This window comes from Janibacter melonis (assembly GCF_003721155.3).
GTDB classification, from domain to species: domain Bacteria; phylum Actinomycetota; class Actinomycetes; order Actinomycetales; family Dermatophilaceae; genus Marihabitans; species Marihabitans melonis.
On record NZ_CP044548.2, the window covers coordinates 736,388 to 791,408 of the forward strand.

At 73.3% G+C, this 55,021-nt stretch carries 59 protein-coding genes and 1 tRNA gene (2 of these 60 cut by a window edge); 36 read left to right on the forward strand and 24 right to left on the reverse strand.

Annotated elements, in window-relative coordinates; translation table 11 throughout:
* The 3 genes in view from EEW87_RS03460 to tkt are tightly spaced (at most 5 nt apart) and all read right to left on the reverse strand, a layout consistent with a single transcriptional unit that may run on beyond the window.
* Positions 1-1,543, reverse strand: partial view of a glucose-6-phosphate isomerase gene (locus tag EEW87_RS03460; RefSeq protein WP_123091705.1) — the 5' portion only. Its footprint begins 74 nt before the window's first position; only the first 1,543 of its 1,617 coding nucleotides appear in the window; it begins with the start codon at positions 1,541-1,543; its stop codon lies off the left edge, out of view.
* Positions 1,540-2,667, reverse strand: coding sequence for a transaldolase (gene tal / locus EEW87_RS03465; protein ID WP_123091971.1), 1,128 nt, complete (start codon positions 2,665-2,667; stop codon positions 1,540-1,542). The genes EEW87_RS03460 and tal overlap by 4 nt, the downstream gene beginning before the upstream one ends.
* A 5-nt stretch (positions 2,668-2,672) precedes the next feature.
* The gene (gene tkt / locus EEW87_RS03470; protein ID WP_240341680.1) at positions 2,673-4,910 is read right to left on the reverse strand and encodes a transketolase; all 2,238 of its coding nucleotides are present in this window, start codon (positions 4,908-4,910) and stop codon (positions 2,673-2,675) included.
* A gap of 202 nt (positions 4,911-5,112) precedes the next feature.
* Here tkt and EEW87_RS03475 point away from each other — a divergent pair, with 202 nt between their 5' ends.
* Positions 5,113-6,099, forward strand: coding sequence for a heme o synthase (locus EEW87_RS03475; protein WP_123091707.1), 987 nt, complete (start codon positions 5,113-5,115; stop codon positions 6,097-6,099).
* On the opposite strand, the gene EEW87_RS03480 is transcribed toward EEW87_RS03475, so the two are convergent.
* The 6 genes from EEW87_RS03480 to EEW87_RS03505 all read right to left on the reverse strand — a co-directional run bounded on the left by EEW87_RS03480 (position 6,023) and on the right by EEW87_RS03505 (position 11,184).
* A complete protein-coding gene (locus EEW87_RS03480) occupies positions 6,023-7,402 on the reverse strand; it encodes an MFS transporter (protein WP_123091708.1) in 1,380 nt (459 codons plus the stop codon). The genes EEW87_RS03475 and EEW87_RS03480 overlap by 77 nt on opposite strands.
* The gene (locus EEW87_RS03485; RefSeq protein ID WP_123091709.1) at positions 7,399-7,995 is read right to left on the reverse strand and encodes an ArsR/SmtB family transcription factor; all 597 of its coding nucleotides are present in this window, start codon (positions 7,993-7,995) and stop codon (positions 7,399-7,401) included. Before EEW87_RS03485 ends, EEW87_RS03480 begins: the two co-directional genes overlap by 4 nt.
* Before the next feature lie 87 nt (positions 7,996-8,082).
* On the reverse strand, positions 8,083-9,009 hold the full coding sequence (locus EEW87_RS03490; protein ID WP_240341641.1) for a COX15/CtaA family protein: 927 nt from the start codon (positions 9,007-9,009) through the stop codon (positions 8,083-8,085).
* Between the two features lie 58 nt (positions 9,010-9,067).
* Positions 9,068-9,592 (reverse strand): DUF2231 domain-containing protein, encoded by a 525-nt coding sequence (locus EEW87_RS03495; RefSeq protein ID WP_123091710.1) that lies wholly within the window; start codon positions 9,590-9,592, stop codon positions 9,068-9,070.
* Between the two features lie 123 nt (positions 9,593-9,715).
* Complete coding sequence (locus EEW87_RS03500; RefSeq protein WP_123091711.1) at positions 9,716-10,483, reverse strand: ABC-2 transporter permease; 768 nt, start codon at positions 10,481-10,483, stop codon at positions 9,716-9,718.
* Positions 10,480-11,184: an ABC transporter ATP-binding protein gene (locus tag EEW87_RS03505; protein ID WP_123091712.1), complete on the reverse strand. Its 705-nt coding sequence runs from the start codon at positions 11,182-11,184 to the stop codon at positions 10,480-10,482. Before EEW87_RS03505 ends, EEW87_RS03500 begins: the two co-directional genes overlap by 4 nt.
* A gap of 113 nt (positions 11,185-11,297) precedes the next feature.
* Here EEW87_RS03505 and EEW87_RS03510 point away from each other — a divergent pair, with 113 nt between their 5' ends.
* The 11 genes from EEW87_RS03510 to EEW87_RS03560 all read left to right on the forward strand — a co-directional run bounded on the left by EEW87_RS03510 (position 11,298) and on the right by EEW87_RS03560 (position 21,755).
* Positions 11,298-12,044 (forward strand): helix-turn-helix transcriptional regulator, encoded by a 747-nt coding sequence (locus tag EEW87_RS03510; RefSeq protein WP_123091713.1) that lies wholly within the window; start codon positions 11,298-11,300, stop codon positions 12,042-12,044.
* Positions 12,041-13,462 carry a Fe-S cluster assembly protein SufB gene (sufB, locus tag EEW87_RS03515; protein ID WP_123091714.1) on the forward strand — a complete coding sequence of 474 codons (1,422 nt, stop codon included), beginning with the start codon at positions 12,041-12,043 and terminating at the stop codon, positions 13,460-13,462. The genes EEW87_RS03510 and sufB overlap by 4 nt, the downstream gene beginning before the upstream one ends.
* Positions 13,459-14,664 (forward strand): Fe-S cluster assembly protein SufD, encoded by a 1,206-nt coding sequence (gene sufD, locus EEW87_RS03520; RefSeq protein ID WP_123091715.1) that lies wholly within the window; start codon positions 13,459-13,461, stop codon positions 14,662-14,664. Before sufB ends, sufD begins: the two co-directional genes overlap by 4 nt.
* Entirely contained in the window at positions 14,661-15,014 is a 354-nt protein-coding gene (locus tag EEW87_RS03525; RefSeq protein WP_123091716.1) for a non-heme iron oxygenase ferredoxin subunit, read from the forward strand. The genes sufD and EEW87_RS03525 overlap by 4 nt, the downstream gene beginning before the upstream one ends.
* A 50-nt stretch (positions 15,015-15,064) precedes the next feature.
* Complete coding sequence (gene sufC / locus EEW87_RS03530) at positions 15,065-15,823, forward strand: Fe-S cluster assembly ATPase SufC (protein WP_068275960.1); 759 nt, start codon at positions 15,065-15,067, stop codon at positions 15,821-15,823.
* Positions 15,823-17,127 (forward strand): aminotransferase class V-fold PLP-dependent enzyme, encoded by a 1,305-nt coding sequence (locus EEW87_RS03535; protein ID WP_123091717.1) that lies wholly within the window; start codon positions 15,823-15,825, stop codon positions 17,125-17,127. Before sufC ends, EEW87_RS03535 begins: the two co-directional genes overlap by 1 nt.
* Positions 17,127-17,594 carry a Fe-S cluster assembly sulfur transfer protein SufU gene (gene sufU / locus EEW87_RS03540; RefSeq protein WP_123091718.1) on the forward strand — a complete coding sequence of 156 codons (468 nt, stop codon included), beginning with the start codon at positions 17,127-17,129 and terminating at the stop codon, positions 17,592-17,594. Before EEW87_RS03535 ends, sufU begins: the two co-directional genes overlap by 1 nt.
* Positions 17,591-17,917 carry a metal-sulfur cluster assembly factor gene (locus EEW87_RS03545; protein ID WP_123091719.1) on the forward strand — a complete coding sequence of 109 codons (327 nt, stop codon included), beginning with the start codon at positions 17,591-17,593 and terminating at the stop codon, positions 17,915-17,917. The genes sufU and EEW87_RS03545 overlap by 4 nt, the downstream gene beginning before the upstream one ends.
* A gap of 39 nt (positions 17,918-17,956) precedes the next feature.
* Positions 17,957-19,108 carry a serine hydrolase domain-containing protein gene (locus EEW87_RS03550; protein ID WP_123091720.1) on the forward strand — a complete coding sequence of 384 codons (1,152 nt, stop codon included), beginning with the start codon at positions 17,957-17,959 and terminating at the stop codon, positions 19,106-19,108.
* Entirely contained in the window at positions 19,101-19,652 is a 552-nt protein-coding gene (locus tag EEW87_RS03555) for an acVLRF1 family peptidyl-tRNA hydrolase (RefSeq protein ID WP_123091721.1), read from the forward strand. Before EEW87_RS03550 ends, EEW87_RS03555 begins: the two co-directional genes overlap by 8 nt.
* Positions 19,653-19,739: 87 nt before the next feature.
* Positions 19,740-21,755: a BNR-4 repeat-containing protein gene (locus EEW87_RS03560; protein WP_123091722.1), complete on the forward strand. Its 2,016-nt coding sequence runs from the start codon at positions 19,740-19,742 to the stop codon at positions 21,753-21,755.
* Between the two features lie 40 nt (positions 21,756-21,795).
* On the opposite strand, the gene ypfJ is transcribed toward EEW87_RS03560, so the two are convergent.
* Complete coding sequence (gene ypfJ / locus EEW87_RS03565; RefSeq protein WP_123091723.1) at positions 21,796-22,704, reverse strand: KPN_02809 family neutral zinc metallopeptidase; 909 nt, start codon at positions 22,702-22,704, stop codon at positions 21,796-21,798.
* A gap of 169 nt (positions 22,705-22,873) precedes the next feature.
* On the opposite strand from ypfJ, the gene EEW87_RS03570 reads away from it, so the two are divergent.
* The 7 genes from EEW87_RS03570 to EEW87_RS03600 all read left to right on the forward strand — a co-directional run bounded on the left by EEW87_RS03570 (position 22,874) and on the right by EEW87_RS03600 (position 30,841).
* Positions 22,874-24,472 (forward strand): ABC-F family ATP-binding cassette domain-containing protein, encoded by a 1,599-nt coding sequence (locus tag EEW87_RS03570; protein WP_123091724.1) that lies wholly within the window; start codon positions 22,874-22,876, stop codon positions 24,470-24,472.
* Between the two features lie 60 nt (positions 24,473-24,532).
* A complete protein-coding gene (locus EEW87_RS03575; protein ID WP_123091725.1) occupies positions 24,533-26,197 on the forward strand; it encodes a nitrite/sulfite reductase in 1,665 nt (554 codons plus the stop codon).
* Complete coding sequence (locus EEW87_RS03580; RefSeq protein ID WP_123091726.1) at positions 26,194-26,376, forward strand: hypothetical protein; 183 nt, start codon at positions 26,194-26,196, stop codon at positions 26,374-26,376. The genes EEW87_RS03575 and EEW87_RS03580 overlap by 4 nt, the downstream gene beginning before the upstream one ends.
* Entirely contained in the window at positions 26,373-27,119 is a 747-nt protein-coding gene (locus EEW87_RS03585; RefSeq protein WP_123091727.1) for a phosphoadenylyl-sulfate reductase, read from the forward strand. Before EEW87_RS03580 ends, EEW87_RS03585 begins: the two co-directional genes overlap by 4 nt.
* A complete protein-coding gene (cobA, locus tag EEW87_RS03590; protein WP_123091728.1) occupies positions 27,116-28,219 on the forward strand; it encodes a uroporphyrinogen-III C-methyltransferase in 1,104 nt (367 codons plus the stop codon). The genes EEW87_RS03585 and cobA overlap by 4 nt, the downstream gene beginning before the upstream one ends.
* The gene (locus EEW87_RS03595; RefSeq protein ID WP_123091729.1) at positions 28,216-28,899 is read left to right on the forward strand and encodes a sirohydrochlorin chelatase; all 684 of its coding nucleotides are present in this window, start codon (positions 28,216-28,218) and stop codon (positions 28,897-28,899) included. Before cobA ends, EEW87_RS03595 begins: the two co-directional genes overlap by 4 nt.
* Positions 28,900-28,969: 70 nt before the next feature.
* On the forward strand, positions 28,970-30,841 hold the full coding sequence (locus tag EEW87_RS03600; RefSeq protein ID WP_123091973.1) for an ABC transporter ATP-binding protein: 1,872 nt from the start codon (positions 28,970-28,972) through the stop codon (positions 30,839-30,841).
* A 67-nt stretch (positions 30,842-30,908) separates the two neighbouring features.
* Here EEW87_RS03600 and EEW87_RS03605 read toward each other — a convergent pair whose 3' ends face one another.
* Genes EEW87_RS03605 through EEW87_RS03615 form a run of 3 tightly spaced genes read right to left on the reverse strand, consistent with a single transcriptional unit; the run spans position 30,909 to position 32,250 of the window.
* Positions 30,909-31,748: an SURF1 family cytochrome oxidase biogenesis protein gene (locus EEW87_RS03605; RefSeq protein WP_123091974.1), complete on the reverse strand. Its 840-nt coding sequence runs from the start codon at positions 31,746-31,748 to the stop codon at positions 30,909-30,911.
* Complete coding sequence (locus EEW87_RS03610) at positions 31,745-31,975, reverse strand: hypothetical protein (RefSeq protein ID WP_123091730.1); 231 nt, start codon at positions 31,973-31,975, stop codon at positions 31,745-31,747. The genes EEW87_RS03605 and EEW87_RS03610 overlap by 4 nt, the downstream gene beginning before the upstream one ends.
* Positions 31,972-32,250, reverse strand: coding sequence for a DUF3099 domain-containing protein (locus tag EEW87_RS03615; protein ID WP_123091731.1), 279 nt, complete (start codon positions 32,248-32,250; stop codon positions 31,972-31,974). Before EEW87_RS03615 ends, EEW87_RS03610 begins: the two co-directional genes overlap by 4 nt.
* A 150-nt stretch (positions 32,251-32,400) precedes the next feature.
* On the opposite strand from EEW87_RS03615, the gene fabG reads away from it, so the two are divergent.
* Positions 32,401-33,123, forward strand: coding sequence for a 3-oxoacyl-ACP reductase FabG (fabG, locus tag EEW87_RS03620; RefSeq protein ID WP_123091732.1), 723 nt, complete (start codon positions 32,401-32,403; stop codon positions 33,121-33,123).
* A gap of 57 nt (positions 33,124-33,180) precedes the next feature.
* Entirely contained in the window at positions 33,181-33,936 is a 756-nt protein-coding gene (fabI, locus tag EEW87_RS03625; protein WP_123091733.1) for an enoyl-ACP reductase FabI, read from the forward strand.
* Positions 33,937-34,047: 111 nt separating this feature from the next.
* Here the strand turns inward: fabI and serB are convergent, their stop codons facing one another.
* Entirely contained in the window at positions 34,048-34,740 is a 693-nt protein-coding gene (gene serB / locus EEW87_RS03630) for a phosphoserine phosphatase SerB (protein ID WP_404811703.1), read from the reverse strand.
* Positions 34,741-34,799: 59 nt separating this feature from the next.
* Complete coding sequence (gene glgC, locus EEW87_RS03635) at positions 34,800-36,050, reverse strand: glucose-1-phosphate adenylyltransferase (protein ID WP_123091734.1); 1,251 nt, start codon at positions 36,048-36,050, stop codon at positions 34,800-34,802.
* 66 nt (positions 36,051-36,116) lie between these two features.
* Between glgC and glgA the strand changes: the two genes are divergently transcribed.
* Positions 36,117-37,307, forward strand: coding sequence for a glycogen synthase (glgA, locus tag EEW87_RS03640; RefSeq protein ID WP_123091735.1), 1,191 nt, complete (start codon positions 36,117-36,119; stop codon positions 37,305-37,307).
* A 13-nt stretch (positions 37,308-37,320) separates the two neighbouring features.
* Here the strand turns inward: glgA and EEW87_RS03645 are convergent, their stop codons facing one another.
* Positions 37,321-38,067 carry a hypothetical protein gene (locus EEW87_RS03645; protein ID WP_123091736.1) on the reverse strand — a complete coding sequence of 249 codons (747 nt, stop codon included), beginning with the start codon at positions 38,065-38,067 and terminating at the stop codon, positions 37,321-37,323.
* A gap of 30 nt (positions 38,068-38,097) precedes the next feature.
* On the opposite strand from EEW87_RS03645, the gene EEW87_RS03650 reads away from it, so the two are divergent.
* The 6 genes from EEW87_RS03650 (at position 38,098) to EEW87_RS03675 (ending at position 43,074) form a co-directional block, all read left to right on the forward strand.
* Complete coding sequence (locus EEW87_RS03650; protein WP_123091737.1) at positions 38,098-38,883, forward strand: ABC transporter ATP-binding protein; 786 nt, start codon at positions 38,098-38,100, stop codon at positions 38,881-38,883.
* A 39-nt stretch (positions 38,884-38,922) separates the two neighbouring features.
* Positions 38,923-39,375 (forward strand): NfeD family protein, encoded by a 453-nt coding sequence (locus tag EEW87_RS03655; protein WP_123091738.1) that lies wholly within the window; start codon positions 38,923-38,925, stop codon positions 39,373-39,375.
* A gap of 61 nt (positions 39,376-39,436) precedes the next feature.
* Positions 39,437-40,699, forward strand: a complete 1,263-nt coding sequence (locus EEW87_RS03660; RefSeq protein ID WP_123091739.1) for an SPFH domain-containing protein — start codon at positions 39,437-39,439, stop codon at positions 40,697-40,699.
* 61 nt (positions 40,700-40,760) lie between these two features.
* Positions 40,761-41,531 carry a sulfite exporter TauE/SafE family protein gene (locus EEW87_RS03665; protein ID WP_123091740.1) on the forward strand — a complete coding sequence of 257 codons (771 nt, stop codon included), beginning with the start codon at positions 40,761-40,763 and terminating at the stop codon, positions 41,529-41,531.
* Between the two features lie 13 nt (positions 41,532-41,544).
* Positions 41,545-42,258, forward strand: a complete 714-nt coding sequence (locus tag EEW87_RS03670) for a sulfite exporter TauE/SafE family protein (RefSeq protein WP_123091741.1) — start codon at positions 41,545-41,547, stop codon at positions 42,256-42,258.
* Positions 42,259-42,267: 9 nt separating this feature from the next.
* Complete coding sequence (locus EEW87_RS03675) at positions 42,268-43,074, forward strand: TrmH family RNA methyltransferase (protein ID WP_123091742.1); 807 nt, start codon at positions 42,268-42,270, stop codon at positions 43,072-43,074.
* 141 nt (positions 43,075-43,215) lie between these two features.
* Here the strand turns inward: EEW87_RS03675 and EEW87_RS03680 are convergent, their stop codons facing one another.
* The 3 genes from EEW87_RS03680 to EEW87_RS03690 are packed head-to-tail and all read right to left on the reverse strand — an operon-like array spanning position 43,216 to position 44,977.
* Positions 43,216-43,776: a YbhB/YbcL family Raf kinase inhibitor-like protein gene (locus EEW87_RS03680; protein ID WP_123091743.1), complete on the reverse strand. Its 561-nt coding sequence runs from the start codon at positions 43,774-43,776 to the stop codon at positions 43,216-43,218.
* Positions 43,777-43,826: 50 nt separating this feature from the next.
* Complete coding sequence (locus EEW87_RS03685) at positions 43,827-44,207, reverse strand: DUF3037 domain-containing protein (protein WP_123091744.1); 381 nt, start codon at positions 44,205-44,207, stop codon at positions 43,827-43,829.
* On the reverse strand, positions 44,204-44,977 hold the full coding sequence (locus EEW87_RS03690; RefSeq protein WP_240341642.1) for a HipA family kinase: 774 nt from the start codon (positions 44,975-44,977) through the stop codon (positions 44,204-44,206). The genes EEW87_RS03685 and EEW87_RS03690 overlap by 4 nt, the downstream gene beginning before the upstream one ends.
* A 141-nt stretch (positions 44,978-45,118) precedes the next feature.
* Here EEW87_RS03690 and EEW87_RS03695 point away from each other — a divergent pair.
* Positions 45,119-45,204, forward strand: a tRNA-Leu gene (locus EEW87_RS03695).
* A gap of 69 nt (positions 45,205-45,273) precedes the next feature.
* On the opposite strand, the gene EEW87_RS03700 is transcribed toward EEW87_RS03695, so the two are convergent.
* Positions 45,274-46,410, reverse strand: a complete 1,137-nt coding sequence (locus tag EEW87_RS03700) for a serine hydrolase domain-containing protein (protein WP_123091746.1) — start codon at positions 46,408-46,410, stop codon at positions 45,274-45,276.
* Positions 46,411-46,557: 147 nt separating this feature from the next.
* On the opposite strand from EEW87_RS03700, the gene EEW87_RS03705 reads away from it, so the two are divergent.
* Positions 46,558-47,880: a M20/M25/M40 family metallo-hydrolase gene (locus tag EEW87_RS03705; RefSeq protein ID WP_123091747.1), complete on the forward strand. Its 1,323-nt coding sequence runs from the start codon at positions 46,558-46,560 to the stop codon at positions 47,878-47,880.
* Here the strand turns inward: EEW87_RS03705 and EEW87_RS03710 are convergent.
* Positions 47,864-48,076: a DUF5703 family protein gene (locus tag EEW87_RS03710; RefSeq protein ID WP_123091748.1), complete on the reverse strand. Its 213-nt coding sequence runs from the start codon at positions 48,074-48,076 to the stop codon at positions 47,864-47,866. The genes EEW87_RS03705 and EEW87_RS03710 overlap by 17 nt on opposite strands.
* A gap of 37 nt (positions 48,077-48,113) precedes the next feature.
* Between EEW87_RS03710 and EEW87_RS03715 the strand changes: the two genes are divergently transcribed.
* Complete coding sequence (locus EEW87_RS03715) at positions 48,114-48,446, forward strand: primosomal protein (RefSeq protein WP_068275871.1); 333 nt, start codon at positions 48,114-48,116, stop codon at positions 48,444-48,446.
* A gap of 9 nt (positions 48,447-48,455) precedes the next feature.
* Here the strand turns inward: EEW87_RS03715 and EEW87_RS03720 are convergent, their stop codons facing one another.
* Entirely contained in the window at positions 48,456-49,499 is a 1,044-nt protein-coding gene (locus EEW87_RS03720) for a magnesium and cobalt transport protein CorA (RefSeq protein ID WP_068275869.1), read from the reverse strand.
* A gap of 31 nt (positions 49,500-49,530) precedes the next feature.
* Between EEW87_RS03720 and EEW87_RS03725 the strand changes: the two genes are divergently transcribed.
* The 4 genes from EEW87_RS03725 to mshC are packed head-to-tail and all read left to right on the forward strand — an operon-like array spanning position 49,531 to position 52,872.
* A complete protein-coding gene (locus EEW87_RS03725; protein ID WP_123091749.1) occupies positions 49,531-50,238 on the forward strand; it encodes an MSMEG_4193 family putative phosphomutase in 708 nt (235 codons plus the stop codon).
* Positions 50,239-50,247: 9 nt separating this feature from the next.
* Positions 50,248-50,793, forward strand: a complete 546-nt coding sequence (locus tag EEW87_RS03730; protein WP_123091750.1) for a DUF3090 family protein — start codon at positions 50,248-50,250, stop codon at positions 50,791-50,793.
* A 29-nt stretch (positions 50,794-50,822) separates the two neighbouring features.
* Positions 50,823-51,602, forward strand: coding sequence for an SCO1664 family protein (locus tag EEW87_RS03735; protein WP_275898491.1), 780 nt, complete (start codon positions 50,823-50,825; stop codon positions 51,600-51,602).
* A 19-nt stretch (positions 51,603-51,621) separates the two neighbouring features.
* Positions 51,622-52,872 (forward strand): cysteine--1-D-myo-inosityl 2-amino-2-deoxy-alpha-D-glucopyranoside ligase, encoded by a 1,251-nt coding sequence (gene mshC / locus EEW87_RS03740; RefSeq protein WP_123091751.1) that lies wholly within the window; start codon positions 51,622-51,624, stop codon positions 52,870-52,872.
* Between the two features lie 142 nt (positions 52,873-53,014).
* On the opposite strand, the gene EEW87_RS03745 is transcribed toward mshC, so the two are convergent.
* The gene (locus tag EEW87_RS03745; protein ID WP_123091752.1) at positions 53,015-53,539 is read right to left on the reverse strand and encodes a putative immunity protein; all 525 of its coding nucleotides are present in this window, start codon (positions 53,537-53,539) and stop codon (positions 53,015-53,017) included.
* A 17-nt stretch (positions 53,540-53,556) separates the two neighbouring features.
* On the reverse strand, positions 53,557-54,414 hold the full coding sequence (locus EEW87_RS03750; RefSeq protein ID WP_123091753.1) for a PAC2 family protein: 858 nt from the start codon (positions 54,412-54,414) through the stop codon (positions 53,557-53,559).
* Positions 54,415-54,503: 89 nt separating this feature from the next.
* Between EEW87_RS03750 and EEW87_RS03755 the strand changes: the two genes are divergently transcribed.
* Positions 54,504-55,021: the 5' portion of an HAD family hydrolase gene (locus EEW87_RS03755; protein WP_263596801.1), read on the forward strand. It continues 154 nt past the right edge of the window; only the first 518 of its 672 coding nucleotides appear in the window; it begins with the start codon at positions 54,504-54,506; its stop codon lies off the right edge, out of view.

Genomic DNA, 55,021 nt, shown 5'->3' on the forward strand with positions numbered 1-55,021 from the left:
CCGGACGCCCGTGGTCGACGAGGACCGAGGCGTCGCCCCCGGCCTGCGCGGCGACGAACTCGCCGAGGGTGAAGTCGCGGCCCGGGACCGGCAGGTCCTCGCGCGGTGTGTCGGTGACCTGGAGGAAGACCCCGGTCGCGGGCCCGCCCTTGTGGTACTGACCGGTCGAGTGCAGGAAGCGCGGGCCCCAGCCGAAGGTCGTCGGACGACCCGTGCGCTCGGCGAGGGTCGTCGCGACCTGCGCGAGCCCGGCGTGCTCCGCCCGGTCCAGGTAGGCCATGACGGCGACGTAGCCGTGCTCGGGGTCGAGCTGGGCGAGCAGCGCGTCGACCGCGTCGCTCACGGTGCTCGCGTCGCCGAGCCAGTCGCCGCCGAGTGCGCGCACCTCGACGTCTCCGTCGGTGACGTCGGGGGAGGCGGGGGCGTCCCCCTTCGCCTCGAGCAGACCGCGGGCGGCCGCCTTCGCGGACTCGACGTCGGGCTGGTCGAAGGGGTTGATGCTCAGCAGACGGCCGGCGGCCGCGGTCGCGACCTCCCACAGGAGCAGCTGGGCGCCGAGGGTCCCGCCGACGTCGACGACGGACGGGGCGGAGCTGTCCGGCTCCTCCTCGTGGTCGGTGCCGACGAGGCGCACGAGCGTCGCGTCGTCCGGCAGGGCCCGGTCACCGGGCGAGGGCAGGACGACGGGCAGGATCCCGCGCCCCTGCTTGCCGGTGGACTCCGCGATGAGCTGCTCGGCCCAGTCGCCGAAGCCGGCGGCCTGCGTGCCGTGCTCGAGGAGGTAGAGCTTGTCGCGCAGCGGGTCGGTGGCGGCCATCGCCGCGCCGAGGCGCAGGCCGGGGTTGGCCTCGTCGTCCTCGGCGAGCAGGTCGGTCACCGACTCGGCGTCGTCGAGGAGCTCCTCGACGTCGGCTCCGGCCAGACCGGAGGGCACGAGGCCGAAGGCGGTCAGCGCCGAGTAGCGCCCACCGACCTGCGGGTCGGCCGAGACGACGCGGTAGCCCGCGTCGCGGGCCTCCTGCTCGAGCGGGCTGCCCGGGTCGGTGACGACGACGATGCGACGCGCCGCGTCGATGCCGGCGTCGGCGAAGGCCTGCTCGAAGACCCGGCGCTGGCTGTCGGTCTCGACGGTGGAGCCGGACTTGCTCGAGACGACGACGACCGTCCGCTCGAGGTCGGTCACGGCGGCGCGCACGACGTCGGGGTGGCTCGAGTCGAGGACGACGAGCGGGACGCCCGCGGTGGCGCAGATGACCTCGGGCGCCAGCGAGCTGCCGCCCATGCCGCACAGGACGACCCGGTCGACGCCGTCGGCGCGCAGCTCGTCGCGCAGCGCGGCGATCTCGCCGACCAGGGGACGCGAGGAGCGGGCCAGGCCCACCCAGGACAGGCGCTTGGACGCCTCGTCCTCGGCCTCGGCACCCCACAGGGTCGCGTCCTGCGCGAAGAGCCGGCTCGCGAAGCGCTCCTCGACGAGGGCGGGCACGGCGGAGGCGATCGCCTGCGCCGCCGCGCCCGCGGCGGAGACGGACAGGCTGCTCACTTCGTGCCGGCCTTGTCGAGCTCGGTGCGCACGCCGTCGAGCAGCTCGGCCCAGGACGCCTCGAACTTCTCGACGCCCTCGCGCTCGAGCTGGTCGGTGACCTCCGTGTAGTCGACGCCGAGCTCGGCGAGCCGGTCGAGGACCTGCTGCGCCTCCTCGTAGGTGCCGCTCACCTGGTCGCCGCGGACCTCGCCGTGGTCGAGGACCGCGTCGAGCGTCTTCTCCGGCATGGTGTTGACGGTGTTCGGGGCGGCGAGGTCGACGACGTACAGCGTGTCGCTGTAGTCGGGGTTCTTCACACCCGTCGACGCCCACAGCGGACGCTGCTTGCGCCCTCCCTCGGCCTCGAGGCGCTCCCAGCGCGGGGTCGAGAAGACCTCCTCGTAGGCCTGGTAGGCGAGCCGCGCGTTCGCGACGCCGGCCTTGCCCCTCAGGCCGAGGGCCTCGTCGGTGCCGATCTTCTCCAGGCGCGCGTCGATCTCGCTGTCGACGCGGGAGACGAAGAAGGAGGCGACCGAGTGGATCGTCGAGATGTCCTCGCCGGCCGCGAGGGCCTTCTCGAGACCCTCGAGGTAGGCGTTCATCACCGCGCGGTAGCGCTCGAGGCTGAAGATCAGGGTGACGTTGACGCTGATCCCCGCGCCCAGGGTGTCGGTGATCGCCGACAGGCCCTCCTGGGTCGCCGGGATCTTGATGAAGACCTGCGGGCGGTCGACGGTGTCGGACAGCGCCTGGGCGAGCTCGACCGTGCGCGCCGTGTCGCGGGCCGCGCGGGGGTCGACCTCGATCGACACCCGGCCGTCGACGCCGTCGGTGGACTCGTAGATCGGGCGGAAGACGTCGCACGCCTCGCGCACGTCGTCGGTCGTCAGCGCGAAGACCGCGTCGTCGACGTCCGTGCCGGACGCGGCGAGCTCGCGCAGCTGCTCGTCGTAGGCGTCGCCCTGGGCGAGCGCGGCCTGGAAGATCGAGGGGTTCGTCGTCACGCCGACGATGCCCTTGGTCTCGACGAGCTCGACGAGGTTGCCCGAGCGCAGCCGCTCGCGCGAGAGGTCGTCGAGCCAGACGCTGACGCCGACCTCCTCGAGGTCCTGGATGGGTGCGGGCTTGCTGGAGGTGCTCATGTCGCTCACTTTCCGCTCTCGACGTCGGCCTTGGTGCTCGCCGGCTCCGGGGTGCCGACGTCCGTGCCGGTCTCGACGTCGCGCCGGGGCGCGGTGGCGTCGAGGTCGGGGACGACGGCCCGGTTGCGGGACGCCTTGAGGGAGTCCTTCGCAGCCTTGACGACCGCGGCCGGCGTGAAGCCGAACTTCTCGTACAGGGTCTGGTAGTCGGCGCTCGCGCCGAAGTGCTCGATGCTCACGCAGCGGCCGGAGTCGCCGACGAGGTCGTGCCAGCCCATGGCGACCGACGCCTCGACGCTGACGCGCGCGGTGACGGCCGGGGGGAGGACCTCGTCGCGGTAGCGACGGGACTGCCGCTCGAACCACTCGCGGCAGGGCATCGACACGACCCGGGTCGCGGTGCCCGAGCGCTCGAGCTTCTCCTGGGCCTCCAGGGCGATGGAGACCTCGGAGCCGGTGGCGATGATGATGACCTCGGGGGTGCCCCCCTTCGCCTCGGACAGGACGTAGGCACCCTTCGCGGCGCCGGCGGCCTTGCCGTAGCGCTCCCGGTCGAGGACCGGGAGGTTCTGGCGCGAGAGCGCGAGGGCCGCGGTCCGGTCGTTCTCGAGGACCTGGCCCCACACGACCGCGGTCTCGTTGGCGTCGGCGGGGCGCACGACGTCGAGGCCGGGCATGGCGCGCAGCGTCGCGAGGTGCTCGATCGGCTGGTGGGTCGGGCCGTCCTCGCCGAGGCCGATGGAGTCGTGCGTCCACACGAAGGTCACGGGCAGCTGCTGCAGGGCCGCGAGCCGCACGGCGGGGCGCATGTAGTCGCTGAAGACGAGGAAGGTGCCGCCGTAGGGGCGGGTGAGCCCCTCGAGCGCGATCCCGTTGAGGATCATGCCCATGCCGTTCTCACGGATGCCGAAGTGCAGCGTGCGGCCGTAGGGCCCGCCGGACCACATGTCGGTCTGCTTGCTCTTGGGGACGAAGGAGGGCTGGCCGTCCATCGTCGTGTTGTTGCTGCCGGCGAGGTCGGCGGAGCCGCCCCACAGCTCGGGCACGAGGTCGGCGAGGGCGGTGAGCACCTTGCCGGACGCGGCGCGCGTGGCCATGCCCTTCTCGCTGTCGGCGGGGAAGGTCGGCAGCGCACGGCGCAGCCCCTTGGGCAGCTCGTGGGCGACGAGGCGGTCGAGCAGCTCGGCGCGCTCGGGCTGGGCCTTGCGCCACGCGGCGTACGTCTTGTCCCACTCCTTGTGCGCCGCCTTGCCGCGCGCCCCGACCTTGCGGGCGTGGGCGATGACGGAGCGGTCGACGGCGAAGGACTTCGCCGGGTCGAAGCCGAGGACCTCCTTGGTCGCCGCGACCTCGTCGGCGCCGAGCGCCGAGCCGTGGGCCGAGCCTGTGTCCTGCTTGCCGGGGGCCGGCCACGCGATGATCGTGCGCAGCTCGACGAGCGTGGGCCGGCGCGAGCGGCGCGACTTCTCCAGCGCCTTGAGCAGGGCGTCGACGTCCTCGACGTAGGCCGCCCCGTCGCCGTCCTTGCGCCAGTCGACGGTCACCGTCTCCCAGCCGTAGGCCTCGTAGCGCTTCGGCACGTCCTCGCTGAAGGAGATGTCGGTGTCGTCCTCGATGGAGATCTGGTTGTTGTCGTAGATCACCGTGAGGTTGCCGAGCTCCTGGTGGCCGGCGAGCGAGCTCGCCTCGGACGCCACGCCCTCCATGATGTCGCCGTCGGAGGCGATGACCCAGATGTGGTGGTCGAAGGGGGACTCGCCCGCCTTCGCGTCGGGGTCGAGCAGGCCGCGCTGGCGGCGCTGCGCCATCGCCATGCCGACGGCGGTGGCCAGACCGGAGCCGAGCGGGCCGGTCGTCACCTCGACGCCCTTCGTGTGGTGGACCTCGGGGTGGCCCGGGGTCTGGCTGCCCCAGGTGCGCAGCGCCCTGAGGTCGTCGAGCTCGAGGCCGTACCCGCTGAGGTAGAGCTGGACGTACTGCGTGAGCGAGGAGTGGCCGCACGACAGGACGAAGCGGTCACGGCCGAGCCACGCCGGGTCGGCGGGGTCGTGGCGCATGACCTGCTGGTAGAGCAGGTAGGCGACGGGGGCCAGGCTCATCGCGGTGCCGGGGTGGCCGTCGCCCTTGTGCTGGACGGCGTCGGCGGCGAGCAGGCGCGCGGTGTCGACCGCGGCGATGTCGAGGTCGTCCCAGCCGGCCGTGCGCGCGACGGGCTTCTTCAGCTCCGGGCTGCGCCTGCTCACGCTCGTGACCTTCGTCGTGGTCTTCTTCGCCGCCTTCTTCGCGGTCTGCGAGGGGGTCAAGGATGCCTTCTCTCTCGGGGGGCTGCCAGACCTGATCCAGCCTAGACCGGGTGGTGACACAGGTCGCACGTGCCGTCCAGGGCCGTTCCCCGTCGTCTCGTCGTCGACCCGGCGGTCTCGAGCCCGACGCACGGGCGATACCATGGAGGTTCTGCTCCCCACGCTCATCGAGGACCCCTTGACGACGATCGACCGGACGCACGCGCCCGTGCCCGTGACGTCATCTCGTCGACGCAAGGCAGCGGCCTACGTCGCGCTCACCAAGCCCCGGATCATCGAGCTGCTGCTCGTGACGACCGTGCCCGTGATGTTCCTCGCCCAGCGGGGCCTGCCGGACCTGTGGCTCGTCGTGGCCACGCTCGTCGGCGGCTCGCTGAGCGCCGGCGCGGCGAACACCTTCAACATGGTCTACGACCGCGACATCGACGCGCAGATGGGTCGCACGGCGCACCGTCCGCTCGTCACCGGCGAGGTGACGCCGCGGGCGGCGATGGTCTTCGGGGTCCTGCTGACGATCGCCTCCACCGCGTGGCTCGGCCTGCTCGTCAACCCGCTCTCCGCGGCGCTCTCGCTCGGCGCGATCCTCCTCTACGCCGTCGGCTACACGATGATCCTCAAGCGCCGCACCGCGCAGAACATCGTGTGGGGCGGCATCGCCGGGTGCATGCCGACGCTCATCGGCTGGTCCGCCGTGACGAACAGCGTCCAGTGGCCGGCGATCATCCTCTTCCTCGTCATCTTCTTCTGGACGCCGCCGCACTACTGGCCGCTGTCCATGCGCTTCACCGAGGACTACGCCCGCGCCGGCGTGCCCATGCTCCCGGTCGTCGAGGGCAACGTCACCGTCGCGCGCCAGATCGTCGCGTACTCGTGGGTCATGGTCGCGACCTCGCTGGCCCTCGTGCCCGTCGCCGACATGGGATGGCTCTACCTCGGCGCCGCGCTGCTGTCCGGCGCGCTCTTCCTGCGCGAGGCGCACCGGCTGCTCTCCGCCGCGCGCGCCGGCCTCTCGCAGGCGAAGATGCGCCCGATGCGCCTCTTCCACTTCTCCATCACCTACGTCTCGCTGCTCTTCCTCGGCGTGGCGCTCGACCCCCTGCTGCACCTGCCGCTGCCCGGCCTGGCCTGACCCCGCCGCGGTCTCGTGCCTCGTCCCGGCGCCCCGGGTCGTCGAGCCTGCCGGACGGCAGGTCCCGCAGCCTCGCCCAGGGCGAGAGCAGGGTCGCCAGGGTCGCGACGACGTGCAGCCCCGCCATGAGCAGGATCGTCTGACGCGGCCCGACGGCACCGCCGAGGCCGCCCGCGACGAGGGCGCCGAGCGGCATGGTGCCGAAGTTCACCACGGCCGCGGCGCCCGAGGTGCGACCGAGCAGGTCGGCCGGCACCCAGCGCTGGCGGAAGGCCCCGCGCACGACGTTGGCCCCGACGAGACCCAGGCCCACGAGGGCGGAGCCGAGCGGCACCAGCCAGATCCCGTGCCCCGGGCCGGCCAGGCCGACGAGCAGCGCGGGCGGGCCACCGGCGAGCTGGAGCACGAGCATCGCCCGGGCGCTGCCCAGCAGGCGCGACACCCGGGCGGCGACCACCGCGCCGACGAGGCCCCCGGTCGCCCCGAGGGCGAGGAGCAGCCCGACCGAGCCCGGGGTGGCCTCCAGGTCGCGCAGCAGGAAGAGCACCAGCAGCGTCTGGTATCCGGTGAGCGCGAAGTTGCTCGCCCCGCCCTGGACGGTGAACCACGCGAGGTAGCGGTCGCCGAAGGTCACCCGCAGCCCCTCGCGCACCATCGGCCCGACCCGCTCGCGCTCCTGGTCCGGGGCGGCCCGCTCGGGCCGGCCGCCCCGGATCCGCCACAGGCAGAGCGCGGAGACGAGGAAGCTCACGACGTCGACGACGAGGGCGAGCGCGCCGCCGACGAGCTGGACGAGCAGACCGCCCGCACCGGGCCCGGCGACCTGCATCGCCGACTCCGTGCCGTAGACCCGCCCGTTCGCCGCCTCGAGGTCCTGCGGGCGCACGAGCCGGGTGAGCAGCCCGGGGTAGGCGGTGCGGAAGAGGACGTCCTTGACCCCGCTGCCGAGCGCGGCGAGCACGAGATGGGGCAGGCCGAGCACGCCGAGGGCCCAGGCGAGCGGGACGGAGGCCAGGACGAGCGCGCCGAGCAGGTCCGCGGCGATCATGAGGCGCCGGTTGTCGCCGCGGTCGACCCAGGCGCCGGCGGGCAGCCCGAGGACCAGCCAGGGCAGCCACACGGCGGCGGTGAGGACGCCCATCCAGCCCGCCGAGGCGCCCAGGGAGACGGCGAGGACGGGCAGGACGACGAGGGTCGTCATCGAGCCGAGGACGGAGACCGCCTCGCCGGACCAGAGCAGGGCGAAGTCCCGGTTGCGGCTCAGCGGGGGAGCGGGGGCAACCGGTGCGGGTTCGGTGGTCATGGCCGGCTGGGGAAGCCGCGCGCGGCGACGTAGATCGACTCGCGCTGCACGTCGTCGTCGGGGGTCTCGCGGGTGCTCCACCGCTCGAGGACGTCCATGACCTCCTCGGCGACCTGCCGGAGCTCGTCGGGGCTCAGGCGCAGCCAGTTCTGCGTGGCGAAGGCGGCGTCGGCCCACTCGCCGGTGCCGTCGTCGGCGGCGAGCCACTCCTGGACCCGCTCGGACGTGCGGCGCCACACGAGGGCCTCCGCGGCGTCGGCGGCGGCCAGGGCCGCGGGGTCCGAGATCTCCGACCGGGACCACCGGGTGCCGCGCCCGACGAGACGCCACCAGCGCTCGCGCCGGTCGCGCGCCAGCTCCGGCGCCTCCTCGACGAGCCCCGCCTCGGCGAGGACCTTGAGGTGGTGGCTCGCGCTGCCGACGGCCTGGTCGGTCGCCTCGGCGAGCCGGCTCGCGGTCGCTGGTCCGTCGGCCTTGAGGGCGTCGAGGATGCGGGAGCGAAGGGGGTGGGCCAGGGCGGACAGGGCGCGCGCCTCGGTGAGGGTGCGGATCCCCTCACGGGCACGCCGGGTCTGCGGGGTGGGGTCGTCCATGTCACCGACACTAAACCCACAAGAGTCGTTGCACAAGACATCTTGTAGGTCTCCCCGGGTGCGACGGGGGTGGAGGTGCGGGTGGGGTCAGTCCTCGTCGACGGCGGTGCGCGTGAGCACGACGGCGCGGGTCACGGCGACGACGAGGAGCGAGGCGCCGAGCATGTGCGCCAGCACGAGCGCCTCGGGCAGCTTCGTGAGGTACTGCACGTAGCCGATGAGTCCCTGGGCGAGCGTCACCGCCATGACGACGCCCCAGGCGCGGCTGGCCCGGCTCTTGCGCCCGGTGACCGCGGCCCCGAGCCACACGGCGGCCACGAGGCCGACGAGGAGCATGACGGAGTCGGCGTGGAGCCAGGAGATCGTCCGGGGGTCGAAGCCGGTGCGGGCCGGGGTGTCGGCATCACCGGAGTGCGGGCCCGAGCCGGTGACGACCGTGCCGAGCGCGAGGACGACGACGAGGACGGCGACGACCGCGGCCTGGGCCCGGTCGACGAGGGGGTGCACCTGCGCCCTCCCGGCGGGATGGGTCGAGCGCCACAGCATCCACGACGCGGTGGCGACGAGCACCATCGAGGCGAGGAAGTGGAAGGCGACGATCCACGGGTTGAGCCCGGTGAGGACGGTGATGCCCCCGACGACCGCCTGCGCGGCGATGCCCGCGAGGACGACGAGCGCACCCGTGCGCAGGTCGCGACGCTCGCGCGCGTACCGGAAGAGCGCCCACAGCAGGCCGAGCGCGACGAACCCGAGCAGCCCGGTGAGGGTCCGGTTGCCGAACTCGATGAGCTTGTGGACGCCCTCCTCCTGCTCCACGGTCGGCACGTAGGAGCCGGGGACGCACTGCGGCCACGTCGGGCACCCGAGGCCCGACCCGGTGAGCCGGACGAGCCCGCCGGTGACGACGATGCCGACCTGGCAGACGAGGTTGGCGACGAGCAGCACCCTCAGGAGGGGGTGGACGACCCCCTTCGCCGGGGAGGTCGGGGCGATCGGGGCGGTCTGCACGGGCACCCCCCAACGGTAGGCCGACGTGGGCTGCAGGACCGCATCGGGTCCGCCGACCGGGGGCTCACTCCCCGCCGTGCGGGAGGCCCTGGCTCTGCTGCACGACGTCGCTCCACGCGACCTGGGCCCCGGTGTGGCCGGCGCGGACGACGAACCACAGCGCGGCGAGCGAGACGAGGACGAGGGCCACCCGGACGGCCAGCGCGACCGCGGGGCTGTCGACCACGGGCAGCCGGGGCACGCGGCCGGAGCGCGAGGGCAGGAGCCACAGCACGGCGAGGACGACGACCACGGCGAAGACGGCGATGACGGTACGGGCGAGGTCGCCGGCCTGCGTGTGCGTCTCGAGCGCGGGGTCCTGCAGCCCCAGCGCCCGCAGCCGGCCCTCGAGCGCCTCGCCGCTCGAGGCGGCGACGACGGCGCTCAGCGCGGAGACGACCGCGAGGGAGAGGGTGGGCCAGGTGAGCGCCGAGCGCCACCGGGGCACGAGGGCGTAGGCCGCGGCCGCGAGGGCGGCCAGGGGGGTGAGCACGACGACCGCGTGGATGACGAGGACGTGGACGGGCAGACCGGCGACGGTGTCGAGCATGGGGGACCTCCGAGGAGCAGGGCCGTGGACGTCTCGAACCTAGGGCTGCCAGGCCGTGCCGACCCGGTGGACCCGCTGGACCTGTGAGTCCTCACGCCCGTGACCGGGTGCCGACCGCCCGGCTCAGTCGTCCCAGCGGAAGGTGCGCACGGCGACCGCGCTCAGGCCGAGCGCCCAGCCGAGGAGCACGAGCCACGGCGCCCACGGCAGCCCGCCGTCGGCGGACACGCGCATCGCGTCGCCGAGCGCGCCCGAGGGGAGCCAGCGAGTCACGGCCGCCAGGCCGGGGGAGAAGACCTCGGAGGCGAGCAGCAGCCCGCCGGCACCCGCGAGGAGGACCCACACGAGGTTGGCGAGCGCGAGGACGGCCTCGGCCCGCAGCGTCCCTGCGAGCACGAGGGCGAGGGCGACGAAGGCCCAGGCCCCGAGGGCGACGCTGACCACGCCGGTGGGCAGGCCCGACCAGGCCGGCCGCCAGCCCATGGTCAGGGCGGCCGCCCCGACGACGACGAGCTGACCGACGAGCGCGGCGAGTACCGCGAGCGCCTTGCCCAGGAGCAGGCCGTCGCGGCCGAGCGGCGTCGTGCCGAGCAGCCGCAGGACGCCGTAGCGCCGGTCGAAGCCGGTCTGGATGGCCTGCCCGGTGAAGGCGGTGCTCACGACGACGAGGGCGAGGACCCCCGGGGCGACGGCGTCGACGCGGGGCTCGGGCAGGTCGGGGTAGGGCGCGAGGACCAGCCCGACGAGCGCGAGGAGGGGCAGGACGAGCGAGACGAGGAGCTGCTCGCCGTTGCGCAGCAGCACGCCGGCCTCGTAGCCGGCCTGGGCGAGCACCCGGCGGGACGCCGGGGCGGGAGAGGGACGCGCGGACGGCGGCGTCGCGGTGCTCATGCGGCCTCCCCGCTCGTCAGGGCGAAGTAGCGCTCCTCGAGGGAGTCGCCGCCGACCTCGGCGAGCGTGCCGGCCGCGACGACGCGGCCCGCGTGCATGATGACGACGCGGTCGGCGAGGCGCTCGGCCTCGGCGAAGGAGTGCGTCGTCACGAGGAGCGCCGCGCCCTCGTCGCTCACGCGGCGCAGGAGGGCGTGCACCTCGCGCTGGGCGTGGGGGTCGAGCCCGGCGGCCGGCTCGTCGAGGAAGGCCACCTCGGGGCGGCCGACGAGCGCGGCCGCGAGGGCGAGGCGCTGGCGCTGGCCCCCGCTGAGCCGGCGCACGGCGGTGCGGGCGAAGGGGGCGATGCCCAGGGACTCGACGAGCTCGTCGCGACGGCTGACGCTGCCGTGCAGCCGCTCGAGATGGGCGAGCAGGCGCTGCGGCGAGACCGACTGGGGCAGCCCGCCGTCCTGGAGCATGACGCCGACCCGCGCGCGGTGCGCGGCATCGGCGTGCCAGGGGTCGGTGCCGAGGACGCGGACCGTGCCGGAGTCGGGGCGCTGCAGGCCCTCGAGGCACTCGACGGTCGTCGTCTTGCCGGCGCCGTTCGGCCCGAGGACGCACGTGATCTCGCCGAGCTCGGCGGTGAGGGTGGCCCCGTCGACCGCGCGCACGGAGCCGAAGGACCGGTGGAGGTCGGTCACGGCTACGGCGGTCACGGGAGGGCAGTCTACGGTCGTCGGGGGCACCCCTTCGCACCCCCTGCCCGGGTCGCGGACGGTAAGGGTCGCCTTCCTTTGTGACGCTCTCCCGATTTACGTAACATGGGTGTGTGGTTAATACGCGACGCGCGGCCCAGCCGCACGACCTCGGCCCTGCCGAGAGCGACGCGCGTACCCGCGACCGCGTCCTCGCGACCGTGAGCGAGCGAGGACCGATCACCGCGGCTCGTCTCGCCGCCGATCTCGGCCTCACCCCGCCCGGCGTGCGCCGGCACCTCGACCAGCTCGCCCTCGACGGTCTCGTCGAGGACCGCGACCCCGCGGCCAGCAAGCGCGGCCGCGGTCGGCCCGCCCGCGAGTGGGTCGTCACCGGCGCCGGGCACGACGTCCTGCCCGCGGGCTACGAGACCCTCGCCGGCGACGCGGTCCGATTCCTCGCCGCCGCGGCCGGCCCGCAGGCCGTCGCCGACTTCGCCCGCGCCCGGATGACCCGGGTCGAGGAGCGCTACGAGGCAGACGTCACCGCGGCCGGTCCCGACCCCCGCGCTCGCACCGAGGCGCTCGTCTCCGCGCTGCGCCGCGAGGGCTTCGCCGCCTCCGCCCGTCCGGTGGGGGCCGGTGGTCTCGCCGGCGTCCAGCTGTGCCAGGGTCACTGCCCGGTGCAGCACGTCGCCGCCGAGTTCCCCGACTTCTGCGAGGCCGAGCGCGAGTCCTTCTCCCGACTGCTCGGCGTGCACGTCCAGCGGCTCGCCACGCTCGCGCAGGGCGACCACGTGTGCACGACCTTCGTGCCCACCCCCGACATCCCCCCGTCCACCAGCTCGTCCACCCACCCTGAAGAGAGGGGCTCACGATGACCACGAACATCGAAGACCTCAACCCCGGCCTCAAGGACATCGGCCGCTACGAGTACGGCTGGGCCGACTCCGACACCGCCGGCGCCTCCGCGCAGCGCGGTCTGAGCCAGGCCGTCGTCGACGACATCTCCGGGCGCAAGAACGAGCCCGAGTGGATGCAGGCCCTGCGCCGCAAGTCCCTCGGCCTGTTCGAGAAGAAGCCCATGCCGAGCTGGGGCAGCGACCTCACCGGCATCGACTTCCAGAACATCAAGTACTTCGTGAAGTCGACGGAGAAGCAGGCCACGAGCTGGGAGGACCTGCCCGAGGACATCAAGGCGACCTACGACCGGCTCGGCATCCCCGAGGCGGAGAAGCAGCGTCTCGTCGCCGGTGTCGCCGCGCAGTACGAGTCCGAGGTCGTCTACCACCAGATCCGCGAGGACCTGGAGGAGAAGGGCGTCATCTTCGTCGACACCGACAGCGGGCTGCGCGAGCACGAGGACCTCTTCCGCGAGTACTTCGGCACCGTCATCCCCGCCGGCGACAACAAGTTCGCCGCGCTCAACACCGCGGTGTGGTCGGGCGGCTCCTTCATCTACGTGCCCCCGGGCGTCCACGTCGACATCCCGCTGCAGGCCTACTTCCGGATCAACACCGAGAACATGGGCCAGTTCGAGCGGACGCTGATCATCGCCGACGAGGGCAGCTACGTGCACTACGTCGAGGGCTGCACCGCCCCGATCTACAAGACCGACAGCCTGCACAGCGCCGTCGTCGAGATCGTCGTGAAGAAGAACGCCCGCGTGCGCTACACGACGATCCAGAACTGGAGCAACAACGTCTACAACCTCGTCACCAAGCGCGCGACGTGCGCCGAGGGCGCGACGATGGAGTGGATCGACGGCAACATCGGCTCCAAGGTGACGATGAAGTACCCGGCCGTCTTCCTCATGGGCGAGCACGCCCGGGGCGAGACCCTGTCCATCGCCTTCGCCGGCGAGGGCCAGCACCAGGACGCGGGCAGCAAGATGGTCCACGCCGCCCCGAACACCTCGAGCACGATCGTCAGCAAGTCGGTCGCCCGTGGCGGCGGCCGCACGAGCTACCGCGGTCTCGTCCAGGTCCTCGAGGGCGCGACGAACTCGAAGGCCTCCGTGGTCTGCGACGCGCTGCTCGTCGACACGATCAGCCGGTCCGACACCTACCCCTACGTCGACGTCCGCGAGGACGACGTGCAGATGGGTCACGAGGCGACCGTCTCGAAGGTCTCCGACGACCAGCTCTTCTACCTCATGTCCCGCGGGATGAGCGAGGAGGAGGCGATGGCGATGATCGTGCGCGGCTTCGTCGAGCCCATCGCCAAGGAGCTGCCGATGGAGTACGCCCTCGAGCTCAACCGCCTCATCGAGCTGCAGATGGAAGGAGCAGTGGGTTGAGCCTGCTGACGCAGAACCCGAGCACCCCCAACCCGAGGGCGCACAGCCACGGCGGCCCGGTCGTCCCCGACCAGTCGCGGGCGGAGCGCACGCGCTCCTTCGACCCCGCGGACTTCGCGGTCCCCACGGGCCGCGAGGAGGACTGGCGCTTCACGCCGGTCGCCGACCTGCACTCGCTGCTCGGCGGCGAGTCGACGGGCGGTGCGCTCTCCCGCGAGGAGTCGCTGCCCGAGGGCGTGACCACCTCGGTCATCACCTCGGAGCAGGCCCGCGAGCTCGGCGCGCCCGAGCCGGCCGACCGCGCCGCGGTCCTCGCCGCCAGCGGGTCCGACGGGGTCCTGCACCTGCAGGTCCCCGCCGATGCCGACGTCTCCGCGCCGGTGCACCTGCGCCTGTCCGGCGACGGCGGCACCGCCTACGGCCACGTCCTCGTCACCGTCGGCCGCTTCGCCCGCGCGACGGTCGTCGTCGAGCACACCGGCGACGCGCGCTACAGCGAGCTGCTGAGCGTCGTCACCGGCGACGGCTCCGACCTCACCCTCGTGAGCACCCAGGAGTGGGCCGACAGCGCCCAGCACCTGGCGCAGCACGACGTCGTCGTCGGCCGTGACGCCCGCGTGCGTCACATCGCCGTCACCCTCGGCGGTGGCGTCGTGCGGCTGAGCACGAACGCGACCTACGCCGGCCCCGGGGCCAGCTTCGAGGGTCTGGGCGTCTACTTCGCCGACAGCGGCCAGCACCTCGAGCACCGGCTCTTCGTCGACCACGAGGCGCCGCACTGCACGAGCAACGTCGAGTACAAGGGCGCCCTGCAGGGCGAGACCGCCCGCACCGTGTGGGTCGGCGACGTCCTCATCCGCGCGGCAGCCGAGGGCACCGACACCTACGAGCTCAACCGCAACCTCGTGCTCACCGACGGCGCGCGCGCCGACTCGGTCCCCAACCTCGAGATCGAGACCGGCGAGATCGCCGGCGCCGGCCACGCCTCGACGACCGGCCGGCTCGACGCGCAGCACCTCTTCTACCTCCAGTCCCGCGGGATCCCGGTGGAGGAGGCCCGTCAGCTCGTCGTGCGCGGCTTCTTCGCGAGCACCATCGGGCGGATCGGCGTCCCCGAGGTCACCGAGCGCATCATGGGTGCGATCGAGGCCGAGCTCGCCGGGGTCGACCTCAGCTCGCTCGCCCCCGCGGACGCGTCGTGAGCGCCGTCGCCGAGCCGACGTACGGCGAGCCCGTCCACGTCTGCCACCGGGACGACCTGCCCGAGACCGGGGCCGCCCAGGCCGAGGTCGACGGCCGGCTCGTCGCGATGATCCGCACCGAGGACGGCGCGATCCACGCGATCGACGACACGTGCACCCACGCGGCCGTATCGCTGTCCGAGGGCGAGCTCGAGGGCTGCCAGCTCGAGTGCTGGCTCCACGGCTCGACCTTCGACGTGCGCACCGGCCAGCCCTCCGGGCTGCCGGCGACGATCCCCGTCGCCGTCCACCAGGTCAGCGTCGACGAGACCGGTGCGGTCTACGTCGCCCTGGCCACCGGCCGCCGCTGAGCGGCCCACCGACATCCCCCTTCGCACGACACGAGAGAAGTGAGCACCGCATGAGCACCCTCGAGATCCGCGACCTGCACGTCAGCGTCGACACCGAGGACGGCCCCAAGGAGATCCTCAAGGGCGTCACGCTGACGATCCGCAGCGGCGAGACCCACGCGATCATGGGCCCCAACGGCTCGGGCAAGTCCACCCTGGCGTACTCGATCGCCGGGCACCCGAAGTACACCGTCACCTCCGGCACCGTGACCCTCGACGGCGACGACGTCCTCGCGATGTCGGTCGACGAGCGCGCCCGCGCCGGGCTCTTCCTCGCGATGCAGTACCCCGTCGAGGTCCCCGGCGTCACGGTGAGCAACTTCCTGCGCACCGCGAAGACCGCCGTCACCGGTGAGGCGCCGAAGCTGCGCACCTGGGTCAAGGACGTCAAGGGCGCGATGGAGGGTCTGAAGATGGACTCCGCCTTCGCCGAGCGCAACGTCAACGAGGGCTTCTCCGGCGGCGAGAAGAAGCGCCACGAGATCCTCCAGATGGAGCTGCTCGAGCCGAAGTTCGCCGTCCTCGACGAGACCGACTCCGGTCTCGACGTCGACGCGCTGCGTATCGTCTCCGAGGGCGTCAACCGCGCCAAGGAGGCCACCGGCTCCGGTGTCCTGCTCATCACGCACTACACCCGGATCCTGCGCTACATCACGCCGGACCACGTCCACGTCTTCGTCGACGGCGCGATCGCCGAGCAGGGTGGCCCCGAGCTCGCCGACGAGCTCGAGGCGAACGGCTACGACCGGTTCATCACCGCGAGCGCCTGATGACCGGCCTCCTCGACGAGCGGGAGCTCGCCGCCCTGCGCGGCGAGTTCCCCATCCTCGGGCGGACGGTGCGCGACGACAAGCCGCTGGTCTACCTCGACTCCGGCGCGACCTCGCACAAGCCGCTCGCCGTCCTCGACGCCGAGCGCGACTTCCTCGTCACGGCCAACTCGGCCCCGCACCGTGGGGCGCACGCGCTCTCGGAGGAGGCCACCGAGGCCTACGAGGACGCCCGGCGCGTCGTCGCCCGCTTCGTCGGCGGCCGTGAGGACGAGGTCGTCTTCACCAAGAACGCGACCGAGGCGCTCAACCTCGTCGCGTACGCCTTCAGCAACGCCGCGCACAGCGACATCCCCGGTCACGAGCGCTTCGTGCTCGGGCCCGGCGACGAGGTCCTCGTCACCGAGATGGAGCACCACGCGAACCTCGTGCCGTGGCAGGAGCTGTGCCGGCGCACCGGGGCGACCCTGCGCTGGATCGGCGTCACCGACGAGGGCCGGCTCGACCTCACCGACCTCGGCGAGCTCGTCACCGAGCGCACGAAGGTCGTCGCCCTCACGCACGTGAGCAACGTCCTCGGCACGGTCAACCCCGTGCGCGAGGTCGCCGACGCCGCGCATGCCGTGGGCGCGCTCGTCGTCGTCGACGCCTGCCAGTCGGTGCCGCACCTGAGCATCGACGTGAGCACGCTCGGCGCCGACTACATCGCCTTCTCCGGGCACAAGGTCTACGGGCCGTCCGGCATCGGCGTGCTGTGGGGCCGCTCGGAGCTGCTCGCGGCGATGCCGCCCTTCCTCACCGGCGGCTCGATGATCGAGACCGTCCACATGGAGCGCTCGACGTACGCGCCCCCGCCCACCCGCTTCGAGGCCGGCGTGCCCATGACGAGCCAGGCGATCGGTCTCGGCGCCGCGCTGCGCTGGGTCGAGGGCATCGGCATGGACCGCATCGCGGCACACGAGCAGGCCCTGACCCGGCTCGTCCTCGACGGTCTCGCCGAGCGCCCCTGGGTCCGCGTCGTCGGCCCGACGGACATGATGCACCGCGGCGCGGCCGTGGCCTTCGTCGTCGACGGCGTCCACGCGCACGACGTCGGGCAGATCCTCGACGACTCCGGTGTTGCAGTGCGTGTGGGTCACCACTGCGCCTGGCCGCTGCACCGCCGCTACGGCATCGCGGCCTCCGCGCGGGTCTCGCTCGCCGTCTACAACACCCCCGGCGAGGTCGCGGCCTTCCTCACCGCCCTCGACCGCATCCCCGCGGTCTTCGGCCTCGACACGACGACAGGGAGCGTCTCCGTCTGATGGACCTCTACCAAGAGCTGATCCTCGAGCACAGCAAGCGCCCGCACGGCGCCGGGCTGCGCGAGGGGCACGACGCCGAGGTGCACCACGTCAACCCCACGTGCGGTGACGAGGTCACCCTGCGGGTGCACGTCGAGGGCGCCGGTGCCGACGCCCGGATCGCCGACATCTCCTACGAGGCGACCGGGTGCTCGATCTCGACCGCGTCGACCTCGATCCTGGCCACCGAGGTGACCGGGGAGGAGATCGCCGAGGCGATGCGCACCCATGCCGCGATGCGGCACATGCTCACGAGCAAGGGGCAGGACCCCGGCGACGAGGAGGTCATCGGCGACGGCGTCGCCCTGGCCGGCGTCGCGAAGTACCCCGCGCGCGTCAAGTGCGCGCTGCTGGGCTGGATGGCCCTCACCGACGCCCTCGCCCAGGCGGGCGTCGACGTCACCGCGACCGAAGGAGAGCAGGCATGAGCACGACGCAGACCCCCGCCAACGTGGCCGACGTCGAGGAGGCCCTGCGCGACGTCGTCGACCCCGAGCTCGGCATCAACGTCGTCGACCTCGGCCTCGTCTACGGCATCACCGTCGACCCGCAGAACCACGCCGTCGTCGACATGACGCTCACCTCGGCGGCCTGCCCGCTGACCGACGTCATCGAGGACCAGGTAGCCCAGGCCGTCGACGGGCTCGTCACCGGGCATCGCATCAACTGGGTGTGGATGCCGCCGTGGGGCCCGGACAAGATCACCGACGACGGCCGCGAGCAGCTGCGCGCCCTCGGCTTCAACATCTGAGGGCTCGCCCCGCGCGCGTGGCGCTGGCAGGCTGAGCGGATGAGCGAGCTCGCCGACGTCCTGCAGCGCCACGTCGACGACGGCGTCCTCGTCGGGGCGGTGGCGGCCGTCGGCCCCGCCGCCCCGACGCGCGACGGGGGAGCCCGGCCGGTCGGCGCCGGTCGGATGGCGCTCGACGGCCCGCCCATGCCGCCGGACGCGGTCATGAGGGTGCAGTCGATGACGAAGGTCGTCCTCGCGGCGGCCGTGCTGCGGCTCGTCGAGACCGACGGGCTGCGCCTCGAGGACGAGGTCGCCCGCTGGCTGCCCGAGCTCGCCGACCCCCAGGTGCTCGAGCACCCCGGTGCGACCCTGGACCGGACGGTCCCGGCCGAGCGCGCGATCACCGTGCGCCACCTCCTCACGTGCACGAGCGGCTACGGCATCGTCGACGAGACCAGCCCGCTCGGAGCGGCGATGGAGCGCTCCGAGCTCGCCGCCGGCCCTCGGCCGTGGGCGCTCGACGCGAGCACCTGGGTGGAGCGCCTCGGTGCGCTCCCGCTCGTCGGGCAGCCCGGCGAGGTCTGGCGCTACCACCACTCCTTCGGGCTGCTCGGCGTGCTGCTGTCGCGGCGCGCCGGCCGTCCCCTCCACGAGCACCTCCGCGAGGTCCTCCTCGACCCGCTGGAGATGCCCGACACCGGCTCGTGGGTGCCGCAGGACCAGCTGCACCGGCTCCCCGCCGCCTACCGGTGGGACGACGCCCTCGTCGAGACCGACCCCCTCCACGCCGGCTCGTACGCCGGCGACCCCGGCCGCGACGTGAGCCACGGCGAGCTCGTCTCCACGGCCGCCGACGTCCTCGCGCTGCTGCGCATGCTCCACGACGGTCGCGACGCCCAGGGTCACCCCTTCGTCGGTGACGAGCTGCGCCGTCTCATGCGCACCGACGCCGTCCCCGACCGGGCCAAGACGCCCGAGAGCTTCCCGTACTCCGAGCGCTTCTGGGAGGGCACCGGCTGGGGGCTGGGCGTCGGCATCCGCACCGCCGGCCCCGGCGCGGGGCGCTTCGGCTGGACCGGTGGGCTGGGCACCGACTGCTGGCTCGACCCCTCGGGCTGGTGCGGCGTCGCGCTCGTCCAGACCGAGATGTCGCCCCCCGTCATGGGTCTGCTGGGCGACGTCGACGCGATCGCCGACCCCCGTGCCTGAGCGCGTCGTCGAGGTCGACGCGCAGCGCTACCCGCGGTGGCGGGAGCGCTTCGAGGAGAGCAACGCCCAGCGGGCCGAGGTCGAGCGCCAGGAGGTCGTCGCGGTCGAGCGCTTCGAGCACGACCCGCTCGCGCTGCTCCTCGTGCGCCGCGGCGGCTACGGCGTCGGCGTGGCCGTCGGTGCCGAGCTCGTCGCGCACAAGGTCGGCACCCGCTACGTGCAATCCCGCACGAAGAAGGGCGGGTGGTCCCAGCAGCGCTACGCCCGCCGTCGCGGCAACCAGGCCGACGAGCTGGTCGGCGCCTGCGGCGACCACGCGGCCCGGGTCCTGGCCGCCCTGCCCGACGGTGCGAAGGGGGTCCGCGGTCTCGTCCTCGGGGGAGACCGGGCGCTGCTCGCCCAGCTCCTCGAGGACCCGCGGCTGCGCCCCCTTCGCGAGCTGCCACGTCGTGAGCTGCCCGACCTGCCCGACCCCCGCCTGACCGTCCTGCAGGACGCCCTGCGCCGGGCACGTCACGTGAGGATCACGATCCGCGACCCCTGACGACGAGGGCCGCAGGGCACGCACTACCGTGCCCTGCGGAGCCGACGACCTGGGACGGTCGCGGCCGCAGCCAGGGGAGATCACGCAGTGCGCCGTCGGACCACCACCATGCTCGTCGCCGTGCTCGGCACCGCGCTGCTCGGCCTCGCGCCGGCGGCGCCCGGTCGGGCAGCCGGGCCCGACCCGCTGCCCGAGCCGTACATGACCCGAGGTGACGTCGCCCGCGGCGCGCTGAGCTCGACCCGCCAGCCGGTCGTCCGCGCGCGCACGGTCGCGCCCCGGCGCACCGCGACGTCGACGCGGACCGCTCGGGTCGTCACCTCCTCGGCCTGGTCGTGGTACATGGATCCCCGGGTGCTCGGCACGTCGACGGCGACCTACCTCTCGAGCGTGCGCAACAACGGCGACATCCAGGTGACTCGCGTCGCGCGCGGCAGCGCCGAGCTCTCCCACGCCGTCCTGCACGCCCGCTTCCAGCCCGACGACCACAACGCCCCGTCGCTCACCGAGCTGCCGGACGGCCGCATCGCCGCCTTCTGGAACGGTCACGCGGCGGTGCCGGCGCGCTACCGGGTCACCGAGCAGGCGGGGGACGTCACGACCTTCGGCCCCACCCAGCGCCTCGTCGGCTCCGGGCTGGAGCGCGACCGGGTGACGTACACGGTGATGCTCCAGCTGAGCGAGGGCGCCTACCGCTACCACCTCTTCACCCGCCGGGCGGTGGACAACGCCTGGGTGATGACGCGGAGCAAGGACCTCGTGCGGTGGACCCCCGCGGTGCGCCTCTTCGACCACCCCACCCGCGAGAACGCGCCCTACCCGAAGTTCGTCACCGACGGGCGGCGCACCATCCACGTCGCCGTCTCCGACACGATGGCGACGCCGACCCAGCTGAGCTCGATGTACCACCTCACGCTCGCCGACGGGGTCTTCCGTCGCAGCGACGGCTCGACGATCCGCACGCTGAGCGAGGTCGCCGGGTCCGGCGGCGCGGCGCCGCGGCCGATCGACCCGCGCGAGGCCACGCTCGTCTACGACGGGCGCAGCGCCGACGGCCGGGCCCGGATCTACGACATCGCCCTCGACGCCGCGGGGCGGCCGGCGCTCGTCCTCACGACGGGCGACGTCGCCACCGACATGTGGACCTACAAGTGGTTCCGCCTCGGCGCCGGCGGCTGGGCCGCGACGACCCTCGACCGGGCCCCCGGCCCGCAGCCGTCCGGCATCACGATGCGCCACGACGACCCCGGTCGGGTCTTCCTCGTCCAGGGACCCGGGTCGGTCGGGGAGCGCGAGCTCGTCGAGTACCGCACGGCGGACGAGGGCCAGACCTGGCAGCGACGACCGGTGACGTCCGGCTCGACCCAGGGCAACCGCACGCCGGCGACCCCCTGGGGAGCCCAGGACGGGCCGGTCGACGTCGCCTGGCTGGCCGGTCCGTACACGACCTTCAACAACGGCCTGTGGGACACCACGGTGACGATGTCGACGAGCGACCCCGCCCCGGTCGACCTCACCTCGACCTGGCCGATCGGGTGGGCCCGTGGGAAGGGGATCACGAGCACGATCACCGAGGGCGTCGGCGGCCGCGGTCTGCCCGGGGTGCGCGCCCGGCTCATGGCCCGGCTGCCGGGGCAGCCGGAGCGGGCGATGAGCAGCCGGCTCACCGGTGCCGACGGGAGCGTGCACCTCGCCGTCAACCGCTACTACCCCCGGGGCACCCGCGTGCGCGTCGACGTGCCGTCCGCCGGCGGCTGGGGGAGCGCGACGACGACGGCTGCGGCCGTCGAGACCGACACGACGGCGATCGACCTCGACTCGACGTGGCGCACCGGCTGGGACCGCGGGGTCGGCGTCTCCGCCTCCGTCACCGCCCGGCGCGACGGCTCGCCGCGCGCCGGCACCCCCGCCTGGCTCCTCGTGCGCAAGCCGGGCACGGACCAGCAGGAGTTCCGCACGGGCAGCCGGCTCACCGACGCGGCCGGGTCGGTCCACCTCCCGGTGAACCGGTACTACCCGAAGGGGACGCGGGTGCGCCTCCACGTGCCGGCCCAGGCGCCCTGGGGCTCGGCCACGAGCTCGTCGCACCGGACCGGCAGCTGAGCCGAGGCGTCACGCGCCGCGGCCCCGCGGGCTCACGGGCTCACGGGTTCTCGGGGTCGCTGACCTCGAAGGTGTCGCAGTCGTTGATGCTCTGGGCCTTCATCCCCTTGATGAACCAGCCCTGGCGGGCCTTGGCCGACCCGTGGGTCCAGTCCTCGGGGTTGACCTGGCCGCTCGACTTCTTCTGGATCTCGTCGTCGCCGACGGACTTCGCGGCGCCGAGCGCGTTGCGGATCTGCTCGTCCGTGGGCTCCTCGAGCAGCGTGACGCCGTTCGCGTCCTTCGTGCCGCTCGCGTCCTGGACCCACATCCCGGCGAAGCAGTCGGCCATGAGCTCGACGCGCACCGCGCCGGAGTCGGCGCCGCGCGGGTCCTTCTGCGACTCCTCGAGCACCCCGTAGAGGTTCTGCACGTGGTGGCCGTACTCGTGGGCGAGGATGTACAGCTCGGCGAGCGGGCCGTCCTCGGCGCCGAGCTGGGTCTCCATGATCGAGAAGAAGTCGGTGTCGATGTAGATGCCGCGGTCGAGGGGGCAGTAGAAGGGACCGACCTGGTTGCTCGCGGTGCCGCACTGCGACTGGGTCGTGCCGGAGTAGACGTTGAGCTTCGCGGGCGGGAAGTCCTGGCCCTGCTTGTCCAGCGCGGCCTTGACCTGCGGCTGGTTGCTCCAGAAGTCGTAGAGGCTGTTCTCGCCGCCGACCATCCGGCACTTCGCGCTGCGGTTCGCGTCGGCGCCCGTCTTGCACTCCTCGAAGCCCTGGCTCTGGCCGCCGCCCTGGGGGTCGGTCCCGCCGCCGTCGCCCCCGGGCAGACCGCCGCCGAAGAAGAGCGAGAGCACGAGCACGATGAGCCCGAGGAGCCCACCGCCGGCGACCACCGGACCGCGGCCGCCGCCCCCTCCGCCGCCCATCCGGGAGGTGTCGAGGGACGCGTTGTCGTTGAAGCTCATCGAGGGTGCCCTTCCGAGGCCGCGGGCAGGCCGGTCGGCCCGCCGTGAGTGCCGCTTAGACTAGACCTCGGTGGACCCGTGACGAGGCTTGCAGCCCTGCCGTCCGCCGACCCGCCCGCACCGCCGACGAAGGGGGCGCGGGTCCCCCTTCGCCCCCGCCAGGAGACCCATGATCACCGCCACGTCCGTGGAGCTGCGCGCCGGCTCGCGCATCCTCCTCGAGGAGGCGAGCTTCCGGGTCGCCGCGGGTGACCGCGTCGGTCTCGTCGGGCGCAACGGCGCCGGCAAGACCACCCTGACGAAGGTCATCGCCGGGCAGACCCAGGCGGCGGCGGGGACGATCCACTCCAGCGGCGAGGTCGGCTACCTGCCGCAGGACCCCCGCACCGGAGACCTGAGCATCACCGCGCGCCAGCGCATCCTCTCGGCCCGCGGCCTCGACACGATCGTCACCGAGCGCTCCCGCGCCGAGCAGCGGATGGCCAGCGCCGACACCGAGACGATGGAGAAGGCGATGCGCGCCTACGCCCGTCTCGACGCGGAGTTCGACGCCGCCGGCGGGTACGCCGCGGAGTCGGAGGCGAGCGCGATCGCCTCCGCCCTCAACATCGACGCGCACCGGATGGACCAGCCGCTGGAGACCCTCTCCGGTGGTCAGCGCCGTCGCGTCGAGCTCGCGCGGATCCTCTTCAGCGGGGCCGAGACGCTGCTGCTCGACGAGCCGACGAACCACCTCGACGCCGACTCCATCGCCTGGCTGCGCGACCACCTCAAGGGCTACAAGGGCGGGCTGATCATCATCAGCCACGACGTCGAGCTGCTCGAGGTCGTCGTCAACCGCGTCTTCCACCTCGACGCCAACCGCTGCGAGCTCGACCAGTACAACATGGGCTGGAAGGCCTACATCCAGGCCCGCGAGACCGACGAGCGGCGCCGCAAGCGCGAGGTCGCCAACGCCCAGAAGAAGGCCGGCGCCCTCATGGAGCAGGCCGAGAAGATGCGGGCCAAGGCGACGAAGGCGGTCGCGGCCCAGCAGATGATCCGGCGCGCCGAGCGGATGCTCGCCGGCGTCGAGGGGGAGCGGACGCAGGACAAGGTCGCCAAGCTGCGCTTCCCCGAGCCGGCGGCGTGCGGGCGCACCCCGCTGCGGGCGAGCGGGCTGTCGCGCAGCTACGGCAGCCAGGAGATCTTCACCGACGTCGACCTCGCCATCGACCGGGGGAGCAAGGTCGTCGTCCTCGGGCTCAACGGCGCGGGCAAGACGACCCTGCTGCGGATGCTCGCCGGCGTCGACGCCCCCGACACCGGGCAGGTCGAGCCGGGCCACGGGCTCAAGCTCGGCTACTACGCCCAGGAGCACGAAAACCTCGACGTCGACCGCTCGGTGCTCGACAACATGAAGTCGGCCGCGCCGGACCTCGGCGAGACCGACGTGCGCAAGGTGCTCGGCTCCTTCCTCTTCACCGGCGAGGACGTCGAGAAGCCGGCCGGTGTGCTCTCCGGCGGCGAGAAGACCCGGCTCTCGCTCGCGCTGCTCGTCGTCTCGAGCGCCAACGTCCTGCTCCTCGACGAGCCGACGAACAACCTCGACCCGGCGAGCCGGGCCGAGATCCTCGGCGCGCTCTCGACGTACAAGGGCGCGGTCGTCCTCGTGACCCACGACGAGGGGGCCGTCGACGCCCTCCAGCCCGAGCGGATCCTGCTGCTCCCGGACGGCGTCGAGGACCTCTGGGGCGCGGACTACCGCGACCTCGTCAACCTCGCCTGACGCCGTCCAGCGCATAAGACGCGATTATGGGTGACATAACACGAGGTTTATCCTGAGGCGGTGACTGTGACGCGACCCGAGCGACCGACCCGCACCAAGGCCACCGGTGCCTGGGCCGACGGGGACCGCACCCCGCTCAACCACAACGAGGAGTTCAAGCAGGCGGACGACGGCCTCAACGTCCGCCAGCGGATCCTCGACACGTACAGCCGCGAGGGCTTCGCCTCGATCGCGCCGGACGACCTCACCGGGCGGATGCGCTGGTGGGGCCTGTACACCCAGCGCAAGCAGGGCCTCGACGGCACCCACACGGGTGAGGACGGGCTCGACGACGAGTACTTCATGATGCGCATCCGCTCCGACGGGGGTGCCCTGTCGGTCGAGCAGCTGCGCGCGATCGCCGACATCAGCACCGACTTCGCCCGCGACACCGCCGACATCTCCGACCGGCAGAACATCCAGCTGCACTGGATCCGGGTCGAGGACGTGCCCGCGATCTGGGAGCGCCTCGAGGCCGTCGGCCTCGGCTCGACCCAGGCGTGCGGCGACGTGCCCCGCGTCGTCCTCGGCTCGCCCGTCGCGGGCATCGCCGCCGACGAGGTGGTCGACGGCACCCCCGCGGTCGAGGAGATCCTCTCGCGCTACCTCGGCAGCCCGGAGTACTCGAACCTGCCGCGCAAGTTCAAGACCGCGATCTCCGGCAGCCCGAGCCTCGACGTCGCGCACGAGATCAACGACGTGTCCTTCGTCGGGGTGGAGCACCCCGAGCTCGGCCCCGGCTTCGACCTGTGGGTCGGTGGCGGGCTGTCGACGAACCCGATGTTCTCGCAGCGGCTGGGCACCTTCGTCACCCTCGAGGAGGTCCCGGAGGTCTGGGCCGGCGTCTGCGGCATCTTCCGCGACCACGGCTACCGCCGGCTGCGCAACCGCGCCCGGCTGAAGTTCCTCGTGGCCGACTGGGGCCCCGAGCGCTTCCGCGAGGTCCTCGAGCAGGACTACCTCGGCCGTGCGCTGCCCGACGGCCCGGCCCCCGAGGTGCCCGGCGACCTGCGCCGCGACCACGTCGGCGTCCACGAGCAGCAGGACGGTCGGGTCTGGGTCGGCGTCGCGCCGGTCGGCGGCCGCGTGAGCGGCACGACCCTGCACGCCGTCGCGGACGCCGCCGAGGCGGCCGGCTCGGGCCGGGTGCGCCTCACCCCGCACCAGAAGCTGCTCGTCCTCGACGTCGACCCGGCTGCCTCCGACGAGCTCGTCGCGACCCTCGACGGGCTCGGCCTGCCCGCGCGGCCGAGCGAGTGGCGGCGGGGCGTCATGGCGTGCACGGGCATCGAGTTCTGCAAGCTCGCGCTCACCGAGACCAAGGCACGCGCCCGGTGGACCGTCGAGCAGCTCGAGGAGCGTCTGCCCGAGATGGACGTGCCCTTCTCGATCCACCTCAACGGGTGCCCCAACTCGTGCGCCCGCAGCCAGGTCGCCGACATCGGCCTCAAGGGCATGGTGGCGAAGGGGGAGGACGGCGAGGTCGTCGAGCTCTACCAGGTCCACCTCGGCGGAGCGCTCGGCGTCGAGCCCGCGCTGGCCCGCAAGACCCGCGCCCTCAAGGTGCGCGCCGACGAGCTGCCCGACTACGTCGAGCGGGTCTCGCGCACCTACCTCGCGCAGCGCGAGCCGGGCGAGTCCTTCGCCCTGTGGGCGCGCCGCGCCGACGAGGACGACATCCGGTGAGCCGGGTCACCCCCGTCTACCACTGCCCGTTCTGCGCCGAGCAGGACCTGCGTCCCGCGCCCGAGCCCTTGGGCGCCTGGGTCTGCGGGTCGTGCGTGCGCGTCTTCTCCGTCACCCTGCACGGCAGCGACCGCGACCTCGCGGCGCCGCTCAGCTCGACCCCCGAGGAGCCGTCATGACCGAGCCCGTCCGCACCCCCGAGCCGCCCGCCCGCAGTGCCGCCGACGAGGCGCAGCACCGCTTCGCCGCGCTCGAGGCCGAGCGCGGGGACACCTACGAGGGCCGCGTCGAGCTCGCCCGCGAGACCCTGCGCTGGGCGCACGAGACGTACGGCGCAGGTCTGACGACCGCGTCGTCGATGGGCGACGAGGTGCTCGTGCACCTCCTCGGCACGACCCTCACGGGCGCCGACGTCTTCTTCCTCGACACCGGGTACCACTTCGCCGAGACCCTCGGCACCCGCGACGCCTACGAGGCGATGCTCCCGGTGCAGATCCGCACGATCCTGCCGCGGCTCACCGTCGCCGAGCAGGACGCGGAGCACGGCCCGCGGCTGCACGACCGCGACCCCAACGCGTGCTGCGCCATGCGGAAGGTCGAGCCGATGAACCGCGCCCTCGAGGGCTACGACGCCTGGGTGACCGGCATGCGCCGTGAGGACGCCCCGACCCGCTCCGACATCGAGCTCGTCGGCTGGGACGACCGCCGCGGCATGGCCAAGCTCAACCCCATCGCCGGGTGGACCCAGGACGACGTCGACCGCTACGTCGACGAGCACGGGGTCTTCCTCAACCCCCTTCGTCAGAGCGGCTACGCCTCGATCGGCTGTGCGCCGTGCACCCGACCGGTCGCCGAGGGCGAGGACGCCCGCGCCGGGCGCTGGTCGGGCACCGACAAGGTCGAGTGCGGCCTGCACACGTGAGCGCGGGCGGCTACCGCCTCGGCCTGGACCTCACCGACCGGCTCGTCCTCGTCGTCGGGGGCGGGCCGGCTGCGGTGCGCGAGGCCGAGGGCTGCCTGGTGGCGGGCGCCCGGGTGCTCCTCCTCGCGCCCGAGGTCGACCCCGGGCTCGCCGGACGGGCCGGGCTCACCTGGCGGGCCGCCCCCTTCGACCCCGCCGATCTCTCCGGGCCGGACCGCGTCTGGCTCGTCCACGCGGCGACCGGCGACCCGGCGACCGACGGCGCCGTGGCCCGGGCTGCCGAGGAGGCGGGCGTGTGGTGCGTGCGCGCCGAGCACCAGCCCCGGGCGGCTCGTGGTCACGGGGACGGGCGGGTCGGGCGGGTCGCCCTCGTCGGCGGCGGTCCGGGCGCACCGGACCTCATCACCGTGCGCGGCGCCCGTCTGCTCGCGCAGGCCGACGTCGTCGTCACCGACCGGCTCGGGCCGGTCGACCTCCTCGACGACCTGCCGGCCCACGTCGAGGTCGTCGACGTCGGCAAGCACCGCGACCGCCACCCCGTCCCGCAGGACCGGATCAACGAGATCCTCGTCGACCGTGCCCGCCGCGGGCTCGACGTCGTGCGGCTCAAGGGGGGCGACCCCTTCGTCCTCGGCCGCGGGGGAGAGGAGGCGCTGCACTGCGCCGCCCACGGCATCGCCGTCGAGGTCGTCCCGGGGATCACGAGCGCGATCTCCGTCCCCGCCGCCGTCGGCATCCCGGTGACCCATCGCGGCATCACGACCTCCTTCGTCGTCGCGTCGGCGCACGAGGGGGCCGGCCCGTCGCTCGACGGGCTGCGCGACGCGCCGCAGGACGCGACCCTCGTCCTGCTCATGGGGGTCACCGCGCTGGGCCGGACCGCCGCCGACCTCGTCGCCGCGGGCCGCGCCCCCGGCACGCCCGTCGCGATCGTCGAGCGCGGGTGGATGCTCGGCCAGCGGGTCACCCGCACCACCCTGTCGCGGGCGGCCGCGGACGCCGAGGCCGAAGGGGTGCGAGCCCCCGCCGTCGTCGTCGTCGGCGAGGTGGTCACCGTGCCGGAGCAGGCGGCGCGGCTCCTGGCAGGCTCGACGGCATGACCACCGTCCTGCTCGCCCACGGCTCGCCCGACCCGCGCCACCGCCAGGGGATCGAGGCGGTCGCCGACGGCCTGCGCTCGGCGCGGCCCGGCACGCCGGTCCGCCTGGCCTACCTCGAGACCGACGAGCCGTCCGCGGCCGTGCTCGGCCGCGAGCTCACCGGCGAGGTCGTCGTCGTGCCGATGCTCATCACCCCGGCCTACCACGCGCGCACCGACGTGCCCCGGGCGGCGCGTGAGCTCGCCACCGGGGGTGCCCAGGTCCGGGTCACCGACCCCCTCGCACCGCACCCCCTGCTCCTCGACGCGGTCGTCGAGCGGCTCGCCTCGGCGGGGCACGCTCCCGACCCGGGCACCGACGTCATGCTCGTCGCCGGCGGCAGCTCCGACGGCACCGCGAGGCGGTCCCTCGACGAGCTGCTCGTCGACCACCCGCGGCCCGGCTGGGGCCGGTGGCGGGGCACGACGTTGCGCGAGCCGGAGGTCGTCGCGGAGGCGGTCGGTCAGGCCGCGCAGGCCGGTCACCGGCTCGTCGTCCTCGCCTTCACCCTCGCCGAGGGCGTCCTGCACGACGCCGCCGAGCGCCTCGCCGGCGAGCACGGGGCCGACTTCGTGCGCGGGGGCCTGGGCCGGACCCGCTCGGTCGTCGAGCTCGTCGCGCTGCGCGCCACCCCGGCTTGACCTCACCCGCACCTGAGGTCGCACGCTGGTCGGCGTCGTCGGTGGTGAGAGGGATGATGAGCGGGTGAGCATGACGAGCTGGCAGCTGATGCGCTCGATGACCCAGGACGCGGGCGCGACACGGTCGCCGCTCCCGCCCGGCACGGGTCGTCGGGTGCTCTCGTACGCACGGGGCATGAGCGGCACCATCGCCGCCTTCCTCGTGCTCGTCGCGCTGTCGTCGAGCACGGTGGTCGCGGCTCCGCTCATCCTCGGGCGTCTCGTCGACGACGGCATCACCCCCCAGCGACGTGACGTCGTCGTCGGGCTCGCCCTGCTCGTCGCGCTCGTCGCCGTCGTCGAGGCGGTGACGACGATCGCCCAGCGCTGGTACTCCGCGCGGATCGGCGAGGGGCTCATCTACCGGCTGCGCACCCAGGTCTTCGAGCACGTGCTCGCCCAGCCCATCGCCTTCTTCACCCGGGCGCAGACCGGCGCGCTCGTCACCCGGCTCAACACCGACGTCATCGGCGCGCAGAGCGCCTTCACCTCCGTGCTGTCGAGCGTCGTGAGCAACGTCATCTCGCTCGTCCTCATCATCGGCGCGATGGCGCTCCTGTCGTGGCAGCTCACCCTCGCCTCGCTCGCGCTCGTGCCCTTCTTCATCCTGCCGGCGCGGTGGATGGGCCGACGGCTCGCCGTGCTCACCGCCGAGCAGATGGGGCACAACGCCGACCTCGGCACCCAGATGACCGAGCGCTTCAACGTCGGCGGGGCCCTGCTCGTGAAGATCTTCGGCCACCCCGAGCACGAGCTCGCCGAGTACGACAGCCGGGCGTCGCGGGTGCGCGACATCGGCGTCGTCATCGCCGTCAACCGCGCGCTCTTCTTCGTCCTGCTCACCTTCATCGCCGCGCTGGCGACGGCGATGGTCTACGGGGTCGGCGGGATCATGGCGGTCGACGGCACGTTGTCCGTCGGCACGCTGCTCGCGCTCGCCGCCCTGCTCGGACGCCTCTACGGCCCGCTGACGGCGATCTCCAACGTGCGCGTCGACATCCTCACCACCCTCGTCTCCTTCGCCCGCCTCTTCGAGGTGCTCGACCTGCGTCCGAGCATCCAGGAGCGCGAGGGCGCGCGGGACCTCCCGCAGGGTGACGCCCTCGACGTCGAGCTCGACGACGTCCACTTCGCCTACCCCTCCGCCGACGAGGTCTCGCTCGCCTCGCTCGAGGCCCGGGCGACCGGGGACCGTGCCGGGTCCGGCGAGATCCTGCGCGGCGTGAGCCTCGACGCCCCGGCCGGCACCCTCACCGCCCTCGTCGGGCCGAGCGGGGCGGGCAAGACGACGCTCACGGCGCTCGTCGCCCGCCTCTACGACCCGACGGCGGGCGCGGTCCGGGTCGGCGGGGTCGACCTGCGCGACGCCACGCTGCGCTCGCTGCACGACAGCGTCGCCGTCGTCACCCAGGACGCCCACCTCTTCCACGACACCATCCGCGGCAACCTGCTCTTCGTGCGGCCCGAGGCCACCGACGAGCAGATGGAGCAGGCGCTGCGGGCCGCGCAGATCTGGCACCTCGTCGAGTCGCTGCCGTCGGGGCTCGACACGGTCGTCGGCGACCGCGGGCACCGCCTCTCCGGCGGCGAGAAGCAGCGCCTGGCGATCGCCCGCCTGCTGCTCAAGGCCCCGGCGGTCGTCGTCCTCGACGAGGCCACGGCCCACCTCGACTCCGAGTCCGAGGCGGCGGTCCAGCGGGCGCTCGAGATCGCCCTGGCCGGCCGCACGTCGATCGTCATCGCCCACCGGCTGAGCACGATCCGCGGCGCCGACCAGATCCTCGTCGTCGACGGCGGCGAGATCGCCGAGCGCGGCACGCACCACGAGCTGCTCGCCCGGGGCGGGCTGTACGCCGACCTCTACCGCACCCAGTTCGCCGAGGCCGACGCGCCGGTGGGCTGAGCCCGGGTCGAGGTGTCAGGCGGTGCTGGGGCTCGTCCGGACACCTCGACCAGACCGGGCTGGCGGGTCAGCCGTCCTCCTCGTCCCAGATCCGCACCTTCGCGCGGCGGGGCGGGGGAGCGGGGGCGGTCTCGTCGGGCACCTGCTCGTCCTCGAGCGCGGGCGCGGCGTCGCGCTCCTCGCGCCGCACGAAGAACCAGATGAGGACGAAGACCGCGGGGATGACGAGCCACCACTGGATCGCATAGGCCATGTGCGGGCCCGTGCCCGTGTCGGGGGCGTCGAGGTCGAGGGGCGTCGGGTCCGCAGCGGGCTGCTCCTGCTGCCGCACGACGTACCCGCCGAGCAGGGCCTGGTCGCCCCACTCCTGCGATGCCTCGGCGAGGTTGATGCTCGACAGCTGGCCGGGGATCGGGTCGCGGTCGAGGGATCTCTCGCCCTGGCGCACCCACCCCGTCACCTCGACCTGCCCCGAGGGCGGGGCCGGCACGTCGGGACGCACCTCGGCCCCCTGCTCGGAGTTGGGGATCCAGCCGCGGTCGACGACGAGCACCGAGCCGTCGTCGAGCTCGAGCCGGGAGAGCACCTCGTAGCCGTACACGCCGTCCCGGGGCCGGTTGCGGGCGAGCAGGTCGCCGTCGAGGTACTCGCCGCGGGCCTGCACCCGGGTCCACTCCCGCTCGAGGGGCACCGGCGAGGCACCGAGCACCTCGCTCACCGGCTGAGCGGGCGCCGCGTAGTGGCGCTCGATGCGGTCGGCGCGAGCAGCCTTGTCCTCGTAACGGCCCCACTGCCACTGCCCGAGGTAGTAGCAGGCGACGGCGACGAGGACCGCGACGAGCCACCAGCGCAGCCACGCCGGGGCGACGGCCCGGCGCAGCACGGCCCGGTGCTCGGTGATGCTCATGCCCACGGGTGCCCCTCGGGCGGGATCGCGTCGAGCTCGGCGAGGCGGACGGGGAAGCCACGCACCGAGAGGTGCTCGTGCAGCGTGCTCGTGTGCTCCTCGCAGGCCAGCCAGACCTTGCGCCTCGTCTCGTCGTGCAGCCGGGGGTTGCGCCACACGACGGCACGCACGGCAGCCCGGCGACACCCCTTCGCGCTGCAGACGAGCGGCTCGTCCGCGAGGCTCATCGGGTGATCTGTGCCCGGTCGACCGGTCCCGCCGAGGACATCGGGGTGCCACGGCGCGGGCCGACGGCGTTGGCGATGACGACGGCGACGTAGGGCAGCAGCACGGCGAGGACGACGCAGGTCCAGCGCAGCCAGCCCTCGAAGAGGTAGGCCATGACGAAGCACGCGGTGCGCAGCGCCATCGTCAGCAGGTAGTTGCGGGTGCGGCGACGCCGGTCCACCGAGGCGGGCGGGGCCGCGCTCGTGACCGAGGCGACGTCGGGGGCGTGGGGCACCTCGTCAGCGTACGCCGCGATCCTGGGCGTCCACGGCGCGAGGCGGCTTCACCTACCAGGCGGTAGTGCTCTAGCGTCGGGCAGTGACGCACGGCACAGACGGTGCGTCATCGACCTGACCGCGACACGAGAGCGAGGCGGAGCGCCGCCATGGCAGCGACACCCACCCCGAGGCGGGTCCTGGTGACCGGTGGCAACCGAGGCATCGGACGGGCGGTCGCCGACCGGCTCGTCGCCGACGGTCACCACGTCGTCGTCACCTCGCGCTCCGGCGACGTCGTAGAGGGCCTCGACGTCGTGGCCTGCGAGGTCGGCGACAGCAGCTCGGTCGACGCCGCCTTCACCGCGGCCGAGGAGATCCTCGGGGGCAGCGTCGAGGTGCTCGTCGCCAACGCCGGCATCACCCACGACACCCTCCTCATGCGGATGACCGAGGACGACTTCTCGCGGGTGGTCGACACCAACCTCACCGGCGCCTTCCGCTGCGTGCGCCGCGCGACGACGGGGATGGTCAAGGGCCGCTTCGGCCGGGTCGTCCTCGTCTCGAGCGTCGTCGGCCTCTACGGCTCGCCCGGACAGGTCAACTACGCGGCGAGCAAGGCCGGCCTGGTCGGCATGGCCCGCTCCATCACCCGCGAGCTCGGCGCCCGGGGCATCACCGCCAACGTCGTCGCACCGGGCTTCGTCGAGACCGACATGACCGCCGAGCTCGCCGAGAAGACCCAGGCCGAGTACAAGGCGGCCATCCCGGCCCGCCGCTTCGCCCAGCCGGGCGAGATCGCCGGGGCGGTCTCCTTCCTCGCCTCCGACGACGCCGGCTACATCTCCGGCGCGGTCATCCCCGTCGACGGCGGCCTCGGCATGGGCCACTGACCCGCGTCACCCGACCCACCCCCTTCGTCACCGATCACCCCCTGCGAAAGGCGCACCATGCTCACCGGCAAGACCTTCCTCATCACCGGCGTCCTCATGGAGTCCTCCATCGCCTTCCACGTCGCGAAGATCGCGCAGGAGCAGGGGGCGAAGGTCATCCTCACGAGCTTCGGGCGCACGATGCGCATCACCCAGACCATCGCGCGGCGCCTGCCCGAGACCGCGCCGGTGATCGAGCTCGACGTCACCGACCAGGAGCACCTCGACAGCCTCGCCGAGCGCCTCGGCGAGCACTGCGAGCAGCTCGACGGGGTGCTGCACTCGATCGGCTTCGCGCCCGAAGGTGCCTTCAGCTTCCTCGAGGCCGGGTGGGAGGACGTGAGCACGGCGCTGCACGTCTCCGCCTACTCGCTCAAGGCGCTCGCCGTCGCGGCGCTGCCGCGGATGAGCGCGGGCGGCTCGGTCGTCGGGCTCACCTTCGACGCCTCCTTCGCCTGGCCGGTCTACGACTGGATGGGCGTCGCGAAGGCGGCCTTCGAGTCGACCAACCGCTACCTCGCGCGTGACCTCGGCCCGAAGGGCGTGCGCTGCAACCTCGTCGCCGCCGGGCCGATCCGCACGACCGCCGCGAAGTCGATCCCCGGCTTCGAGCAGTTCGAGGAGAGCTGGGACAGCCGCGCGCCGCTCGGCTGGGACGTCGGCGACCCGGTGCCCACCGCCCGTGCGTGCGTCGCGCTGCTCTCCGACTGGTTCCCCGCGACGACCGGCGAGATCCTCCACGTCGACGGCGGCGTCCACGCGATGGGCCTGTAGTCCCCCGCGCGCGCGAACCTCAGCTTTCCCGCCCAGGGCGGGAACATGCGACCTCGGGAAGGAACATTTCTTTCCCGAGGTCGAGCTTTCCCGCCCTGGGCGGGAAAGTGATCAGACCCGGCGAAGGGGGAGGGAGCCCTCGTCGTCGGGGGACCGCTCTGCGGTGAGACCGAGGGCATCCAGGACGAGGGCGAGGTCGGGCTCGTCAACCCGGACGTCGGCGGCGTCGCGCAGCGCCGGCTTGGCGCAGAAGGCCACGCCGGTGCCTGCCGCCGCGACCATGTCGAGGTCGTTGGCCCCGTCGCCCACGGCGACCGTGCGCTCGATCGGCACGCCCGAGACGGCCGCGAGCTCGCGCAGGAAGTCGGCCTTGGCCTCCCGGTCGACGACCGGGCCGTCGACGCGGCCGGTGAGACGGCCCCCTTCGGCCTCGAGGCGGTTGGCCCGCACGTGCTCGATGCCCAGCGCCGCGGCGAGCGGCTCGACGACCTCGACGAAGCCCCCGGAGACCAGCCCGACCGGCCAGCCGCGCTCGCGGAAGGCGTCGACGAGGGTGCGGGCACCCGGGGTGAGCGGCACAGCGGCGCGGACGTCGTCGAGGACCGAGACCGGCAGGCCGGCGAGGGTCGCGACCCGGGCGTGCAGGCTCTGCGCGAAGTCGAGCTCGCCGCGCATCGCTGCCTCGGTCACCGCGGCGACCTCGTCACGCGTGCCGGCGTGCTCGGCGACGAGCTCGATGACCTCGGCCTGGATGAGGGTGGAGTCGACGTCCATGACGAGCAGCATCGGGGCGGTGGTGTCCACGAGCGGCGACGCTAGCCGAGCCGCCGCACGCGCCGACCGCCCGTCCGCGGCCCGGACCGTCAGGGCGTGACGACCTGACCCTTGCCGACGACCGTGAGCCCGCTCTCGGTGACGACGAAGCCGCGCGCCTCGTCGTGCTCGCGGTCGACGCCGATCTTCGTGCCCTCGGGGATCGTCACGTCCTTGTCGACGATGACCCGCTGGAGCTGCACGTGCCGGCCGACGTCGACCCGGTCCAGGAGCACCGAGTCCTCGACGGTCGTGTAGCTGTGCAGGTGCACCTGAGGAGACAGGATCGAGTTGTTGACCCGGGCCCCGGAGACGACGACACCCGGGGCGACGCAGCTGTTGAGCGCCTCGCCGAAGCGGCCCTGGTCGCCGTGGACGAACTTCGCCGGCGGGTGCGGCTGCTGGTGGGTGTAGATCGGCCAGTCGTAGTTGTAGAGGTTGAAGATCGGGTGGATCGAGGTGAGGTCCATGTGGGCCTCGTAGTAGCTGTCGAGCGTGCCGACGTCGCGCCAGTACGCGCGGTCGCGGTCGGTGGCCCCGGGCACCTCGTTGGCGTTGAAGTCGTAGGCGTAGGCGTCCTGGCGGCTGACGAAGTCGGGGACGATGTCGCCGCCCATGTCGTGCTTGCTGCCCTCGACGGTGTCGTCGCGTGTCACCGCGTCGACGAGCGCGTCGGTGGTGAAGACGTAGTTGCCCATGGACGCGTAGACCTCGCCGGGGGAGTCCGGCAAGCCGATCGCGTCGGTCGGCTTCTCCCGGAAGGCCGAGATGCGCGTCGGGTCCGCTGCGTCGACCTCGATGACGCCGAACTGGTCGCTGAGCCCGATGGGCTGACGGATGGCCGCGACGGTGCACCCGGCGCCGCTCTCGAGGTGCTGGTCGACCATCTGCGAGAAGTCCATGCGGTAGACGTGGTCGGCGCCGACGACGACGACGATGTCGGGCCGCTCGTCGCGGATCGCGTTGAGCGACTGGTAGATCGCGTTGGCGCTGCCCGTGTACCAGGACTTGTCGAGACGCTGCTGCGCCGGGATCGCCGCGACGTAGCTGCCCAGCATCGTCGACATCCGCCAGGCCTGGGAGACGTGCCGGTCGAGGCTGTGCGACTTGTACTGCGTGAGCACGACGACCTGCCGGTAGCCGGAGTTGATGACGTTGCTCAGGGCGTAGTCGATGAGGCGGTAGTTGCCGCCGAAGGGGACGGCGGGCTTGGCCCGGTCGGCGGTGAGCGGCATGAGCCGCTTGCCCTCCCCGCCGGCGAGGACGATGACGAGGACCTTCGGTGCTCCGCGGCGAGACATACCGGCTCCCTTGTCTGGGTGTGGGCTCGGGTGACGAACCTATCGCCTTCGCCCTACGGTGGGCACGTGCGCGTCGACATCTTGAGCAAGGAGTACCCGCCGGCGATCTACGGGGGAGCCGGTGTGCACGTCGCCGAGCTCACCCGCGCCCTGCGGGGGCGGGGTGACCTCGACGTCCAGGTGCGCTGCTTCGGCGACCCGAGGGACGAAGGGGGGACCACCGGCTACCCGGACCTCGCCGAGCTCTCGGGGGCGAACCCCGCGCTGCAGACGATGGGCGTCGACCTCACGATGGCCCAGGACTGCGCCGGTGCCGACCTCGTGCACTCGCACACCTGGTACGCCAACCTCGGCGGTCATCTCGCGAGCCTGCTCCACGGGGTGCCCCACGTCGTGAGCGCCCACAGCCTCGAGCCCCTGCGGCCGTGGAAGGCCGAGCAGCTCGGGGGCGGCTACGCCCTCAGCTCGTGGGTCGAGCGCACCGCCTACGAGTCCGCCGCCGCGATCATCGCCGTGAGCCACGGGATGCGGGCCGACATCCTGCGCTCCTACCCCCAGGTCGAGCCCGACCGGGTGCGGGTCGTGCACAACGGCATCGACGCCGAGCAGTGGCAGCCCCGCGCCGACGAGGCGGTGCTCGCCCGGCACGGGATCGACCCGGCGCGCCCGAGCGTCGTCTTCGTCGGGCGGATCACCCGGCAGAAGGGCCTGCCCCACCTGCTGCGCGCCGCCCGGCTGCTGCCGCCCGAGGTCCAGCTCGTCCTGTGCGCCGGCGCGCCCGACACCCCCGAGATCCAGGCCGAGGTCGAGGGCCTCATCGCCGAGCTGCGCGAGGTGCGCGACGGCGTCGTCTGGATCGCCGAGATGCTCCCGCGTCACGAGGTCGTCGCCGTCCTCACCTCCGGCACCGTCTTCGTCTGCCCGTCGGTGTACGAGCCCCTCGGGATCGTCAACCTCGAGGCGATGGCCTGCGGCCTGCCCGTCGTCGGCACCGCGACCGGTGGCATCCCCGAGGTCGTCGCCGACGGCACGACCGGCTGGCTCGTGCCCATCGAGCAGGTCCAGGACGGCACCGGCACCCCGGTCGACCCGGACGGCTTCGTGCGCGACCTCGCGGCGGCTCTCACCGACGCGGTGAGCGACCCCGAGCGCGCGCGTCAGCGCGGCGAGGCGGGCCGTCGGCGTGCGGTCGAGGAGTTCTCCTGGGGCAGCATCGCCGAGCGCACCCTCGAGGTGTACGGCTCGGTCCTGCGCTAGGTCCGCTCAGGCGTCAGCGGGCGGGGACCCAGCCGGCGAGCTGGGCGCACGCGGCGTTCGTCGCGTCCGCGAGGAGCCGGTCGGCACCGCGCGCCAGCGCGAGCAGCGTCGCGTCTCGGTCGGCCGCGGTCCGCGCGTCGATCGCACCGGAGTGCTCCGTGCCGATCCGGGCGGCCGCACCCACGGTGCCCGCGAGCGTGATGACCCGGTAGGCACGGTCGTCGAGCGCGTCGGGCAGGCCCCACGCGCCGCCGAGCCGGTTGTCGGCGATCTCGCGGGCGAGGGAGTCGGCGAAGGGCTGCCCGCCCACCCGCTCGAGGTCGTCGCGGGCGGTCGTCACGAGCTCCATGAGGTCGCGCTCGAGCTGGCGGTGCGAGAGGGCCTCGACCCGGTGCACCGGCACCGGCTCGGCGTCGAAGGCGTGCCAGTCGACCCGTCGGCCGGACGACCCGTACGTCGAGTGCTCGGGGACGAGCACGCCGCCGATGCCCGCGACGTAGAGCGCCTCGCCGGCCTCGACGGCGGCGTCGCGCGCCTCGTCGTCGGTGCGGGGGAGCGAGGCGACGTGACCGGCGCTCGGCAGCGCGACGAGGACCGCGCCCTCGCCGAGGTCGCGCCACAGGGTGAGCCGGTCGAGCAGCCCGGCGACGTGGTCGACGTCGGGCAGGGCCCGAGGGGCGACGCCGGCGAGGTCGCCGCCGCTGCCGATGACGACCGTCGCCCAGAGGGCGACGCGCACACTGCCGGGGAGCTCGAACACCTGCGCATCGTAGGCAGATAGGGTCAGGTCATGAGTGATGTCCTCGCCTTCGCCGGAGTAGGGGTGCGCCGTGGGCGCACCGATCTGCTCGACGGGGTCGACTGGGAGGTCGAGGAGGGCCAGCGCTGGGTCGTCCTCGGACCCAACGGCGCCGGCAAGACCACGCTGCTCCAGCTCGCCGCCGGCCGCATCCACCCGACGACCGGTGTCGCCGGTGTCCTCGGCGAGGTCCTCGGCGCGGTCGACGTCTTCGAGCTGCGGCCCCGCATCGGTCTCGCGTCGTCAGCGCTCGCCTCCGCGATCCCGCCCCAGGAGCTCGTCCGTGACGTCGTCGTCACGGCGTCGTGGGGCGTCACCGGGCGCTGGCGCGAGGAGTACCACGAGCTCGACCACGAGCGCGCGGCCGAGCTGCTCGACGCGCTCGGGGCGGCCCACCTCGCGCAGCGCACCTTCGGCACCCTGTCGGAGGGGGAGCGCAAGCGGGTCCAGATCGCCCGCGCGCTCATGACCGACCCCGAGCTCATGCTCCTCGACGAGCCCGCCGCGGGCCTCGACCTCGGTGGTCGTGAGGATCTCGTCGCCCGGCTCGGCGCCATCGCCGAGGACCTCGCGTCGCCAGCCCTCGTCATGGTGACCCACCACGTCGAGGAGATCCCGCCGCACTTCACCGACATCCTCCTGCTGCGCGAGGGCCAGGTCGTCGCCCAGGGCCCGATCGAGATCACCCTCACCGCGCAGAACCTCACCGACACCTTCGGCCTGCCGCTCGAGCTCGAGCAGCACGGCGAGCGATGGGCCGCCCGAGCACGACGATGACCGCGCCGGACCTGGCCGGGCACACGAGAGGACGCTGACATGGAGTGGTTGAGCGACAACCTGTGGCTGGCCTGGATCGCGCTGGCGATGATCTTCGTCGCCGTCGAGGCGGCCACCGCCGACTTCGTCTTCATCATGCTCGCCGGAGGAGCCCTCGCGGGCGCGCTGGCCGCCGGCTCCGGGGTGGTCTTCTCCCTCCAGGTCGTCCTCGCGGTCCTCGTGGCCATGCTGCTCATCGGGCTCGTCCGGCCCCTCGTCAAGCGCCAGTTCGCGACGTCCGAGGCGTCCGGGTCCATCGGGTCCGCGGCGTTGCAGGGGCGGCTCGCCCGAGTCATCGAGACCGTGACCGAGACCGACGGCCGCGTCAAGCTCGCCGGCGAGGTGTGGAGCGCGCGGGTCCCCGACGGCGCTCCCGCCTGCGAGCCCGGCGAGGAGGTCCGAGTCCTGCAGATCGACGGCGCCACCGTCGTCGTCACCAACCAGCCCGCCTGACGGGCACCGCAGGGGGACCCGGTCACCGCCGGGGCCACCCACCCCACCCAAAGGACACGACATGGAGAGCATCCCCATCCTCGTCTTCCTGGCCGCGCTCGTCGCCTTCGCGCTGGTCATCCTCTTCAAGACCGTGCGCATCGTGCCGCAGCAGACGGCGCTCATCATCGAGCGGCTGGGTCGCTACTCGCGCACCCTCGAGGGCGGCATCCACATCCTCGTGCCCTTCGTCGACAAGGTCCGCGCGAACATCGACCTGCGCGAGCAGGTCGTCAGCTTCCCGCCGCAGCCGGTCATCACGAGCGACAACCTCGTCGTCAACATCGACACCGTCATCTACTACACGGTCATCGACGCCAAGAGCGCGGTGTACGAGATCGCCAACTTCATCCAGGGCATCGAGCAGCTGACGGTGACCACCCTGCGCAACGTCATCGGCTCGCTCGACCTCGAGCAGACGCTCACGTCGCGCGACCAGATCAACGGCCAGCTCCGTGGCGCCCTCGACGAGGCGACCGGGCGCTGGGGCATCCGCGTCAACCGCGTCGAGCTCAAGGCGATCGACCCGCCGATGTCGATCCAGGAGTCGATGGAGAAGCAGATGAAGGCCGAGCGCGACCGCCGCGCGGCCATCCTCAACGCCGAGGGCACGAAGCAGTCGGCGATCCTCACCGCCGAGGGCGAGAAGCAGAGCCAGATCCTGCGCGCCGAGGGCTCGGCCCAGGCCCGCATCCTCGAGGCCCAGGGACAGGCCCGCGCCATCCAGCAGGTCTTCGACGCGATCCACCGCGGCAAGCCGACGCAGAAGCTGCTCGCCTACCAGTACCTCCAGGTCCTGCCGCAGATCGCGCGCGGCGACAGCAACAAGATGTGGATCATCCCCTCGGAGGTCACCGACGCCCTCAAGGCGATGGGCGGCATGCTCGGCGGCGGCGCGGCCCCCGGCAGCGACGGCGGGCTGGACGACGAGCCCTTCGTCGAGGTCGACGGGCCCGAGGACAACGCCTTCGCCGAGACCGCGCTCGAGGACCCGGCCGAGGCCCTCAAGGAGGCCCGCGGCCAGGCCGGGCAGGCCAGCCGCGAGGCGAGCGAGCACGCGACGCCCGCCAGCCGGGTGCAGCCCTCGAGCGGTCAGGGCCAGGGCGTGCGGCTGCCGCAGCCCCGTCCGGCGAGCGAGGACGCGACGGGCGCAGGTGCACCGGCCGAGAGCGACGCGACGGCGCCGGCGAGCCCGCCGCCCCCGGTCGCCCCGGAGCCCCCGGAGTCCGAGGGCCCGCCCGCCGGACCGGCCGGGCCCCCGTCGCCGGGGCGTCCCCCGCTCTGAGCGACACCCCTTCGCCCCACCCCGTGCCGACGACACCCGGGCAGCCCCCTAGGCTGTCCGGGTGTCGTGGTGGGAGGTGCTGCTCGTCGTCCTCGCGGGCGTCTGGGCCGGGGGGATCAACACCGTCGTCGGCTCCGGGACGCTCGTGACCTTCCCGACGCTGCTCGCCATGGGCGTGCCGCCCGTCACCGCCAACGTCTCGAACTCCATCGGCCTCGTCGCCGGGGGCATCACCGGCACGTGGGGCTACCTGCCCGAGCTGCGCGGGGCGAAGCGGCTCGTCCTGCGCCTCGTGCCGATGTCGCTCCTCGGTGCCGTCATCGGGGCCCTGCTGCTGCTGTGGCTGCCCGCGGAGGCCTTCGAGACCATCGTGCCGGTCCTCATCGGGATCGGCCTGCTGCTCGTGATCTTCGGCCCGCGCATGCAGCGCTGGGCCGCCCGCCAGCACCACGACGGCGTCGAGCCGCGCTGGCAGGTCGTCGCCCTCATGTCCGGGGTCCTCGTCGCCGGTGTGTACGGCGGCTACTTCGGTGCGGCCCAGGGCGTCATCCTCATCGGCCTGCTCAGCTCGCTGAGCCCCGAGCCGCTGCAGCGGCTCAACGGCGTGAAGAACGCCCTGGGCACGGTCGTCAACGCCGTCGGCTCGCTCGTCTTCGTCGTCGTCTCGCCCGAGCTCGTCTCGTGGACGATCGTCCTCGCGGTGGGCTGCGGCGCCCTCGTCGGGGGCCTCGTCGGGGCGCGGGTCGGACGGCGCCTGCCGCCCGTCGTGCTGCGCTCGGTCATCGTCGTCATCGGGGTCGTCGGCATCGTCAAGATGGTCTTCTTCCCGTGACGACCGCCCCCTCGTGACGACGACGCTCCTGCTCGGCGTCGTCGTGCTCGTGGGCTCCTTCGTCCAGGCCAGCCTCGGCTTCGGGATCGCGGTGGTCGCCGCCCCCTTCGTCGTCCTGCTCGAGCCCGAGCTCATGCCGGCCTCGCTCCTCGTGCTCGGTCTCGTCCTGCCGCTCCTGCAGCTGCTCTCGGGCCCGCGCGACGTCGACCGACGACTGCTCGGCTGGGCCCTGGGCGGGCGGCTCGCGCTCACCCCGGTCGGGGCCTGGCTCGTCCATGTCCTGCCCACGCGCGGCATCGCCGTCGCCGTCGGCCTGCTCGTGCTCGTCTCGACGGTGCTGAGCATCCGCACGGTCGAGACGACCGCCCGGCCCTCGACCGCGCTCGGGGCCGGGGCCATCACCGGTGTCTCCGGCACGGCCGCCTCGATCGGCGGGCCCTTCCTCGCGATCGTCCTCCAGCACGAGGACCCCGTACGGATCCGCTCGACGCTGTCGGCCTTCTTCGTCGTCGGCTCGTCGGCCTCCCTGCTCTCGCTCGCCGTGAGCGGCCAGGTGACTCGCGAGCAGATGACGACCTCGGCCGTGTGGGTCCCCTTCGTCGTCGCGGGCATGCTGCTCGCCCGGCCGGTCCAGGACCGCCTGCCGCGCACGGCGATGCGCCACGGAGTCCTCGCGCTGTGCGTCGTCTCCAGCGTCGTCGTCACCGGCCGCGCGCTGCTCACCTAGGCTCGCGCCGTGCCCGAGACGATCACCGACCCCGCCGACCCGCGCCTGCGCGACTACGTCGGCCTCACCGACGTCGCGCTGCGCCGCGTCCTCGAGCCGGAGGGCGGTCTCTACCTCGCCGAGTCCGAGAAGGTCATCCGGCGGGCGCTCGCCGCCGGCCACCGCCCGCGCTCGCTGCTCATGTCACCGCGCTGGCTCGACGACCTCGCCGACGTCGTCGCCGCGTGCGAGGAGGACGGGGTCCCGGTGTACGTCGGCGAGCCCGAGGTCGTCGAGGGCATCACCGGCTTCAACCTCCATCGCGGCGCGCTCGCCTCGATGCACCGGCCCGACCTGCCCTCCGTCGCCGAGGTCTGCGGCGACGCCCGCAGGGTGCTCGTCCTCGAGGACCTCGTCGACCACACGAACGTCGGCGCCGTCTTCCGCTCCGCCGCCGCCCTCGGGGTCGACGCGGTGCTCGTCACCCCACGCTGCGCCGACCCGCTCTACCGGCGCTCGGTGCGCGTGTCGATGGGGACCGTCTTCCAGGTGCCGTGGACCCGGCTCGACCAGTGGCCGGCGGACGTCGGCGTGCTGCAGGAGCTGGGGCTCGTCGTCGCCGCGCTCGCGCTCGCTGACGACGCCGTCTCGCTCGACGACCTAGCCGCCGACCCGCCGGACCGGCTGGCGCTCGTCGTCGGCACCGAGGGCGACGGGCTCTCGCGGCGCACGCTCGCGCAGGCCGACCTCACCGTGACGATCCCGATGCGCGGGGGAGTGGACTCGCTCAACGCCGCGGCGGCCAGCGCCGTCGCCGCGTGGGCCCTGCGCGCCTGAGCGAGCCGACCCCCCTTCGCCCCGCCGTGCACGCCCCCTCGCTCCGACAAAACCCTGCCAGCAGGGTCTTGACGAGCCAGGACCCCTTCGACAGGGTCCTGGCTCGTCGAAGGGCAGCCAGCAGGGTTTCGAAGGGGGAGGTCAGGCGGGGGTCTGGTAGGTCCCGGTGACGACGGCGCGGGCGATGGTCGCGCCGAGGTAGTTGAAGGCGGCGACCGTGCACGTCACGGAGTCGTCGACGGGCAGGGCGTCGGGCTCCACGTCGAGGGCGTGCACCGCGAAGACGTAGCGGTGGGGACGGTCGCCGGCGGGCGGGGCAGCGCCGCCGAAGGCCTTCGTGCCGTAGTCGGTCGCGGTCATGAAGGCGCCGTCCGGCAGGCCCGACCCGCCCTCGGCGCCGGCGTCCTCGGCGAGCTCGGTGACGTCGGCGGGGATGCCGAGGACCGTCCAGTGCCAGAAGCCCGCAGGCGTCGGCGCGTCGGGGTCGAAGCAGGAGACGGCATAGCTCTTCGTGCCCTCCGGTGCACCGGACCACGCGAGGTGGGGGCTGCGGTTGCCGCCCTCGAAGCCCCAGTCGTCGAAGACCTGCGCCTCGGGCAGCGCCTGCCCGTCGGCGAAGGTGTCGCTGCGCACCTCGAAGGAGGGCACCTGCGGCAGGAGGTCGTAGGGCTCGGGGGCGGTGGGGCGGGAGTCGAGATCCATGCGCCCGACCCTAGGACGCGAGGACCCCGTCGAGGCCGGTCGTGGCCACCTCAGCGCACGAGCTCGTCGAGCAGCCGCTCGAGCTCGGCGGCGGGGTCCTGCGTCAGCCCGCCGTGCACCGGTCCCGGTCGCACGACGGTCGAGCGCGGGGCGCTGATCCACCCGAAGCGTCGCCCGTCGCCGTCGAGGTCGGGCCGCCCGCCACCGGTGCGGCCGAGGGCGACGTCGCAGACGACCTCGAGCGCCGCGTGCACCGCGGCGACGTCGAGATCGGGCCACAGGGCATGCAGCCGCTCCTCGTCGAGGGCGAAGGCGGCGCGCAGGTAGTCGTGCCCCTGGCTGCGCAGCACGACGCCGACGTTGACGAACTCCTCGCGCTCGGCTCGCGGCACGCAGCGCAGCACGACGTACTGGTAGGTCTGCAGGGTCATCGGGACGCTCCCGGCAACCAGGCGTCGGGGGAGGCGAGGCGCTGGACGAGGTGGCGCACGTACTCGTCGCGGATCGCCTGCGTCGTCGGCAGGTGCTCGCCTGGGGTGAGCCACTCGTCGGGCACGAGGTCGACGATCTCGACGAGGCGCTCATGGGTGAGCACGGAGCGGGCCCGCTCGTGCACCTCGCCGAGGTCACCGGCGAGGTCGCGCAGGACGTGGGTCGACGCGTCGAAGGGCTGGGCGGCGAAGCGATCCGCGCTCGGTGCCTTACGTGCCCACGCGTGGTGGAACCACAGCGCCGCACCGTGGTCGATGGCCCACACCTGGCCACCCCACCGCAGGAGGTTGGGGTTCGCCCAAGTGCGGTCGACGTTCGAGGTGCAGGCGTCCAGCCACAGGACGAGCGCGGCGACCTCGGGGTCCGCGGGCTGCGAGCCGTCGTAGCCGAAGGCACCCGGCAGGTAGTCCATGCCGAGGTTGAGCCCGACCGACGCGGTGAGCAGGTCCTGGACCTCCTCGTCGGCCTCGAAGCGGGCGATCTCGCCGGACAGGTCGACCTCGACGAGCTCGGGGACGGCGACGCCGAGCGCCCGCCCCATCTCCCCGACGAGCACCTCGGCGACGAGCACCGGCAGGCCCTGACCGGCGCCGCGCATCTTCACGACGTACATGCCGAGGTCGTCGGCCTCGACGAGGCCGGGCATGGATCCCCCTTCGCGCAGGGGGACGGCGTACCGGGTGGCACGGACGTGGCGAAGGGGGGTCACGGCGGCAGCCTACGGCCCGCGCCGAGGACCTCCGGCGGCCCGAGCACGCCTACGGCGAACCCGATTTCGGTCCGCGTCGCACCCGGTGTAGAGTCCTCGACGTTGCCCCGGTGGTCCCCCAGACCGCCGGATGCACCACTCGTCCGGGTGGCGGAATTGGCAGACGCGCTAGCTTGAGGTGCTAGTGCCCGTATTAGGGCATGGGGGTTCAAGTCCCCCCTCGGACACAGGTCGACCAGGAGTGGTCGACGAAGGGCGGACCCGGTCGGGTCCGCCCTTCGTCGTCCCCGCGCCGGTCAGCCGACGGCGTCGAGGACCTCGGTGAGGTAGCGCGCCGCCCGGTCCGAGCCGATGATCCCCGGCGCCATCTTGTTCATGACGTACGAGACGGTGAGGGAGCGCTCGGGGAACATCACCGTCATCGACCCGCCCCAGCCGCCCCAGAAGCAGACCCGGCCGTCGGGGATGTAGGGCACGGTCTGCGGCTCGGGCAGCGCGAAGCCGATGCCGAAGCGCAGCGGGACGCCGAGGACGAGGTCGACGCCGCGGGACTGCTCGCGGAAGATCTGCTCGATCGTCCCCGGCGAGAGCAGCCGCACGTCGTCGACCGCACCCCCGCGCGAGATCACGGAGAAGGTGCGGGCGAGCGCCCGGGCGTTCGTGTGGGCGTTGAGCGCCCCGAGCTCGGCCCGGCGCCAGGGGATGGTGTTCGCCGCGGCCGCGCTGGCGACCGGTCCGGTGAAGGTGCGCACCATGGGGGAGTCGGCGGGGACCTGGCTGAGGCCCATCGGCAGCGGGGGAGGCGGCACGATCTCGGCGACCCGGTCGTCGTCGCGCTCCGTGGCGCCGATCTGCAGGTCGACGCCGAGCGGTCCGGCGATCTCCTCGGCGACGAGCTGCGTCAGCGTGCGCCCGCTGGTCCTGCGGATGATCTCGCCGAGGAGGTGCCCCTGGTTCTGGGCGTGGTAGCCCGAGGCCGTCCCGGGTTCCCACCACGGGGCCTGGGCCGCCAGCCGTGCCGTCGCCGTCTCGCGGTCGTACATGTCCGTGAGGACGAAGGGCTGGTCCCAGCCCGAGACGCCCGACGTGTGCGACATGACGTGGCGCACGAGCACGCCCTCCTTGCCGTTCGCGGCGAACTCGGGCCAGTACGTCGCGACCGGCGCGTCGAGGTCGACGAGACCGCGCTCGACGAGCAGGAGGACGGCGAGCGCCGTGACCTCCTTCGTCGTCGACCAGACGTTGACGATCGTGTCGCGCTCCCACGGGCGGGTGCGGGCGACGTCGGCGTGACCGCCCCAGATGTCGACGAGGGTCTCGCCGTCGAGGTCGACGCTGATCGCGGCGCCGAGCTCCTCGCCCGAGTCGACCATGGCTGCGAGGGCGTCGCGCAGGCCCGTCAGGCGTGGGTCGGTGTGCCCGTGGATGGTCATGAGATCTCCTTCTCGTCAGCCGGTCCGCGCGCCGCCGGGGCCGCTCGTGCGGACGGCTGCGTCGCCTGCTCGCGACGCTAGCGCCTCGCTACCCGTCGGTCACGAGCTTCCGGCGGGCCCGTCCCGCCCGGCCCCTAGGGTGGGTCCATGGAGATCAGCGCGCCGCAGGACGAGGTGGTCCGGCTCTGCCAGGACCTCATCCGGATCGACACGACGAACTACGGGCCCGACGGGGAGGGCCCGGGGGAGCGCGAGGCCGCCGACTACGTCGTGGAGCAGCTGCGCGAGGTGGGCTACGAGCCCCAGCGCTTCGAGTCGCAGCCCGGCCGGGCGAGCGTCGTCCTGCGCATCCCCGGCGCCGACCGCGAGCGTGGCGCGCTGTGCATCCACGGGCATCTCGACGTCGTGCCGGCCAACGCCCAGGACTGGTCGGTCGACCCCTTCGAAGGGGTCATCAAGGACGGCTGCGTCTGGGGCCGCGGCGCCGTCGACATGAAGGACATGGACGCGATGATCCTCGCGTGCGTGCGCCACCTCGCCCGGACCGGCACCGTGCCGCCGCGCGACCTCGTCGTCGTCTTCTTCGCCGACGAGGAGGCCGGTGGGGTGCACGGCAGCCAGTGGCTGGTGCAGCACCACCCCGAGCTCTTCGAGGGCGTCACCGAGGCGATCAGCGAGGTCGGCGGCTACAGCGTCACCGTGCCGACGCCCGAGGGCGGCGACCGCCGGGCCTACCTGCTGCAGACCGCCGAGAAGGGCATCGTCTGGCTCCGGCTGCGCGCCTCGGGACGGGCCGGGCACGGCTCGGTGCCCAACGACGACAACGCCGTGCTCCACCTCGCCCAGGCCCTCTCGCGCATCGCCGAGCACAAGTGGCCGCGCGAGTACATCGCCTCCGTGCGCGGCCTGCTCGACGGGCTGTCGGAGATCACCGGCACCGGGTACAGCGACGAGGACCTCGAGGAGCTCGTCGAGCACCTCGGCGGGGCCGCGGGCTTCGTGCGCGGGTCGCTCCAGGACACGGCCAACCCCACGATGCTCACCGCCGGGTACAAGCACAACGTCATCCCCCAGGAGGCCGTCGCCGCCGTCGACTGCCGCTTCCTGCCCGGGCACGAGGAGTCGCTCATGGCGACGATCGCCGAGCTCGCCGGCGACCGGGTCGTCGTCGAGGTCGAGCACCGCGACATCGCCCTGGACTCCCCCTTCGAGGGACCGCTCGTCGACGCGATGAAGGCCGCCCTGCTCGCCGAGGACCCCGAGGCGGCGATCCTGCCCTACTGCCTGTCTGGCGGCACGGACAACAAGGCGCTGTCGACGATGGGCATCACCGGCTACGGCTTCGCGCCGCTGCGGCTGCCCGCCGACCTCGACTTCGCCCCGATGTTCCACGGCATCGACGAGCGCGTGCCCACCGAGTCCCTCGAGTTCGGGGCGAAGGTCCTCCTGCGGCTCATCGAGACCTGCTGAGCCCCAGCGGGTCGTCGCGGCGCGGCACACGGATGATCTTGCGCCGCAGCCACGAGCGCTGCTGACCGCCGACGTAGCGCACCGTGCGGTGCAGCTCCCAGCGGCCGTACTCGGCGTGCTCGGCGAGCGCAGCGCGGATCTGCCCACGGGTGGTCTCGCGGGGGAAGCTGAGGACCTGGAACTCGTACTCGACCATCGTGCGCCATTCTCACCCCTGACGGTACGGTCGTGCCATGACCGCCGACCCGCGCGCCGCGCTGACCAAGCTCATCGCCACCTTCGAGCGGCACCTCGAGGCGTCCTCGGGTCGTAACGGCGAGGACGACCCGCGCGTGGTCGCCGCGTACGAGGACCTCGCCGACGCCTTCGAGGCCTACGACGACGCCCTCAACGAGGCCTACGGCGAGATGACCCCGCTCATCGTCGTCGACGACGCCGACCTCGACGACAGCGGCGACGAGGAGTACGACGACGACGAGGACGACGAGGGCTACTCCGGTCTCGACGACGAGGAGTACGACGACGAGGACAAGGCCGGCGACGAGCAGACCCCCGGCCGTCGCTGACCCGGCGACCTACAGCCAGCCGGAGCGCTTGAAGAGCCGGTAGAGCACGAGGCAGGCCGCCACCATGACGGCGAGCACGACGTAGTAGCCGTAGTAGACCTCGTGCCCGCTCACCCGCACGCTCGCCGTGAGCTCGGGCATCCGCTCGAAGTTCATGCCGTAGACGCCGGCGATCATCGTCGGAAGGGCGGCGATCGCGACCCACGCCGAGATGCGGCGCATGTCCTCGTTCTGCTTCATCGACACCCTGTTCTGCTCCACCCCGACCTGCGCGAGGTGGGCGCTCAGCACGTCGGTGAGGAGCCGGTCCATCGACTCGAGGCTCTCCAGCGCCTGGGTGAGGTGGTCGGACACGTCGCGGAAGAGCAGGCGCAGCTCGCCGTGCGCCACCGGCGACGACGGCGAGGTGAGGAAGCCCATCGGCCGCGCGAGCGGCAGGGCGGCCCGCTTGAACTCGAGGACCTCGCGCTTGAGGGTGTAGATCTCCTCCGAGGTCAGCCCCGAGCTCGGCTCGAAGACCGCGGTCTCGATGCCCTCGAGATCGACCTGCAGCTCGTCCTCGATGGCGAGGTACTCGTCGACGACGGTGTCGAGCACGGCGTGGAAGACGCCCCACGGTCCGTGCCGCAGCGGGGCCGGGTCCTCCTCGAGACGGTGACGCAGGTCGGCGAGCGGGCTCGCCTCGCCCCGCCGCACCGTGAGCACGAAGTCGGGCCCGACGAAGACCATGAGCTCGCCGGTCTCGACGTCGGAGGTCTCGTCGAGGTAGCGCAGCGGCTTGAGGACGGCGAACCACGTGTCGCCGTAGCGCTCGACCTTCGCGCGCTGGTCCCCGGCGACGGCGTCCTCGATCGCGAGGTGGTGCAGCTCGAGCTCGTCGCCGACGACCCGCTGGAAGGTCTGCGGGCTCGGGTCCTTCAGCCCGATCCACACGAAGTCCGCCGAGCCCTCCGGACGACCTGGCGCCTCGGCCCGCAGCCGGGCGATCTCGGTGCTGATGTCCTCGCACGGGAGGCGGACCCCGTCGCGATATCGGGCCTGGTCGACGATCACCGCGTCATCATCGCGCACGTAGCCTGACGTCGTGGCCTACTGCCTGCTGCTCCGACATGCCCGATCCAGCGCCAACGCCGCCGGCCTCCTCGCCGGCTGGTCCGCGGGCGTCTCCCTCGACGACACCGGCCGGGCCCAGGCGCAGGAGGTGGTCGACCGGCTCGGCGAGCTGCCGCTCGTGCGCGTCGTCACCAGCCCCCTCGACCGCTGCCTCGAGACCGTCGAGCCCCTGCGGGCCCGCCTCGGCCTCGACCTCGACGTCGAGCCCGATATCGGCGAGGCGCACTACGGGGGGTGGACGGGGCGCCCGCTCGTCGAGCTCGCGAAGGAGCCGTTGTGGCGCACCGTGCAGAGCACGCCGAGCCAGGCCGTCTTCCCGCCCTCGGACGAGCACGCCCACGAGTCGATCGCGACGATGGCCCAGCGCGCCGTCGCCGCCATCCGCCGGGTCGACGCGCAGGTCGAGGCGGAGCACGGGGCGCATGCGATGTGGCTCGCCGTGAGCCACGGCGACATCATCAAGTCGGTCGTCGCCGACGCCTCGGCGACACCGCTCGACGACTTCCAGCGCTTCGTCGTCGACCCCGCGTCGGTGAGCGTCCTGCGCTACACGCCCGAGCGCCCCTTCGTCCTGCGGGTCAACGACAGCGGGCCGCTGCGACCGGTGCCGCAGCCCTCGACGACCACCCCCGAGACGACCCCGCCGGGAGACGCCGTCGTCGGCGGGGGAGCGGGCTAGGGTCGGGTCATGAGCGTCTTCGAGTACGACCCGCCGGAGCGATTCGTCGTCGGCACCGTCGGCCCTCCCGGGGACCGGACGTTCTACCTCCAGGCCAGCGACGGTCATCGCCGTCACCAGATCGCCGTCGAGAAGGTCCACGTCGGCGTCCTCGCGGAGCGGATCGAGACCCTCCTCGACGAGGTGGGCGGGCTCGAAGGGGGAGTGGCCGCGGCCGTCGGGTCGGCCGACAACGCGCCCCTCGACACCCCGATCACCGAGGACTTCCGCGTCCTCGCGCTCTCCCTCGCCTGGGACGAGGAGCGCCGGGTCGTCGTCATCGAGTGCCACGACCACGACCCCGACGAGCTCGCCGAGGAGGGCGACCCGCAGGGCGAGCCGCTCGTCGGCGGCCCGAGCACCCTGCGCGTGGTCCTCTCGCCCGCGAAGGCCCGCGCCTTCGCCCGCCGGTGCGAGACCGTCGTGTCCGCCGGGCGCCCGTCCTGCCCCTTCTGCGGTGGCCCGCTCGACCCCGAGGGGCACATCTGCCCCCGCGCGAACGGCTACCGGCGCTGACCGAGCGGCTGGCCCCGCAGCCCTGCGAGATCGAGACCCACCTCGCCGAGGGCGAGCTGACGATGCTCGGTGCCCACCCCGAGGCGAGCAACCTCGCGATCGTCTGCGAGGTCGAGCACGAGGGCGGCACGCTCACCGCGATCTACAAGCCGGTGCAGGGCGAGCGGCCCCTGTGGGACTACCCCGACGGGCACCTCGCCCATCGCGAGCGGGCGGCCTACCTCGTCGCCCGGCTCGGCGGATTCGACTGCGTCCCGACGACCGTCCTGCGGGCCGGGCCCCTCGGCGAGGGCTCCGTGCAGCGATGGGTCGGCACCCTCGACGAGCCCGCCGACAGCCCCGTCGCCGTCACCCGTCCGGGCCAGATCCCACCGGGCTACCTGCGGGTGCTCTCGGGCGAGGACGAGCGCGGCACGGGCGTCGTGCTCAGCCACCCCGACGACCCGGTGCTGAGGTCGCTGTCGGTGCTCGACGCCGTCATCAACAACAGCGACCGCAAGGGCAGCCACGTGCTCCTCGAGGGCGACGGCGTCTACGGCATCGACAACGGCGTGAGCCTGTCCGTCGAGCCCAAGCTGCGCACCGTCCTGTGGGGGTGGGCGGGGGACCCCCTCACGGACGCGGACCGGGCCCGTGTGGAGCGCCTCGTCGAGGCGATCGAAGGCTCGCCGGAGGCCGGTGAGCTCGACGAGCTGCTCACCGTGACCGAGGTCGACGCGCTCGTCGCGCGGTGCGAGCGGCTGCTGCGGGCGGGTCGTCATCCCCGGCCCGGGCACGGCTGGCCGAGCGTGCCGTGGCCGCCCGTCTGAGCCACCTTAGGATGGGCGCGTGAAGTCCTGGTCCGCGCCCGCCGTCCCCACTCTCCCAGGCAGCGGTCCCACCCCGCGGCTGCACGACACCCTCACGGACGCCGTGGCCGAGGTGCGTCCCGAGCAGGGCCGGCTCAGCCTCTACGTCTGCGGCGTCACCCCCTACGACACGACCCACATGGGGCACGCCGCCACCTACGTCACCTTCGACGTGCTCCACCGCGCCGCCCTCGACAGCGGGCTCGGCGTCGACTACGTGCAGAACGTCACCGACGTCGACGACCCGCTCCTCGAGCGCGCCGAGCGCGACGGCGTGGACTGGCGCGACCTCGCGACGAGCCAGATCGAGCTCTTCTCGCAGGACATGGCCGCGCTGCGCGTCATCCCGCCGAAGGCCTACGTCGGCGTCGTCGAGGCGATGCCGCGCATCGTCGCCGTCGTCGAGCGGCTCGTCGACGCCGGGGTGACCTACACCCTCACCGAGGACGCCACCGGCGCCCAGGACACCTATCTCGACGTCACCGCGGTCGGCGGTGTCGAGCAGGTGAGCCCGCTGCCCGAGGCGACGATGCTCGAGTACTCCGCCGAGCGCGGGGGAGACCCCGACCGTGCCGGCAAGCGCCACCGTCTCGACCCGATGTTGTGGCGCGGCGAGCGTGACGGCGAGCCCGCGTGGGAGAGCACCCTCCTCGGCCGGGGGCGCCCCGGCTGGCACATCGAGTGCACGGCGATCGCCCTCGACCACCTCGGCGAGACCGTCGGCGTGCAGGGCGGCGGGTCCGACCTCGAGTTCCCGCACCACCCGATGACCGCGCTCCAGGCGGTCGCCGCGACGCGGCGGTCCCCCTTCGCCACCCACACGACCCACCAGGCGATGGTGGGTCTCGACGGCGAGAAGATGAGCAAGTCCAAGGGCAACCTCGTGCGGGTCTCCGACCTGCGCCGTGAGGGCGTCGACCCGGCGGCGATCCGGCTCGTGCTGCTCGCCCACCACTACCGCACCGAGTGGTCGTGGACCGAGGACTCCCTGCGCCACGCCCAGCGCCGCCTCGACCGCTGGCGCCGCGCGACCTCGCTGCCGAGCGGCCCGGGTGTCGGCACGCTCGCCGACGAGGTGCGCACCGCTCTGGCCGACGACCTCGACACGGCGGCCGCGCTCGACGCGGTCGACCGCTGGTGCGAGCAGGCGGAGGCCGGCGAGGGCGCCGACGAGGACGCCCCCGCGCTCGTCGTCGACGTCGTCGACGCCCTGCTCGGCGTCGAGCTGTAGACCTCCTCCGACAAGACCCTGCCAGCAGCCCTTCGACGTGCCAGGACCCTGTCGAGACGGTCCTGCCACATCAAGAGGCAGCCAGCAGGGTTTCGTCAGTGGGTGGGGCGAGGAGGAGCGGGCGAAGGGGGGAGCACACAGGTCAGCGGCGGGGGCCGGCGTCGCCGAAGGCGCCCCAGCAGATCGCGTCGCGCCGCGCCTGGTCCTCGAGGACGAGGTCACGGACGGCGGCGGGCAGCTGCTCGCGCTGCCAGTCGCGCTCGCCGACCCCCGCCGACGGGTCCTCCGGGTGAGCGTGATGCACGGCGCGGATCGCGTAGGCCGCGGCACCGAGGTCGTGCTCCGCTACGTGCGGCACGCAGGCAGCCTGCCCGGCTGCGTAGGCCGCGAGCCGGGCCGGACCGGTGAGCGGTCGTGCGGCGCCCATGGCGTGACCGCCGACGGCCCGGGCACGCATCATGGGCAGCTCGCCACCGGCCCAGGACCGGACCGCCTCGACGGCCGCCCGGGGCCGCGGGTCGCCGGGCACCTCCTCCTCGACGAGCCCGAGCACGTGCTCGGCGCACAGCGCCGCCCACAGCGCGAGCAACCGGTGGTCCGCGTCGGTGAGGGTGCCGCCGCGCCGCACCGTCACCAGACGTGGGTCGCGCACCTCCGGGAGGATCATCGCGGGCCGGGCGCCGCTCAGCCCGCAGCCGGCGGGTCGTCGCGCCGACGCCGCAGGTAGCGCTCGAACTCCTTGGCGATCGCGTCGCCGCTCGCCTCGGGCAGCTGGGCGGTGTCCTGCGCCTGCTCGAGCTGCTCGACGTACTCGCGGATGTCCTCGTCGGCCTCGGCCGCCTCGTCGACACCGCGCTCCCAGGCCCGGGCCTCCTCCTCGAGCGTGCCGTGGGGCAGGGAGACGTCGAGGAGGCGCTCGAGGGCTCGCAGCACCGCGTACGTCGCCTTCGGCGAGGGCACGTGCCCGGCGTAGTGGGGGATGCCCGCCCACAACGAGATCGAGGCCATGTCCTCGCGCCGGGCGGCGTCGGCGACGACGCCGATGATGCCGGTGGGGCCCTCGTAGGTGCTCGCCTCGAGGTCGTAGCGGTGGATCGTGCGCTCGTCGTCGCTCGTCGCGCTCACCGGGATGGGCCGGGTGTGCGGCACGTCGGCGAGCAGCGCGCCGATGGAGACGACCGTGCGCACGCCGAGGTCGGAGGCGAGGTCGACGATCTCCTCGCAGAAGGTCCGCCAGCGGAAGGACGGCTCGATGCCCAGGACGAGGACGACGTCGCGGTCGAGCTCGTCGGGGGAGGCGAGCAGGACCCGGGTCGTGCGCCAGTCGACGCGGCGCTGCCCCGGTCGGCCCATGACGACCGGGCGGGTGACCTGGAAGTCGTAGTAGTCCTCCGGGTCGAGGGCGGCCACCGGGTCGGCGTCCCACGCCTCGGCGAGGTGGAGGAGGGTCGAGGTCGCCGCCTCACCGGCGTCGTTCCACCCCTCGAAGGCGAGGATCATCACCGGGTCGTGCAGCTCGGGGATGTCCTGCAGCTCGATCACGTCGGCTCCTGCTCGCTCGTCCTACCGGTCACCCGCCAGCCTATGTCGCCGTGCTCGTCGTCGGACGGCGCTCGTTACAGTGTCGAGGCGTGAGCATCATCCCCGCCGCGGTCCTGTGGGACATGGACGGCACCCTCGTCGACACCGAGCCCTACTGGATCCGCGCCGAGCACGAGCTCGTCGAGCGCTTCGGCGGGCGGTGGAGCGACGAGCTGGCCCACGAGCTCGTCGGCAACCCGCTCCTCGTGAGCGCGGACTTCATCATCGAGCGCTCCCCGGTGACGCTCACCCCGCACGAGGTCGTCGACGAGCTCATGAGCTCGGTCATCGCCCAGGTGCACGACCACGTCCCGTGGCGGCCGGGCGCGCAGGAGCTGCTCGCTGAGGCCGTCGCCGCCGGGGTGCCCAACGCGCTCGTGACGATGTCATGGCGCCCCCTCGTCACCGCAGTCCTCGACACCCTCGAGCCCGGGTGCTTCGCCGCCGTCGTCACCGGTGACGAGGTGACCCACGGCAAGCCGCACCCCGAGCCCTACGAGCGGGCCGCGGCGCTGCTCGGCGTCGACCCGGCCGATGCCGTCGCCGTCGAGGACAGCCCGACCGGGGT

Excerpts from the sequence above, each read along its gene's own strand:
- EEW87_RS03585 (WP_123091727.1), top strand. The coding sequence starts at position 26,373 with ATGACCGAGCCCGTCCGCACCCCCGAGCCGCCCGCCCGCAGTGCCGCC.
- fabG (WP_123091732.1), top strand. The coding sequence starts at position 32,401 with ATGGCAGCGACACCCACCCCGAGGCGGGTCCTGGTGACCGGTGGCAAC.
- sufC (WP_068275960.1), top strand. The coding sequence starts at position 15,065 with ATGAGCACCCTCGAGATCCGCGACCTGCACGTCAGCGTCGACACCGAG.
- EEW87_RS03570 (WP_123091724.1), top strand. The coding sequence starts at position 22,874 with ATGATCACCGCCACGTCCGTGGAGCTGCGCGCCGGCTCGCGCATCCTC.
- EEW87_RS03480 (WP_123091708.1), bottom strand. The coding sequence starts at position 7,402 with ATGACCACCGAACCCGCACCGGTTGCCCCCGCTCCCCCGCTGAGCCGC.
- EEW87_RS03550 (WP_123091720.1), top strand. The coding sequence starts at position 17,957 with ATGAGCGAGCTCGCCGACGTCCTGCAGCGCCACGTCGACGACGGCGTC.
- EEW87_RS03485 (WP_123091709.1), bottom strand. The coding sequence starts at position 7,995 with ATGGACGACCCCACCCCGCAGACCCGGCGTGCCCGTGAGGGGATCCGC.
- EEW87_RS03710 (WP_123091748.1), bottom strand. The coding sequence starts at position 48,076 with ATGGTCGAGTACGAGTTCCAGGTCCTCAGCTTCCCCCGCGAGACCACC.
- EEW87_RS03605 (WP_123091974.1), bottom strand. The coding sequence starts at position 31,748 with ATGAGCATCACCGAGCACCGGGCCGTGCTGCGCCGGGCCGTCGCCCCG.
- EEW87_RS03660 (WP_123091739.1), top strand. The coding sequence starts at position 39,437 with ATGGAGAGCATCCCCATCCTCGTCTTCCTGGCCGCGCTCGTCGCCTTC.
- EEW87_RS03745 (WP_123091752.1), bottom strand. The coding sequence starts at position 53,539 with ATGATCCTCCCGGAGGTGCGCGACCCACGTCTGGTGACGGTGCGGCGC.
- EEW87_RS03595 (WP_123091729.1), top strand. The coding sequence starts at position 28,216 with ATGACCACCGTCCTGCTCGCCCACGGCTCGCCCGACCCGCGCCACCGC.
- EEW87_RS03680 (WP_123091743.1), bottom strand. The coding sequence starts at position 43,776 with ATGGATCTCGACTCCCGCCCCACCGCCCCCGAGCCCTACGACCTCCTG.
- EEW87_RS03730 (WP_123091750.1), top strand. The coding sequence starts at position 50,248 with ATGAGCGTCTTCGAGTACGACCCGCCGGAGCGATTCGTCGTCGGCACC.
- EEW87_RS03685 (WP_123091744.1), bottom strand. The coding sequence starts at position 44,207 with ATGACCCTGCAGACCTACCAGTACGTCGTGCTGCGCTGCGTGCCGCGA.
- EEW87_RS03495 (WP_123091710.1), bottom strand. The coding sequence starts at position 9,592 with ATGCTCGACACCGTCGCCGGTCTGCCCGTCCACGTCCTCGTCATCCAC.
- ypfJ (WP_123091723.1), bottom strand. The coding sequence starts at position 22,704 with ATGAGCTTCAACGACAACGCGTCCCTCGACACCTCCCGGATGGGCGGC.
- EEW87_RS03715 (WP_068275871.1), top strand. The coding sequence starts at position 48,114 with ATGACCGCCGACCCGCGCGCCGCGCTGACCAAGCTCATCGCCACCTTC.
- EEW87_RS03500 (WP_123091711.1), bottom strand. The coding sequence starts at position 10,483 with ATGAGCACCGCGACGCCGCCGTCCGCGCGTCCCTCTCCCGCCCCGGCG.
- EEW87_RS03475 (WP_123091707.1), top strand. The coding sequence starts at position 5,113 with ATGGAGGTTCTGCTCCCCACGCTCATCGAGGACCCCTTGACGACGATC.
- EEW87_RS03545 (WP_123091719.1), top strand. The coding sequence starts at position 17,591 with ATGAGCACGACGCAGACCCCCGCCAACGTGGCCGACGTCGAGGAGGCC.
- EEW87_RS03705 (WP_123091747.1), top strand. The coding sequence starts at position 46,558 with ATGGAGATCAGCGCGCCGCAGGACGAGGTGGTCCGGCTCTGCCAGGAC.
- EEW87_RS03535 (WP_123091717.1), top strand. The coding sequence starts at position 15,823 with ATGACCGGCCTCCTCGACGAGCGGGAGCTCGCCGCCCTGCGCGGCGAG.
- EEW87_RS03600 (WP_123091973.1), top strand. The coding sequence starts at position 28,970 with ATGACGAGCTGGCAGCTGATGCGCTCGATGACCCAGGACGCGGGCGCG.
- EEW87_RS03650 (WP_123091737.1), top strand. The coding sequence starts at position 38,098 with ATGAGTGATGTCCTCGCCTTCGCCGGAGTAGGGGTGCGCCGTGGGCGC.
- EEW87_RS03655 (WP_123091738.1), top strand. The coding sequence starts at position 38,923 with ATGGAGTGGTTGAGCGACAACCTGTGGCTGGCCTGGATCGCGCTGGCG.
- EEW87_RS03610 (WP_123091730.1), bottom strand. The coding sequence starts at position 31,975 with ATGAGCCTCGCGGACGAGCCGCTCGTCTGCAGCGCGAAGGGGTGTCGC.
- tal (WP_123091971.1), bottom strand. The coding sequence starts at position 2,667 with ATGAGCACCTCCAGCAAGCCCGCACCCATCCAGGACCTCGAGGAGGTC.
- EEW87_RS03700 (WP_123091746.1), bottom strand. The coding sequence starts at position 46,410 with ATGACCATCCACGGGCACACCGACCCACGCCTGACGGGCCTGCGCGAC.
- sufB (WP_123091714.1), top strand. The coding sequence starts at position 12,041 with ATGACCACGAACATCGAAGACCTCAACCCCGGCCTCAAGGACATCGGC.
- fabI (WP_123091733.1), top strand. The coding sequence starts at position 33,181 with ATGCTCACCGGCAAGACCTTCCTCATCACCGGCGTCCTCATGGAGTCC.
- glgC (WP_123091734.1), bottom strand. The coding sequence starts at position 36,050 with ATGTCTCGCCGCGGAGCACCGAAGGTCCTCGTCATCGTCCTCGCCGGC.
- sufU (WP_123091718.1), top strand. The coding sequence starts at position 17,127 with ATGGACCTCTACCAAGAGCTGATCCTCGAGCACAGCAAGCGCCCGCAC.